Origin of the sequence: uncultured Brevundimonas sp. (genome assembly GCF_963974615.1) — a bacterium.
GTDB lineage: Bacteria > Pseudomonadota > Alphaproteobacteria > Caulobacterales > Caulobacteraceae > Brevundimonas.
The window spans coordinates 113,840-171,510 of sequence record NZ_CAXBDH010000003.1; the positions used below are offsets into that span (position 1 = coordinate 113,840).

Below are 57,671 nucleotides of genomic sequence, written 5' to 3' on the forward strand. Positions count from 1 at the left end.
CGGACTGAAACTGGTGGCCATCACCTTCATATCCGCAGCCCTGACGGCGACGGTCGTCATTGGGACCGGCCATGCGGTCCTGAACAGATCGTTGCAGCCTGCCGCCACGGACACAGCCCGGGCCGGAGACTTGATCCGAACATCCGTGCGCTAGGCTCTTCCGATCGAGCTGTACCGGAAGCCCCGGCTGCGCATATCAATGGGACGATAGACGTTCCTGAGGTCAACCATGACCGGCTGACGCATGAGCAGTTTGATCCGGTCCAGATCCAGGGCGCGGAACTGATCCCATTCGGTCAGGATCACCACCACGTCCGCCCCCGTAATCGCCTCATAGGGCCCGTCCGTGAACCGGACTCCATCCAGCAGCTTCGCCGCCTCAACCATGCCCTCGGGATCAAACGCCTGAACGATCGCCCCGCCGGCGACCAGGGCCGGAATCACATCGAGAGCCGGCGAGTCGCGCATGTCATCGGTATTCGGCTTGAAGGTCAGCCCCAGCAGGGCCACCGTCTTGCCCGAGAGAGCCCCCCCGAGCGCCAGGGCGACGCGATCGACCATGGCCTTCTTGCGCGCATCATTCACCTGGACCGTCGTCTCGACCAGCCGCACCGGGCTGCCGGCATCGGTTGCGGTGCGCACCAGGGCCAGGGTGTCCTTGGGAAAACACGACCCGCCATAGCCCGGTCCGGCGTGCAGGAATTTGGACCCGATCCGCTTGTCCAGGCCGATGCCGCGCGCGACCTGCTGCACATCGGCCCCGACGGCCTCACACAGATCCGCCATCTCGTTGATGAAGGTGATCTTCAGGGCCAGGAAGGCGTTGGCGGCGTATTTGGTCAGTTCGCTGGTCCGGCGGGCCGTAAACAGGATCGGCGTTTCGTTCAGGCTCAGAGGGCGGTAGAGCTCGGTCATGACCACCTGGGCCCGCTCGTCTTCGGTACCAACCACGACCCGGTCCGGCCGTTTGAAATCCTCGATCGCGGCCCCCTCGCGCAGGAATTCCGGATTGGAAACCACAGCGAACTCGGCCTCGGGCCGCCGGGCCCGGATGATACGTTCAATCTCGTCACCCGTCCCGACCGGGACGGTCGATTTGGTGACGATGACGGTGAAGCCCTCAATCAGGTCGGCGATCTCCTCGGCCGCCGCATAGACATAGGACAGGTCGGCATGGCCGTCGCCCCGGCGCGACGGCGTGCCTACCGCAATAAAGACGGCATCGGCAGCGGCAATAGCCTTGGCCCCGTCAACGGCGAAGCTCAACCGGCCGCTCCGGACGTTGTTCGCCACCAGATCTTCCAGCCCCGGCTCGAAGATCGGCATCTGGCCCTGGTTCAGGCGGTCGATCTTCGATGGATCCTTGTCCACGCAGCACACCACATGGCCGAAATCGGCGAAACAGGCCCCCGATACCAGCCCGACATAACCGGTTCCGATCATTGCAACGCGCATTCAGGGTCCTCTCCAGTGGCAGGCTGTCGGGATAGCGACCGCCCGGGACTTTGACCAGCCACCCTCGCCCGGTGTCGGGGCATGCCCCCCGATGTGCTCGCCCCTTTCGGGACCCAGGTTCCGGTCGATCAGGCCGACTCCACAGGACCTGACCCGACAGACGAATGTGCCGATTGCAAGCTCGCGGGCCTGTCGCAAACGAAAACCGCCGACCTCCTTGCGGGGGCCGGCGGTTCAATCGCGTGTGGATCGACGCTTCGTCCGATCCGGGGTTCGGAGGTCCGACTGGCGGACCCCCTGGCCTCGGTTCCTAGAAGTTGATGTCGATCGTGGCGCGACGGTTCAGAGGCTCACGAACGCCGTCGGCGGTCGGACGGGCCAGGGCGGTTTCACCCTTGCCGTCGAGCGCGATGACGCCCCCGTTGACGCCTTGAGCGACCAGGGCATCAGCCACAGTGCGCGCACGGCGGTTCGACAGGCCCACGTTGTAGGCAGCCGAGCCGGAGGTGTCGGCGTGGCCGACGACCAGAACGCGGGTCGGACGACCCGAGCGAGCGTAGCTCGCTGCCTGGTTGATCACCGCACTGGCTTCGCTGGTCAGATCCGAACGGTCCCAGTCAAAATAGACCACGAACTGACGGGCAGCCGGAGCCGGAGGCGGCGGAGGCGGCGGCGGCGGAGGCGGAGGCGGAGGCGGGGGAGGCGGGGGCGGCGGGGGCGGCGGGGGCGGCGGCGCATCAACACCGAACGCATGACGCAGACCCAGGCTGACCGCGTGCGAGTCATAAGTGCCGCTCATGGTGCCGAGACCTGCGGACGCGGGAGTGGTCGCGAACTCAAAGTCCGAGCGCATATAACGATACGTCAGGTCGATATTCGTCCGGTCGCTGATCGCCCAGGCGAAACCGGCGATGGCTTGAGCAGCGAAGGCGCTCGAAGTGTCATCTGCGGCTACGCCAACGGATGCGTTCCGGCCGATCCGTCCAACGAAATCGGTGTTGACGCGGTTCACACCGGCCCCGATTCCAACAAACGGACGCACGCCGTACATGGTCTGCGGGAAATCGTAGATGAGATTAGCCATCAACGTCACCGAGCGGACATCGCCGTCCGGACCACCGCAGGCGTTGGTGCCTGTGTAGTTCGGGGAGCAGATCGCCGTAGGCGGCGTCGGCGACGAGTAGTTAGCGCGATCGGCCGAAACCAGGTTGCCGTTACGGAACCCGCCCTCGAGTTCAACACGCCAGCTGGGGTTGAACCGATAACCGAGCCGCGCGAAGCCGGCCCAGTCGTTCTCTACGCCCAGATCAAACTCGGCCGCGGGTATCGCGCTCGATGTGACCGAAGGCTCGTCTCCGAACATGTTCCAGCCGGCGTCAATCGCGCCGTACCAGCCGTTGGGCTCAGCTGCCGCTGCACCGGCGGCAAAGAGCCCCGCTACTGCGACACTTGCCAGAAGTTTGAGCTTCATTGCGTCCTCACTTTAAAAAATTTGATATCCGAATGCCTACGCTTACTACGTGACGTCCCGATTGCCGAACGGGATTATACTCAAGGGGTTCCCGATTACGACCGTCAATGTGGCGACTGTGGCGCCATTTCAACACAAATTACCAGTTTTCCGGGTCGGGGCCCCTGCGAGAACGATTTTACATCGGCTGGAGATTTACGGATGACGCTGAGATTTGACGGACGTGTCGCAATCGTGACGGGAGCCGGCGGTGGCCTCGGACGCGCCCATGCCCTGGCGCTGGCGGCGCGAGGGGCCCGGGTGGTGGTCAATGACCTCGGTGGCGCGCGGGACGGTTCGGGCGGATCAGCCACCGCAGCCGAAACCGTCGTCGCCGAAATTCAGGCGCAGGGCGGGGAAGCCGTGGCCAATGCCGCCTCGGTCACCGACGCCGCCGCCGTCCAGGCCATGGTCGCCGATACGATGACCCGCTGGGGCCGGGTCGACATTCTGGTCAACAATGCCGGGGTGCTGCGCGACAAGACCTTCGCCAAGATGGAACTGGAAGATTTCCGCTTCGTCGTCGACGTTCACCTGATGGGCGCAGTCAACTGCACCAAGGCCGTCTGGGACATCATGCGCGAGGCCAATTACGGTCGCATCGTGATGACTACGTCGTCTTCCGGCCTCTATGGCAATTTCGGCCAGTCGAATTATGGCGCGGCCAAAATGGCGCTGGTCGGGTTGATGCAAACCCTGTCGATCGAAGGAGCGAAGAACGACATCCGGGTCAACTGTCTGGCCCCGACGGCCCATACCCGCATGACCGAAGATCTCGGTGCCCGTCTGCCGCTGGAACTGCTGGGTCCCGAGATGGTGACACCCGGCCTGCTGTATCTGGTCAGCGAAGACGCGCCGAGCCGTTGTATCCTGACCGCCGGAGCCGGCGGTTTCGAGCGCGCCTATGTGACCCTGACCCAGGGCGGTTACGCGGTCGGCGAAGATGCGGCCGAACAGGTCGCGGCCGGCATCGACGCCATTTCGGATCGTACCGGGGAAATCGTTCCGGAAATGGGGGCCGCCCAGGGCATGATCGAACTGACCAAGGCACAAAAGGCGCACACCGACTGACTTGCGTTGACGCGACGACAGGCGCGTAAAGCAAGAAGCCGAACTGCACCCAAACCGCGAGGCGCGAGCGACCGTGCCTGCAACCAAGGATTAAGCGAAGATGTCTCGTGAAGCTGTCATCGTCTCCACTGCCCGCACACCGATCGGCCGCGCCTACCGCGGAGCTTTCAATGATACCCAGGCCCAGACCCTCGGCGGTCACGCCGTTCGGCATGCGGTCGCCCGGGCGGGAATCGACCCGGCCGAGGTCGAGGATGTGATCATGGGAGCGGCTCTGCAGCAGGGGTCAACCGGCACCAATGTCGCTCGACAGGTGGCCCTGCGCGCCGGCCTGCCGGCGACCACCGCGGGCATGAGCCTGGATCGCCAGTGCGCCTCGGGTCTGATGGCCATCGCCACAGCAGCCAAGCAGGTGATCCACGACGGTCAGACCATAGCGGTGGGTGGTGGGCTGGAGAGCATCTCCCTGGTCCAGAACCAGCATATGAACCTGTACCGGATCAAGGACGAGGCGCTGCTGAAGCTGTCGCCTCACATCTATATGTCGATGCTGGAGACCGCCGAAGTCGTCTCGGCCCGCTACGGCATCAGCCGCGAGGCCCAGGACGAATATGCCCTGCAGTCACAGCAGCGCACGGCCGCGGCCCAGGCGGCCGGCTACCTGAACGCCGAAATCGCACCGATGACCACGACCATGCAGGTCATGGACAAGGCCACCGGCCAGGCCTCGGCGAAGGAAGTCACCATCGCCATGGATGAGGGCAACCGCCCCGAGACCACCCTGGAGGGCCTGTCGTCGCTGAAGCCGGTATTCGGCGGCGGCGAGGAAATCGCCCAAGGCCAATACATTACCGCCGGCAATGCCTCACAGCTGTCGGATGGAGCTTCCGCTTCAGTGATCATGACGGCGAACGAAGCCGCAAGGCGTGGCCTGCAGCCCCTCGGGGCCTATCGCGGCATGGCCGTGGCCGGCTGCGAGCCGGACGAAATGGGCATCGGCCCGGTTTTCGCCGTACCTCGGCTCCTGGAGCGTCACGGCCTTACGATCGATGACATCGGCATCTGGGAGCTGAATGAGGCTTTCGCGACCCAGGTCATCTATTGCCGTGACCGGCTGGAAATTCCCAATGACCGGCTCAACGTGTCGGGCGGTGCCATTTCCATCGGCCATCCCTACGGCATGTCCGGCGCGCGGATGACCGGTCACGTCCTTATCGAAGGCAAGCGGCGTGGTGCCAAATACGGTGTCGTCACCATGTGCATCGGCGGTGGAATGGGGGCCGCAGGCCTGTTCGAGATCTACTGATACCCGGCGACCCGCGCGCCGTCCTCCCTGTTGATTTCGACCCCCCGCAGGGCGCTGACATAATCGTCGCGCCAAATCGAGACGTCGGTTTCGCGTACGACCTGCATCAAGGCGGTCCAGCGTCGTATCCGTTCGTCCAACGGCATGGTCAGGGCCTGCTTGATCGCATCCGACAGCTCCTCTCGGCTGAATGGATTGACGATCAGCGCCTCACCCATCCGGGCTGCGGCTCCGGCAAAGCGTGACAGGATCAGCACGCCTGGATCTTCGGGGTTCTGGGCGCAGACATATTCCTTGGCCACCAGGTTCATTCCGTCACGCAAGGGCGTGACCAGCCCGACCCGGGCAGCGCGGTAGATGCCGGCCAGCTGGTCACGGCGATAGGTCCGGTTGAGATAGCGGATCGGCTGCCAGTCCATCTCGGCATAGGCCCCGTTGATCCGCCCGGCCAGTGAATCAAGCCGGCCGCGCATGTCATGATAGGTGTCGACGTCATCGCGCGAGATCGGTGTAATCTGCAGCAACAGCACCTCGGACCGCATCTCCGGATTGTCCTTGAGGAACTGCTCATAGCCCAGAAGCCGTTGTTCCAGCCCCTTGGAATAATCCAGCCGGTCGACCCCGACGATCAGCGAACGGAAGGCGGTTGAGGACACCATGCGATCATAGGTCCGGACCCCCAGCGGCGAAGCACGGGCCTGCAGAAAACCCTCCACATCGATACCGATCGGGAAGACGCCGCCCTGCACCCGCTGACCGAACGCCTCCATGGCGTCGTTTTCCAGCAGAGTCCCTCCCGCCTCCGACGCCACATAGTCACGGAACAGGTCAAGCCACTCACGGGTGTGAAATCCCAGCAGATCGAAGGCAAACATCGACTCCACCAGCCGGCGGTGATGCGGCAGGGTGACCAGCAGCTGCCGCACGGGCCAGGGTGTGTGCAGGAAGAAACCGATTCGGTTCTTCACCCCCAGCCGTCGCAGATCCCGGGCCAGCGGAATCAGATGGTAGTCATGAACCCAGATGAGATCGTCCGGCTCGATTAACGGTGCCAGAATCTCGGCAAAGCGCCGGTTCACCCGTTCATAACCCTCGCCGTAGGACCGCTCATAGGCGGTCAGGTCGACACGATGATGAAACAGCGGCCAGAGCGTGCCGTTGGCATAACCGTTGTAATATTCGTCGACGTCCTGGGCCTCGAGATCGACGAGGGCGACGGTCACGCCGGCCCGCTCTTCAATCTCGAGCACGCCGGTGAACGTCTCGACCGTTTCGCCCGACCACCCGAACCACAGGCCGTTGTAGGTTTTCAGGGCCGCTGACAGGGCCATCGCCAGCCCCCCGACAGAACCTCCGGCCGGATCGGTTGGGGCTGAAACCCGGTTGGAAACGACGATCAGACGGCTCATCGGACATCCGTCCACGAGCGACTGAGCAGCACCGCGCAATTGATGATGCCGACGAGCGAATAGGTCTGCGGATAATTACCCCATAGCTCGTCATCCTCGAGGGAAATATCCTCGGACAGCAGGCCGGCGTGGGTCCTGCGGCTCAGCATCTGTTCAAATATCTCGCGGGCCTCCTCGGTCCGGCCGTTGAGATGCAGGGCCTCAATGAACCAGAAAGTACAGAAATTAAACGCGGTTTCAGGTTCGCCGAAGTCGTCGGGTTCAACATAGCGGAACAGATAGGGCCCCTTCTTCAGGTCGCGCTCAATGGCGTTGAAGGTCGCCACCTGGCGCGGATCCATCGGATCAAGGAAGCCGAGATCAACCAGTTGCAGCAGGCTGGCGTCCAGTTCCTTGCCGCCGAAACTCGCACCGAAACGCCCCTCTTCGGGAACATAGGCCTCGGCCTCGATCCGTGCGCGTATCGTGTTGGCCCGCTGTGCCCAGACCTCGGCCCGGTCTTCCAGCTCCAGAACACGCGCAGCCTTGGCCAACCGATCGCAGGCCGCCCAGCACATGACCGACGAATAGGTGTGCACCCGGGCGATGGTGCGGAACTCCCACAGGCCCGCATCCGGTTGATCGTACAGGGCGAAGGCGCGGTCTCCGACCGCCTCCAGCGCGTAGAAATCATCGACTGACCCCGGACGTACAAGGCGCTGGTCATAAAAGGACTGGACCAGCGGCAGGACGATCTGGCCGTAGACGTCGTGCTGCAGGTGCTCGTGCGCCTGGTTGCCGACCCGGACAGGCTTCATGCTGCGGTAGCCTTCGACGCTGTCGATGATCCGCTCACCAAGCCCGGCTTCCAGGCCGACGCCATAAACCGGCTGGACATGGCCACCGGCGGAGTTGTCGACGAGGTTACGCAGATAGACGAGGTAGTTTTCGAGAATATCGACCGCGCCGAGCCGGTTCAGGGCGCGCACTGTATAATAGGCGTCGCGGATCCAGCAGTAGCGGTAGTCCCAGTTGCGGCCGCTCTCCGGAAATTCCGGAACTGAGGTCGTCATGGCCGCGACAATCGCCCCGGTCTCTTCATAGGCGCAGAGTTTGAGCGTGATCGCCGCGCGGATCACCGCGTCCTGATAGTCGAGCGGGATGTAAAGGGTGCGGACCCAGTCCTTCCAGTAGGCGACCGTGCGCTCCAGGGCTGCGGCGACGCCGGGCCCGACTTCCTGATCATACCCCTCATCAGGGCCGAGGAAGAAGGCCAGCGGTCGTTCGAGGCGAAAGCTTCGCTCTTCCAGAATATGGGACACGGGACAGTCGGTGGTCAGACGCAGGGTCACGTCCGAACATTTGTAGCGAATGTGGTTGGAACCCGAACTCGACCCGGCGCGACGCTCACCCCAGTCCGCCGCCGGTCGCAAGCGGACGGTAATGCGGGGCGTGCCTGCGAGGGGCCGCACGATTCGCCCGAAGGCCAAGGGTCGATAGGTACGGTGATGTTTGTGGTGCCGGGGCGCAAAATCGATGATCTCGACGGCCGCCCCGTCCGCCGCCGTCAGCACGGTCCGAAGCACCGGGGTGTTCTTGATGTAGGCCTGATCGACCTCTTTCAGACCGGCGAGACACACCTCCCAGAACCCGTGTTCGGGGTCGTCACCATCCATCAGGGCTGAAAAGACCGGGTCACCGTCCACCCGTGGCGCGCAGGCCCAGACGTAACGCCCGCGGCGGTCAATCAGGGCGCTGATGGCACAGTTACCGATCGGGGCCAGATCGAGGGTCTGTTTCATTCCGGGGCCTCGGAAACCGTCTCGAGCCAGTCCAGCACGGCTGCGACATCGGACAGGCGGTAACGGGCCGACGTTATCCGCTCAGGCCCAACCAGCACACCAAAACCCCCGAGCGCTTCCGCGGCCTGAAAGCCGTGTTCGTCGGTCAGATCGTCACCCAGCATGACGGGAACCGCACCCTGAAACGGCAACTCGGCCATAAAGGCAGTCAGGGCGGTCCCCTTGTCTGTCCCCGGGGTCTTCAGTTCAACGACCAGGTTGCCCGGCTGGAGGATCAGACCGGTTTCATCAGCGAGACGTTCGGCCAGATCCGTTGCCGCGCCCGCTTGATCCTGTGCGCCCCTGAAATGCAGCCCGGCCGCAACCGTCTTGTCCTCAACGATCATGCCGGGCCGGTCAGCGGCAAATGTCCTGAAGGCATCGACGACCGGACCGACGGCCGGGTCAACAGCCCCGGTGGTCAGGGTTCCGTCGGCGCGGCGCCGCTCAAGACCGTGCACACCGGAGGCGGCGGGCAACACGCCCTCGCTGATACGATCCACCTCGGCCAGGGTCCGGCCGCTGACGATGGCAACCCGCCCTTCGAAACGCGCGCTGACTGAACGAAGGACGGCGGTTCGGCGCTCATCCGGTACGACGGCATCAGGCGTCGGTGCGAGAGGCGCGAGTACCCCGTCGAGATCCAGAAACAGGGCTGGTCGACGCAGAAGCGAGGGCGGCGCGACAAGCGGCCCCGTCACGACGGTCTCTTCAGGCGAAAGGTCCGCCCGCTGATCTGGCTCGGATATCCCCATAAGCCGACCCTAACGCCTGAGCGTGACAAAGGTTGGGATTTTCCGGTTTTTCAGACCGTGATGAACGAAACAGCCCAACCTGCGCCATTGTGAAAAGCGCCCGGATACGGCAATTCCGCGCCATGACTGCCGACAGTGCTCCCTCTTCAACGGCCGAAGCCGCCGCGATGCTCAAACGGGCACAGGAGGTCATGAGGCTCAACATCGAGGCCTTGCAGGCGCTCGCGCAGACCATGGACGGCAGCCTCGGACAGGCCTGCGACATCATCCTGTCCCGGCCCGGCTATCTGGTCGTCACCGGGATGGGCAAGTCCGGTCATATCGGCGGAAAGATTGCGGCGACCCTGGCCTCGACCGGTACCAACGCCTTCTTCGTCCATCCAGCGGAGATGAGTCACGGCGATCTGGGCATGTTGCGCAAGGACACAACCCTGCTGGCCATTTCCAATTCGGGCGAAAGCCGCGAACTGCGCGATCCCCTGATTTTCTGCCAGCGCGAAGGCATTCCGGTGATCGGCATGACCCAGCGGCCGGCAAGCTTTCTGGGGCGCAACTCCGCTGTTTGCCTGACCATGCCGCAGGTCGCCGAAGCCTGTCCGAACAATCTGGCCCCGACGACCTCGACCTTGATGACCCTGGCGCTGGGTGATGCCCTGGCCATGGTGTTGATGGACCGGCGCGGTTTCAGCGCCGAGGCCTTCGGTCTGCATCATCCTGGTGGCAAGCTGGGCATGAGCCTGCAAAGTGTCGGGGACTGGATGGGCGACCGCCCAACCGTACCGGCGACTGTCGCGCTCGACGCCGACTTCAGCGAGGTCGTGTCGGCCATCACAGCTGGCCGCAAGGGGGCTGTGGCGATCGTGAACCCTGACGGCTCCCTGGCCGGGGTCATCACCGATGGTGACATTCGCCGCGCCTTCACCCGGGACATCTCGACCATCAGCGCCCGGGACATCATGACGCCCAACCCCAAGGTGGTCGGCCCCGAGGCCCGCATGAGCGATGTCGTGGACCTGATGGCCCAGAACAAGATTTCCAACCTGATCGTGACCGTGGACCGGCGGCCGGTCACCATCGTCCATATCGCTGAACTCATGCAGGCGGGCTACGTCTCCTGACCGGAGCCCGCGGACGGAAAGCCTTCATGCCAACGGTCTGTATCGACGGATTTAATATCGCCCTACCCAAGGGATCCGGCATTGCCACCTATGGCCGCAACCTGCTGTCGAACCTGGACGCCATCGGGATGGAAACCCAGGTGCTCTATGGCCCCCAGGCCAATTTCAGCAAGCGTCCCATCCTCAATGAAATCGCGCTGACCGACGCCAGTGTGCCGGAGAGTCGACGACTGCGACGGGAGTTTGAGGCCGCGACGGCCCGGTTCGGCCGCACCGCTCACGCCGTGCCGCCGACCGGTGACGTCATCTGGCCGGCCCGGGGCAGCGGACGGCCCACGGCCAGTGCCTTCTGGAGCGCACCGCGCCTGTTCAGCACCGCAAACCGGGCGTTCAAACGGAACGGAACCTTCACCCCCGTCAGCTTCGCTCGACACGACACTGTCCCTCGTCCGGACGTGGTCCACTGGACCACCGTACTGCCGCTCGCGGCTCGCGGCACGGCCAACATCTACACGATCCACGACCTGATCCCGTTGCGGCTGCCGCACACCACGCTCGACAACAAGCGCCAGTTCCTGGCGACCTGCCAGCAGATGGTGCGCCGGGCGGACCACATCGCCGTGGTCTCGGAGGCGACCCGGCGCGATGTCATTCAGTTGCTGGGCGTGGACGAGCACCGGATCACCACCACCTGGCAGTCGGTATCGATTCCGCCCGCCCTGCGCAGCGCTTCAGACGAGTCCGTGGCCACGGAGCTGGAAGGTGTCTTCAATCTCGGCTGGAAGGGCTATTTTCTCTATTTCGGGGCCATCGAACCCAAGAAGAACCTGGCGCGGATCGTCGAGGCCTATCTGGCCTCAGGGTCCAGCCTGCCGCTCGTGGTGGTCGGCGGGCGAGCCTGGCTGGAAGCGGACGAGACAGCACTGATGCATCAGGCGTGGCAGGATGAGAATATCCGGGGGAAGCGCCTCAGGGTCTATGACTTCCTGCCCTTCCCGATGCTGGTGAATTTGATCCGCGGAGCCCGGGGAACCCTGTTCCCGTCGCTCTACGAAGGGTTCGGCCTGCCGGTGCTGGAGTCGATGCTGCTGGGCACCCCGGTGATCACCTCCACCGCCGCCTCCCTGCCCGAGGTCGCCGGCGACGCCGCGATTCTGGTGGACCCCTATGACGTTCAGGCCCTGGCCCGCGAAATTCGACGCCTGGGGACCGATGATGACCTCGCGGCCGACCTCTCGCGGCGCGGCCCCGTACAGGCCGCCCGGTTCAGCCCCGAAGTCTGCCAGGGACGCCTGGCCGATATGTATGGCCGGCTTGGAATACGATGAAGCGTACAGTCCTGTTCGACGTCGGGCGTCTGCTGGACCGGACGGCGCGCGACGCACCGACCGGTGTCGATCGCGTCTGCCTTGCCTATGCCGACTGGCTGGCAAGCCGCCGGAACGTGACCCTCGTTCCTGTTCTGACAGTCCGCAACCGCCTGCGCACCATCGATCCCGGCGGCTTCGGGCGAACCATACGGACCCTGAGAAAAAGATGGGCCGGAGACGACAGCCCTACCCGGAGCGAACACGACCTTGTTCAGGCCCTTGGCAGTGGCGGGAATGGGGTATCGATCATCGGGCATGAGGCGCTCCCACAGGGGCTGGCCGCACGTCGGGCCCACGCGGTGAGCCAGGCCCTGGCGTCACGACCGCTGACCCCGCCGACACCGGGGCAAACCTATATCAGCGTCGGTCATACCAGCCTGAATAGCCCCGCGACCCTGGCCGGACTGGCCCGGAACGGCGTGTCGTCATTGATCATGGTCCATGACCTGATCCCGATCACCCATCCCGAATACTGCCGTCCCGGCGACGATGTCCGGCACTGGACGCGGGTACGAACCGCCCTGGCGCACGCCAGCCGTATCGTGGTCAATTCCCGCTACACCGCCGATCAGCTGGCGGCCTTCGCCGTCCGCGAACAGCTGCCCCAGCCCCCGACCCAGGCCATTCCTCTCGGGCTCGAACCGGCTTTCCTGCCGTGCACCACGGCCCCTGCCGATCCACCCTATTTCGTGCATATCGGCACCATCGAGGCGCGCAAGAACCTGGCCTTCCTGCTGACCCTGTGGCGACGCCTGCAGGAAGGGATGGGCGACGCCTGTCCGCGCCTGGTGCTGATCGGCCGGTACGGTTGGGAGAATGAAGCCGTTCTCGACCATCTGCAGCGCTCGCCAAACCTTCAGGGGCTGGTGCATCAGGTCTCAGGTCTGCCCGATGCGGCACTGGTACGGCTGATGCACAAGGCGCGGGCCGTTGTAGCTCCATCATCGGTCGAAGGCTTCGATCTGCCGGCCGTCGAGGCCATGGCCATGGGCGTGCCCCTGATCGCATCGGACATCCCGGTGCATCGGGAGCTGGTCGCCGCCGCGCAGCTGATCGACCCGCTGGACGGTCCCGGCTGGCTTGCGGCGCTGGAGGCCGCGACACGCAAGCGGCCAATCGCCCCGCCCTATGCGGCCCCAACCTGGGCGGCGCATTTCGATGCCGTCGCCACCTTCATCGGTCTGGACTCCTGACCGCCTCTGGTCCCTCGCCGGAAAGGCCGGTAATCAGGATCGGGCTATCGAGGTCCCCTGACACCATGACGCGAACCCTTGCTATCCTTCTGGCCGCCGCGACCCTCGGCGGCTGTTCAACGCTTCCCGGTGACGGACCGGCTGCCCGGAACATTGATGTCGCCGCGCCCGGAGCGGGCGTGGCCGGTGGCTATGCCGTAGTCGATCTGGACTACCTGACCGCGCAACGGATCAAGACGGCGGCGGCGATGACCCTCTCTTCCCTGGCCGGAGCGGCGAGCGAGGCCCCTGTCGATATCATCACCGTCGGCGACACACTGGCGGTGTCCATCTTCGAACCCGGCGGCGCATTGTTCGGGGCCCGCAGCGTCTCCGGAGCGGCGCAATCCGGAGGGACGTCCCTGCCGCCGGTTGTCGTCGATCGTTCGGGGGTCGCGAGCATTCCCTTCGCCGGTCCGGTTCGGGTCGCAGGCCTCACCGGACCGCAGGCGGCCGAGGCCATCCGTCGCGCCCTGATCGGCAAGGTCGGCGCGCCGCAGGTTTTGGTGTCCATCGCCGCGAGCCCGTCCAATGCCGTCACCGTTCTGGGCGAAGTTCGAAGTCCCGGGCGGGCCGCTCTGGTGGCCAACGCCGACCGGATTCTCGATGTAATTGCGGCTGCTGGCGGTACCGCGCGCGCCGTCGAGGATGTCGAGGTAACGATCCAGCGCGACGGACGAACCTTTACCGCACCGCTTTCCAGCGTGACCACGGCCTTCGACGAAAACATCCGGCTGGCGCGCGGTGACCAGGTCAATCTGGTGTACCGGCCGCGCCGCTATGCGACCTTCGGGGCCCTGGGGAGGGTCAGTCAGATCGATATGGGTACCGGCCCCCTGAGTCTGACCTCGGCCCTGAGTCGCGCCGGCGGACTGGACACCAATAGTGCCGATGCCCGCGCGGTTCTGATCTTCCGGTTCGAGCGGCCCGAAGTCGCACGGGCCCTGGGTCTGCAACAGGCCGGGACCGACCAGGGGGTGCCGGTCATCTATCGTGTGGACCTGACCGATCCCGCCGGATTTTTTACCGCGAACAATTTCCCGGTTCAAGCCGACGATATTCTCTATGTCCCCCGCGCGGGGGCGGCCGAGGCCCGGAAATTCTTCGACTTCATCCAGAGCATTACACGCGTGATCTATGACGTGTCCGTCACCAGTGCCCTGACCGTGAACTAGTATGATCCCTGACTGGAACAAGCTCCTGGCGTGGGGCAACCTCCTGTCGACGACGTGGTTCGGGCGCAAGGTCGCAACGCCGGACGAGACTGAAGGCGCGGCGCGACGGCGTCCGGCGCTACCATCGATCGACCCCCGTCTCGACGAACGCCTGTCCAGCATCGAGCAAGCCGCCCTGGCGATCTATCATGCGCATGGTTTGCCGGTACGGGCCGGGGACTACCGGCGGGGCCCGCGTGGCAAGCGCTGGACCTTCATCGGCGATGATCTCGGGCCGGAAGAACGTTGGGCGGCCATCGTCGAGCGCCCCCCAGAAAGCGGCTGGCGTCATGCCCGCCTGGAAGACATCGGTGGCTATGAGACGCGGACCCCGCTGGTCGAGGCGTCACGGCTTCTGGTCCGGTGTCGCTGGATAAGGGGACGGCTGTACGGTCTGTTGCCCGGCGATCCGGCACAGGATCTGCTGGCGGCCATCGAACTGGGCGCGGCCTGGCGGACGGTCGCGCCGGTGGCACCGGAAATCAGCAAGCCCGCGCCGGCGCGACGCAAGCCGCGAGCAGCTCCAGCGAGCGCACCCGCGCGGCGGGGTCCCAGATCTGGCTCGTGACCATCAGTTCGTCGGCCCCGGTTTCAGCGATAAAGGATTCGACCTTCGCCATGACGGTCTCGGGTGAACCGACTGCGGCGCAGGACAGGGCCTGATCGAGCATCGCCCGCTCCGGTCCGGACAGCCGGTCGGCAAAGCCTTCGACCGGGGGCGGCAGCTTGCCGGGCCGGCCGCTACGCAGATTGACGAAGGCCTGCTGCAGCGAGGTAAACAACAGCTTCGCCTCATCATCGGTCCCGGCCGCAAAGACATTGTACCCCAACATGACATGAGGCGCGGCCAGTCGTTCCGAGGGCCGGAAGGTCTCCCGATATAGCCGCAGGGCCGGCATCATCTCGCGCGGCGCGAAATGACTGGCGAAAGCGTAGGGCAGACCCAGATGGGCCGCCAGCTGCGCCCCGTAGGTCGAGGATCCCAGAATCCAGACCGGCACCTTCTGCCCCTCCCCGGGATTGGCGATGATGCGCTGGCCGGGCTCGGCCGGGGCGAACCAGTGCATCAGCTCCATCACATCCTGCGGAAAGGCATCGACGTCCCCGGACAGGGTGCGGCGCAGGGCGCGGGCCGTGGCCTGGTCAGAGCCCGGAGCCCGCCCCAGCCCGAGATCGATACGCCCGGGATAGAGGGCCGCCAGGGTACCGAACTGCTCGGCGATGATCAGCGGCGCATGGTTGGGCAGCATGACGCCCCCCGCGCCGACGCGGATCGTGCGTGTCGCCGCCGCGACGGCACCGATAACCACCGAGGTGGCGGCGCTGGCGATGCCCGGCATGTTGTGATGCTCGGCCAACCAGTAGCGTTTGTAGCCGAGCCGTTCGGCATGACGGGCCAGATCAAGGGTATTGGCCAACGCCTGAGCGGTATCCGAGCCCTCGGGAACGGGGGCCAGATCGAGAATGGAAAGGGGGATCATCCAGCGGATATGGGCCTGCGCCCTGCCCGCGCCAATGGGTCAGGGCTCGACGCCCGTCGTCCGCATGATCTCGGCTCGCAGTTCGGCCATGCCGTCACCCTTTTCAGCCGAAGTGACGATCACGGCCGGAAAGGCCGCCGGGCGTTTGGAGATGGCCTTGAGCGTTGCGGCCTGCACGGTCTCCGCTTCGCCCTTCTTCAGCTTGTCAGCCTTGGTCAGGATGATCTGGTAGCTGACCGCCGCCAGGTCGAGCGCCTCGAGGGCCTCGTCGTCCACCTTCTTCAGGCCGTGGCGGCTGTCGATCAGCAGATAGACCCGTTTCAGCGTGACCCGTCCGCGCAGATAGTCGCGACCCAGGTCCTGGAATTTCCGCACCGTCGTCTTCGACGCCTTGGCCCAGCCGTAGCCGGGCAGATCGACCAGTCGCATCTTGCCGTCGAGGTCGAAGAAATTGACCTCACGCGTACGGCCCGGCTCGTTCGAGGCCCTGGCCAGCTTGTGCATGCCGACCAGCCCGTTGATCAGGCTGGACTTGCCGACATTGGACCGTCCGGCGAAGGCAACCTCGGGCAGATCCGGCTCGGGCAGTTGCTCGATCTTGGCCGCCCCCATGACGAAGGTGGCCTGGCGCGCAAACAGGACGCGGCCGGCCTCCAGCGCCTCGGGGGTGAAATCGGTCACGCGGTCTTCTTGAAACGATCGAGGAAGGTGTCGATCGGGTTCTCGGCCTTGAAGCGGTGCATGATGAACCACTGCTGGATGATCGAGAGGATGTTGTTCCAGGCCCAGTAGACCAGCAGGCCGGCCGGGAAGGTGGCCATAATGAAGGTGAACACCAGCGGCATGAAGGCAAAGATCTTGCGCTGGACCGGATCGGGGGCCGGCGGGTTCATCGCCATCTGCAACCACATGGTCAGGCCGTAGAAGATCGGCAGGATGCCGAGGGCAAAGGTGCCGCCCAGCAGGGGGCCGACCAGCGGCAGGGACGTCGGTTCCCACGGAATCAGGCCGTACAGGGTCCACAGGGTCGAGGGGTCGGGGGCCGACAGGTCACGCAGCCAGCCGAAGAAGGGCGCGTGGCGCATCTCGATGGTGACGAACAGCACCTTGTACAGGGCATAGAAGACCGGGATCTGGACCACGATGGGCAGACAACCCGCCAGCGGATTGATCTTCTCACGCTGATAGAGCGCCATCGTTTCCTTCTGCTGCGTAGCCGGATCATCAGGATGTTTTTTCTTGATCTCCTCCATCAGCGGCTGAAGCTTGCGCATCTTCGACAGGCTCTCGTAGGACTTGTTGGCCAGCGGGAACATGATCAGCTTGATCACAAAGGTCAGGGCCAGAATGGCCAGTCCGAAATTGCCCAGCACGCCAAAGAAGAATTCTACCACCCAGAAGATCGGCTGGGTCAGGAACCAGAACATCCCCCAGTCGATGGCATAGGTGAAACGCGGCAGGCTCAGCTCCTGCTGATAGCCCTTGAGGATCTCGTTGCGCTTGACCCCGGCGAACAGGCGCTGGGTTTCAATGATCTGACGGCCCGGCGCGATGGTCCGGGCCGCCCCCAGCATATTGACCTCATGGATATTGGTGCCGTCCGGATCACGAACGCGGAACTCGGCATCGATCGCCTCCGACTGGTTCGGGATCATCGCCGCCAGCCAGTATTTGTCGGTGACACCGAGCCAGCCGCCGGTCGAAGTGTACTGAACCCGCTCCTTCTTGGCCCAGTCCTTGTACTTGAGCTGTTTGGTCGAGAATTTGCCGTCGGTGCCGAAGGTGCCGATGGCCCCTTCATGCAGGATAGCCTGGCGGCCGACGTGATGCGGTACGCCCTGACGCTCGACCCGACCGAAGGGGGCGATCGTGATGGCCTGGGTGCCGAAATTGGCGACCGTGTCGGTGACGGTGAAGAGATACTGCGGGTCGATGGCGATCACGCGGGTGAAGCGAAGGCCCTGACCGTTGTCCCAGGTCAGGGTGACCGGCGACGTCGGCGTCAGGGTCGAGCCCGAGGTCAGACGCCACGGGGTCCGCGGTCCGGGCACGCCGCCGGGAACATTCGGGCCGTTCCAGGCGAACATGGCAGAGTAGCTGTTTTCCATGCCCTGGGGCCGGAACAGCTCGACCGGCGGTGAATTCTTGTCCAGCGTCTCGCGGTAGTCGATCAGGAACAGGTCATCGATGCGACCGCCCTCGAGCGACAACGAGCCTTTCAGGGTCGGAGTCTCGATCGGCACCCGGGCCCCGGTCCCCAGGGCCGCCGCACGGTCGGTCACGAACACCGTCGTGGTCGGGCTGGCCGCCGGGGTCGCTCCCGCCTCCGTGGTCTGTTCAGTCGCCGTCTGCTGCGCCGCCTGGCGGCGCTCCGCCTGCGGCTTCATCACGAATTCGCTGTAGCCGAGCAGGAAAATCATCGCGATCACAACGAAGATGATCGTGTTCCTGCTGTTATCATTCTGCATGGAGATCAGCGGTCCTGGTCGGAGGGGTGGCGGGCTGGAGAAATGGCGCAAGGTGCCGGCCGCGGGGTCGCGAGCCTTGTAAGCGCCGATTTCACATCGTCAAGCAAACGGTCCCAGGAACGGTCCGCCGTGCCCATGCGGGCGATGAACACATAGTCGCTGCCGGAGCAGGCCATCACGGGCAACAGGGCCCGCGCCGCCTCGCGCAAACGCCGCTTGGCCCGATTACGCACGACAGCTCCACCGACCTTGCGGGTGGCGGTGAAACCGATCCCCACGGCCACAGAGTCGTCGTGCCGGTCCAGTCGCTGGATGACCACGGCACCACGAGCCTCGGAAACACCTCTCGCGGCCGCCAGAAACTGGGGCCGCGAGGTCAGGCGCTCAATCTTGAGAGACTCTGTCATGCGTCCGATGAGACGCGGGAAGCAGGGGTCAGACGACTTAAGCCGTCAGACGCTTGCGGCCCTTGGCGCGACGCCGCGCGACAATCTTCTGTCCGTTCTTGGTGGCCATCCGCGAACGGAAGCCGTGACGGCGCTTGCGCACGAGTCGCGACGGCTGATAGGTCCGCTTCACGGTCGGCTCCGGGGTCTGAAGGTTTGCACGGCTGACGAAAAGGGACGTCACCGCAGGAGGGCGGGCGTATAAGGCGCATGACTGCAGGAGTCAACGCAGACCGGATGTAGGAAGGCATTCTAGGCATGGCAAACCGAACAGCCAGGGAATGGACGCTCCGCCTTCTGCCGGTGCTGGTCATCGCCGCGCTGGTGGTGGCGATATTCGCCCTGGGCTGGAACCGGTACCTGTCGATGGCGATGATCCGCGAACACGGCCTTGGCCTGCAGGCCTATGCCCAGCAGCATTTCCTGATCGCCCTGCTGGCCTTCGTCTGTGTCTACGCCCTGGCCACGGCCTCAACCATTCCTGGCCCGGTGTTCCTGACCCTGCTGGGCGGGATGATGTTCGGCCCCTGGATCGGGGCCCTGGCCCAAGCCACGGGGGCCACGATCGGGGCCGTCGCCATCTACTATGTCTACCGCACGGCCATCGGCACCTGGCTGAGGGCGAAATTCGCCGCCGACGCCGGCTTCATGGACCGGCTGGCCCGGGGCATCGACCGCAACGCCTTCGTCACCCTCTTTACGCTCAGGGTCATCCCCAGCGTGCCCTTCGTGCTGATCAACGCGGCCGCCGGCATGATCGCCGCACCGCTTCGACCCTATATCCTGGCGACCTTCATCGGCCTGCTGCCGTCGACCACCATCTATACCTGGATCGGTTCGGGTCTGGGCGACCTGCTGCGCGGCGGAGATACGGTCGACCTGCCCCTGTTGCTGTCGAAATTCTTCTGGCCGCTGATGGGCGTGATCTTCCTGTCCCTGCTATTGCCACTGGGCCTGAAACTGGGTCAGGCTTGGCACCAGCGGCGAAAGGCGGCGACCGCATGACGGGACGGCGCACCCGGACAAACGGCACCCCCTCCCCGGGGCGGCAGCCATGAACGACCAGTCCCCCCCACAAGATGACCTGCGTCCGTCGACCGACCGGAAGCCCGGATGGCGCGAACGGTGGCCCATTCCCGCGCCGGACGGCCTGTCATGGCGTTTGCTGTTGCTGACCGTCGGCTTCACGCTCGCAGTTGAGGCCCTGATCATCGCCCCCAGTGCGGCCTCCTTCCATGAGCGCTGGTTGCTGGACCGGCTGCAATCGGCAGAACTGGCCTCGGTCGGGGTCGAGGCCCTGCCCTATTCCGCGGTCGAGGACGATACAGCGGCCCAGCTGCTGGCCATCGGCGGGGTTCAGTCCGTGGTCGTGGGCGAGCAGGGCGTGCGCCGGCTGCTGCTGCAAGCTCCCAACCCGCCGCGAACCCCGGACCTGATCGATCTGAGACACCGCAATTTCGGCGCGCGGCTGATCGACCCATGGCGCACCCTGATCGGCCATCCGGAGCGGTCACTTCGCGTGCAGGCCCGGCCCCGCTATCGTTCGGGCGACTTCATCGAGATCATGGCCCCGGCCCAGCCGCTGAAGCTGGAACTGCGGACCTTTCTGCTCAACAGCCTGTTCGTCTCGCTGCTGATCTCGGCCGTCGCGGGCAGTCTGCTGTACGCCGGGCTTTCCTATCTGGTGCTTCAGCCGCTGCGGCGGGTGACCCGCTCGATCGAGCATTTCGCGACCAATCCGGAGATTGAGGGCGAACCGCCCAGCACCCGTCATGACGAGATCGGCCGCGTCGAACGGGAACTGGCGCGAATGCAGGATGAGGTTCGGCAGTCGCTGCGATCCCGGGCGCGTCTGGTCGCCCTCGGCCAGGCCGTGGCCAAGATCAATCACGACCTGCGCAATATGCTGACCTCGGCCCAGATCGCCTCCGAACGCCTGGCCATCTCACCCGACCCCCAGGTGGCCAAGGTCCTGCCTCGACTCGAGCGGGCCCTGGGGCGGGCCGCCACCCTGGCCAGAAACGTCCTAGAATACGGCCGAAGCGAAGAACCCGCGCCCCAACGATCTGCCATCGCGCTCGGGGCCGCTGTGGCTGCCGCCGCCGAGGACGCCGGTCTTGAGCCCGGCGGAATCAAATTATCGCGCGGAATCCCGGCCCGAAGCATGGTCAATGCCGACGCCGACCAGCTGCACCGCATCCTCGTCAATCTGATGCGCAATGCCCGTCAGGCTATCGAGACCGCAGAACGCAGCAAGGGCGTGGTGCGTGTCACCGTCACCCGGGACGACGGTTTCTGCATCATTCGCGTCATCGACGACGGGCCCGGTATCGGTTCCCGGATGGCCGGGCGCCTGTTCGAGCCCTTTGTCAGCGGCGGGGGCTCGGACGGTACGGGGCTGGGCCTGACCATTTCCCGGGAACTGGCCGCCAACCACGGCGGGGACCTTCGCCTGGTCGACACCGGGCCGAACGGCACGACCTTCGAACTGCGGCTGCCCGACTGAGCGGGACCAAATGGTCCGTCCGGCGTTTATTCCCGGACAGGCCCTGACCTGCCGTGAAACGGCCCGGCTTGCCTTAAAAATCCCTTCCGCCGTCGAGGAGAACAGACCGATGCCCCACCTTCCGCTGAAGACCGTGCTCACCGCCGCCAGCGCCCTCGCCCTGCTGGCCTCTCCCCTGCCGGCTCTGGCCCGGCAAACGCCGCAGGCCGCGCCGCAGCCGTCCCCGGCCGCCCAGGAGGCCTATCTGCAGGCAAGGGGGGAAACCTATCGCAGGGCTCCCGATTCCGAACAGGATCCGACCGAACTGGCGACGACGGCTTCCCTGAATGCCGAAATCGTTGCCCGAAATGACGCGGCCGAACGGCGCGAAACCGCAGAGACAGCCGCCCATGCCGAGGCGTCCGCACGTTATCGCGAGGAGGCCGCCGCCGTTGCCACCCAACGGGCCAATTATGAGGCCAGCCTGAAAACCGCCGAGGCGGCCCGAGTCGAATACGACCGCGCCTATGCGGACTGGCAAGCGACGGTCCGCGCCTGCGAAGCCGGCGACCGGGCCCGATGCGCGGCCGGCTCGTCATCGACCCAGCCCTGGTGACGGCACGCCGGCCTGTAACCGATCGACGGCTCATGGCGTAGACGGCAGGGAGCCGTTGAACCGACGGCGGTGGCGTGAGAGCCTGACCGCCGTCAGACGAGCCGGGGCCACTTATGAGCGATGCCGCTACAGAAGACCCGCGCCCGGGCACGCCGCCAGCAATATCCGGGCGCGCCGACCGTCCTCTGGCCGACGGTCGCATCGCCACCTGGCGGCATCCGGGACCAGTGCGCCTGACCCACTGGATCAACGTCGTTGCCGTAACCGTGCTGATCATGAGCGGCCTCAACATCCTGGCCGCCCACCCGCATCTGTACTGGGGTCTGCGCTCGACCTTCGCCGACCCGTGGATCAACACCCCGGCCGTCCCGGACTGGCTGCTGCTCCCGCAGGGTCGCAATCTGGCCGAAGCCCGCCACTGGCATTTCCTGTTCGCCTGGGTGTTCGTGCTGAACGGTCTGGCCTACCTGGCCTACGGCGTGGTCAGCTGGCGCTTCCGGCGACGTCTGTGGCCCACCCGAAGTGATCTGGGGGGGCTGTGGGCCTCGGTGAAGGCACACGCCCGCTTCCACTTCCCCAAGGACGAAGAGGCCCGGGCCTACAATGTGATCCAGAAGCTGACCTATCTGGCCATGGTCCTGATCGTCCTGCCGATGATGCTGGTCACGGGCCTGAGCATGTCGCCGGGCTTCAATGCGATCGGCGGTGTCCTGCTGGACCTGTTGGGCGGGCGGCAGTCGGCCCGGACCCTGCATTTCATCTCGGCCGGGCTGATCGTCGGCTTCATCGTCATCCATGTCGGTCTGGTGATCTGGACCGGGCTGTTCAACAATATGCGGGCGATGATCACCGGCTGGTTCGTGCTGGAGCCGTCGGAGACCGAAGCCCCACCGACCGACCCGGACGGAGACCCGTCATGAACCGCCGTCACTGGCTGCTGGGACTGCTGGCCACCGCCGCTGCGGGGCTGGGCGCCTGTGGTGAGGCGGGCAGCCGGCTCGCGGCCCAGGCCGGTCGCATGGCCGAGGGTCTGACCCGACGGGCCCAGCGGCTGCTGATCCCGGCCGACGCCCTGGCCCCGACCTATGACCGGTCCGAGATCTCGCCTGACTTCCGGCCCAACGGCTCGACCGATCCGGCCGCCGCCGACTATGTCGCGCTACGCGACGGCGGGTTTGCCGACTATCGTTTGGTCATCGACGGTCTGGTGGAACGGCCGCTCAGCCTGTCGCTGGGCGACCTTCGGGCCCGGCCGGCGCAGACCCAGATCACCAAGCACGACTGCGTCGAGGGCTGGACCTCGATCGGAGAATGGACCGGGGTGAGACTGGAGACCCTGCTGGACGAGGCCGGACTGAAGCCCGGGACCCGCTACATCGTCTTCCATTGTTTCGATGCCCTGGATCAGACCGAGGGCGGCGACCGCTATTATGAGAGCATCGATCTGATCGACGCCCGCCATCCCCAGACCCTGCTGGCCTTTGCGATGAACGGCGCGGCCCTGCCGGTGCCCCACGGGGCCCCGCTACGACTGCGGGTCGAGCGCCAACTCGGCTACAAACACGCCAAATACATCAAACGGATAGAGGCCGTCGCCAGCCTGGACGGCATCGGCGGCGGCAAGGGCGGCTATTGGGAAGACCGCGGCTATGAGTGGTTTGCGGCGATCTGAACGACCGCCGCGACCGCCCCTAGAGCGAAATCGGTTGAGTTGGACGCAGTCCAACTCGGCTCAGATTTCGCTCCCGTTTGGTGCTGGACCATTTTTTGGATTCAGGTCGGTTCGACCTGAAACAAAAATGGTCTAGTCTTCGGCCGGGACCGTCCGCCGCTGCATCATCGCGTCGAAACTGCCCCAGACGCCGTCGGCCCCGTGCCAGGCCCCGGTGGTGGCGGCCTTGGAATATTCGGTGGCGCGGGCCTCAAAGAAATTGGCGTGTTCGACGCCGCTCAACAGAGACTGCAGCCAGGGCAGCGGGTTTTCCTTCACGCCGTAGATCTCGGGCAGCTTCAACTGGCGCAGGCGCCAGTCGGCGATGAAGCGGATATACTGTTTGATGTCCTCGGGGGTCATGCCCTGGACCGGGCCCATCTCGAAGGCCAGGTCGATGAAGCGGTCCTCCATCTCGACCACCGTCTTGCAGCAATCGACGATGTCGGCGGCGACCTCCGGGGTGACCGCGCCCGTCTCCTTGTTGAAGGCGTGGTACAGTTTGATGATGCCCTCGCAGTGCAGGCTCTCGTCACGCACGGACCAGGAGATGATCTGTCCCATGCCCTTCATCTTGTTCTGACGCGGGAAATTCATCAGCATGGCGAAGCTGGCGAACAGCTGCAGCCCCTCCGAAAAGCCGCCGAACATGGCCAGCGTCCGGGCGATGTCGCCGTTGGTCTCGACCCCGAACTTGCCCATGAAGTCATGCTTGTCGCGCATGGCCTCGTATTCCATGAAGGCCCCGAACTCGCTCTCGGGCATGCCGATGGTTTCCAGCAGCAGGGCATAGGCCGCGATATGGATGGTCTCCATATTGGCGAAGGACGCCAACATCATCTTGACCTCGGTCGGTTTGAACACCCGGCCGTATTTTTCCATATAGTTGTCGGCGACCTCGATGTCGGCCTGGGTGAAGAAGCGGAAGATCTGGGTCAGCAGGTTGCGCTCGGACGGCGTTAGATTGGCCGCCCAGTCCTTGCAGTCCTCGCCCAGCGGCACCTCTTCGGGCATCCAGTGGACCTGCTGCTGCTTCTTCCACATGTCGAAGGCCCACGGATAGCGGAACGGCTTGTAGGCGGCCGAACGGGTCAACAGACCGGGTGTGGTGGGCTTGATGATGGCGTGGGCGTTCATCGGGAGACTCTGGAACGATTTCGTAGGTGCAGACCAACACCATGCGGTTTCCTCGTCCCGGCGCCAAGCCGCAATGCGCCTATCTTGCGATCACTTTTTTCGAAATCACCAAATGTTGTGGTTTTTGCCTGATTGGACGCCCAAAAACCTGGGGACGTTCGGAGACGCCGGTTTCTGATCGCCGTTTGACGCGCTCGGCAGGGATCGTCAGGCGGCTGTGCGGGTCCGGGCGCTCTGCAGACGCGTCCTCACGGTCTCGATCAACCGTTCCTCCGTGACCGGTTTGGCCAGATGACCGTCCATTCCTGCCGCAAGACAACGGTCAACGTCCTCAGGCATGGCGTCCGCGGTCACGGCGATGATCGGGACCCGTCCCGCCGGACCCACGATCGCGCGGATGGCACGGGTCGCCGCAAGACCGTCCATCCGGGGCATGCGAACATCCATCAGGATCAGATCGAGCCGTTCGACGCGAGCCACATCCACGGCCTCCATACCATCTGCGGCCTGAACAACCCGGCAGCCGGCAGCGGTCAGGATCAGGCTGGCCACCTGGCGATTTATGGCGTGATCATCAACGACGAGAATGCACGGCGGATATTCCGGGTCAGCCTCATTGTTCGAACAGGCCTGCCCGGGCGAATCTGCCCCGTGGAAGGGTAGCGGTACACGGAACCAGAAGGTCGAGCCGACACCGGCCCGACTGTCGATCTCGATTCGGCCGCCCATCGCCTCGATCAGCTGCCGGCAAAGGGCCAGCCCCATACCTGCCCCGGCATGAGTCCGGCTGATCGAGGCGTCAATCTGGTAAAAGGGGTCGAACAGCGTGCCGAGCATTTCGGATTCGACGCCTGGCCCGGTATCGGTAACCGAAACGAAGATGCCGCCGACCTCCGCTTCCAGGATCACCTCGACCCCGCCAGAGGCCGTAAATTTAATCGCATTGGACAACAGATGGCGAAGCACCTGACGCAACCGCCGGGCATCGCCGACGTGTCGCAAGGAAGGATCAAGACGGTCCTGAATGGCGAGGGCAAGTCCCTTGGCGTCCGCAGCGCCCCGCTCACGGTCAACGGCTTCATGCACCACGTCAGAAACCGATAACGGTGCCAGGTTCAGATCGACGCCGCCGCGGGAAAAATCGAGAATATCATCCACCATCACCAGCAACCCGTCGCCGGCATCGCGAATGTGTCCGACCTGTTGGGTGACGACCGGATCAAGGTCGGGACGGGTGGTGAGCAGCGAGGCGAAGCCGGTGATCGTGTTCAGCGGGGTCCGCATCTCATGACTCATCATGGCCAGAAAGCGCGACTTGGCCGCATCCGCCTGTTCGGCAGCCTGCCGGGCATGCTGCGCTGTTACAGTACGCGTCTTAAGCCGTGCCTCCAGACGCCTCCGCTCGGTCACGGCCGTGCTGGCCGGCAGGGCGACGCAAAGGACGGCGGCCATAAACAGATAAAAGCTGGGCAAGGCGCGCAGCACATTGTTGGCGCTACCCGCGGCCGCTTCACCGATGTCGGCCGGCGGCGCAATCGGACCATATCCGGTGAGCGTCGCGCCTGCCCCAATCGTCGCCACCAGCAGGACGCTGAAGGCGGCCCAGGACGGCGACAGGCGAAAGGCGATCAGCAATAGCGGCGGGAACACCAGAAACAGGGCGGCAGTTGAAGACTGGCTGAAGGCTGTGACGGTAACTGCCGCCAACAGGCTGAACAGTGCGGTCGTTTCGCGGAATGGAACTCGTCGGAGATCGCTGAAGCGTTGGCGGCGAACGAGCAGCAGTGTCGGCGTGACGATCAGGAGGCCGAGGACCTCCATACTGAAGTAGTCCACCATCGCAGAAAGCCGCCGTTCAGGCAGGGCCTCCGAGATTTCCACACCGATAGCCGCCGACAGGGCAACGGCCGGGACTGCGGCAAGTAATGCGAAACGCGCCAGCCGGGTGGGACTTCTCATGTCCAGAGCCGCGCCGCAGAATCGACGGGCGATCAAACCCGCCAGAAGGGTCTCGCCGAAATTGAGCACTGCATTGGCCCACATCAATATGCCCGGGTCTCCCCGCATCACGTTGCTGCCGATATTGATCAGGAAGCAGGTCACCAGAACGCTGATGGCCTGGCGTCGGTGCAGCTGCAGCAGGGCCGCCAGGATCACGCCGTTGGCCGGCCAGATCACGACGCCGCCATATCGGGCGACGCTCCACTGGCCAAGGGCCATAGACATCGAAAACAGCAGCACATAGGCCCAGGGCGGCAAACCGGAGACGCGCCCCGCATCCTGTCTGAACAGACGCCACTTCAAACCTTGCTCTCCCAGAGCCCTGCGAAGGTGGTGAACAAACCATTCACTTGTGAAGATTGGCTCAACATCCAGGTCGCTGAAAATGGTCGGGAAGAGACTATTTTGGATCGGCAGGTGGCGCTGATCCTGTATTTTGCCCTGTTTCACCGGAGACGGACCATCGCCCGACCATATCGGCGACCAGCCATAGACACATGGCCCAGGTGGCACCGACACTCCAGCCGGCGAGAACGTCGGTGGCCCAGTGGGCCGCCAGGTAGACGCGGGTCAGGCCGACCAGCACGGCGATGAGGACGGCCGCGGCCAGCACGAAGGTCTTGAGCCGACGACGCGGCAGGGTGCGGGCCAGCATAACCCCGACCGTCAGATAGAAGACCGTCGACAGCAGGGCGTGGCCCGATGGAAAGCTGGCATTGACCGTCTCCACTGCCTGAAAAGCCTCTGGCGGCCGAACCCGCTCGAATACCCCCTTCAGGACCTCGCTGAGGGCAACACCCCCGGCCAGACCCAACACCAGCAGCAGGGCGGACAGCCGCTTTTTCTGGATCAACAGAAAACCGATGGCGATCATGGCGAACAAGCCCAGGACCGCGATACCGCCCAAGGCGGTGATGTCGCCCGCCGCGACCTGGAGCCACGCCGGGCCCCAGGCGTCGGACGGGTCGGGATTGGGCCGCATCGCCATCAGCACGGCCCGGTCGAAGGCCTGGCCGCCGGCCTCGCCGGTTTCGTCGGCCAAACCGGCGAAGACCCAGACCCCCAGGGCGACGACCAGCAGACCGCCGAGGACGGCCGTTTCGGTGCGGACCAGATGCAGGATTCGGGAGAGGATCGCGGGAGAGGTCTTGCGGTTCATCGGCTGCTAACGGTCAAGCTCGCCGCCCGTTCCTCCGCCAACCCGTTCACGCGTTCGTGATAATCGCTCATTCCCCTCCGTCATCCCCCTGTCATCCTGTTTCCCACAGGCTCATCCCGCCTTCCGGAGCGATTCGCCCAGAAAGTGATCGTCAAGCCCGTTGACGGGTCGTTAGCCATCTGCGCCCCATATGTGGGCTTGGGGAGCGCTTCGGCCACTAGATGATGTGGTCAGGGCGCGACAGCAACGATCAATGAATTTAGTTCAGGGCGATTAAGCAATGGCTGGCGGCGAAGCTTTGAAGACGGTTGAATTCCAGTCGGTTGCGACCGCAGACGCGACCGATCGACCGCTGCTGTCGGTGGTGCCGTCGTTGCAACTGGACCGATCGCGCGACGACTTGCTGACCGCCTTCGGCAAGAAGACTCTCGAGGATCGCTATCTGCTGCCGGGTGAGAGCTACCAGGACATGTTCGCCCGCGTCGCCACCGCCTACGCCGACGACGCCGACCATGCCCAGCGCGTCTATGACTATATGTCGAAGCTGTGGTTCATGCCGTCGACGCCGGTACTGTCGAACGGCGGGGCCGACCGCGGTCTGCCGATCTCCTGCTTCCTCAACGCCGTGGCCGACAGCCTGGACGGCATCCAGTCGGTCTGGAACGAGAACGTCGCCCTGGCTTCCAACGGCGGCGGCATCGGCACCTACTGGGGCGGCGTTCGCTCCATCGGCGAAAAGGTCAAGGGCGCGGGCCAGACCAGCGGCATCATCCCGTTCATCCGGGTCATGGACTCCCTGACGCTGGCCATTTCGCAGGGCTCGCTGCGGCGCGGTTCGGCCGCCGTCTATCTGGACGTGCACCATCCCGAGATCGAGGAGTTCCTCGAGATCCGCAAACCCTCGGGCGACTTCAACCGCAAGTCGCTGAACCTGCACCATGGCATCAACATCACCGACGCCTTCATGGAGGCGGTGCGCGACGGGCGCACCTTCGACCTGCTGTCGCCCAAGGATCAGGCCGTCATCCGCACCGTCGACGCACGCAGCCTGTGGCAAAAGATCCTCGAGATCCGGCTGCAGACCGGCGAGCCCTATCTGATCTTCTCGGACACGGTGAACCGGCAGATGCCGCAGCATCAGCGCGACCTGGGCCTGTCGGTCAAACAGTCCAATCTGTGCTCCGAAATCATGCTGCACACGGGCCGGGACCACCTCGGCATCGACCGTACCGCGGTCTGTTGCCTGTCGTCCGTCAATGCCGAAAGCTTTCTGGAATGGCGGGAGGAACCGCGCTTCATCGAGGACGTGATGCGCTTCCTCGACAATGTGCTGGAAGACTTCATCCGTCGCGCGCCGCCGGAAATGGCCGCGGCCGTCTATTCGGCCAAGCGCGAGCGATCGGTCGGCCTCGGCCTGATGGGCTTCCATTCCTTCCTGCAGGCCCAGGGCGTGGCCTTTGAATCGGCTATGGCCAAGTCGTGGAACATGCGCCTGTTCAAGCACCTGCGCCGCGAGGCCGACAAGGCCAGCCGGGTGCTGGCCGAAGAGAAGGGCCCCTGCGAAGATGCGAGGGACCGCGACGTCATGGAGCGCTTCAGCCACAAGCTGGCCATCGCCCCGACCGCCTCGATCTCGATCATCTGCGGTGGTACCTCGGCCGGCATCGAGCCGATCCCGGCCAATATCTACACTCACAAGACCCTGTCGGGCTCGTTCGCGGTCAAGAACCCCTACCTGGAACAGGTTCTGGGCGAGAAGGGCATGGACACCGAAGCCATCTGGTCCTCCATCCTTGAGCACGAGGGCTCGGTGCAGCACCTCGACGTCCTGACCGACGACGAAAAGGCGATCTTCAAGACCGCCTTCGAACTGGATCAGCGCTGGGTGGTCGAACTGGCCTCCGACCGGACGCCGGAAATCTGCCAGGCCCAGTCGATCAACCTGTTCATCCCCGGCAACGTCAACAAATGGGACCTGCATATGCTGCACTGGTCCGCCTGGGAGCGCGGTCTGAAATCGCTCTATTACCTACGCTCAAAATCGGTACAACGCGCCGCTTTCGCCGGAGCCGAGGACAAGGTCGAGGAAGAGATCGACCCGAATCAACCCGACCTCTTCGCCGCCGCCCCCATCGATTACGATGAGTGTCTCGCCTGTCAGTGACCCCACCGCAACGGCACCGGAGCGCGACGGTGTGGCGAAAATGTCATTTGGCGGGTGGGCGCTTCTGGTGCAGGGTTCCTGATCGCTAACGGGCTGAGGGGCCGTTGATGCGTCTGATCATGGTTTCCGCCGGGATGGGGATGGCGCTGGTCTGCGCCTCTGCCGATTCTGCTGAATCCCAGACCGTGTCGTCATGGACGGTCGAAACGCCGCCCGCCCGGCCCGCCACAACGGTCGCCGAACTCCTCGTTCGTCTGGATCGACAGGACAATTTCACCGCGCCGGACGACGGGGTCTTCGATCCGATGATCGAGTCCGGCACCGCCTATTCCGCCGTGTCCGGCTCGAGGTCGCCCTGGACGACCGCGCGTCAGGACGTCTGGTTCGACGGAGACGGCTTCACCGATCGCCTGAGCCTGAAAACCGAAGCCGCCTTGCGACGCCTCGATGGCACACCGATTCCCCTCAATCCGGCGGCCCTTGAGGTTGAGGCCTACGACGTCAGCTATATTCGTGGCTGGCCAGCCACGCTGGGGTACACTGCCTCCGGCCTCGAGGTGACCCTGACACCCCACGCCGGGGTCGGGGTCGGCAGCCAGGGCGGCTCGGCCGAGGCCGGCGCGACCCTGAAGATCGGAGCCGACATCAATCGCCTTTTCCCCGACGGTTCTGTGGCCTTCGGGGAACGCGCCCGCTGGTATCTGTACGCCGCCGGTTCCGGCCGCGCGGTCGGTTATAATTTCGCCCGTACCCGGGACGGTGACTTCGCCCGCTCCGGCGTCAGTCATGACGCCGGCAGCTTCATGGGCGACGCCTCGCTGGGCGTGGCCTTCCGCAAGGGCGACATGCAGAGCTCGTTCGGCCTGGTCTATCGTGAACTGGGTCCGTCTGACGTCCGTTTCGGTCCCGGCATCGACAATGATGTCTCCGAAGGGCTGGTGGCCTTCCAGCTGTCGATCAAGCCGGAATGGTGACTCCGGTCTAGTCCGCCGAACGGGCCACGCCCTCACGCCGGTCATCGGCCCCGCCATCCCAGTGGCCGGCACGCCAGACACCCCCGTGCAGACCCGAATTTTCGCTGGCATTGGGCCGCAGCTGGATGCCCCGGGCCGCCAGGGCGTCACGCAATGGCGTCGGGAACCGGTCGGTGTCCGCCCCGAAACCCTCACCCTTGGCGACCAGATTGGGCAGGTCAAAGGCCGCCTGAACGCCGAGATTCCAGTCGATGATGCCGATCAGAGCCTTGGCATTATAGGCCAGAATCGCCTTTCCGCCCGGTGACCCCAGGGCCCCGACAAACCGGCCCTGACGATCGAGGATGATCAGCGGTGCCATCGACGACCGCGGCCGCTTGCCCCCGGCGACGGCATTGGCGGCCGGGGCTCCATCCGGATCGGTCGGCACGAACGAGAAGTCGGTCAGCTGGTTATTGAGGAAGAAGCCGCCGGTCATCCGGCCCGAACCGAACACGCTTTCGACGGTGGTGGTCATGCTGACGGCATTGCCGGCCGCGTCGACGATGACGAAATGGGAGGTTCCGGCCGGCTCGAGGGTCGCGTCGGGGGCCCGGAACACGCCCCCCGGCGGCGACCCCGCTGGGGCTGCTCCATCCAGTTCGGGGGCCAGGGCGGCCCGACCGGCGACATAGCCGGGGTCCAGCAGGCCCGCCACCGGCACCCCGACGAAGGCCGGATCTCCTACATACCGGTCCCGGTCGGCATACATCAGCCGTTGCAACTGGGCGAAGGCGGTCCAGGCTCCGGCGCTGTCCGGACCGAGAGCGATGTCCGGCGTATATTCAGCCATGGCCAGCAGCTGCAGCAGGGCCACGCCGCTGGACGGCGGCGGCGGCACACAGACCACATACAGGCGATAGGGTCGGCACAGGGCCCCGCGCTCAATTGGGCGATAGGCGGCGATGTCGGCGGCGGTCAGCCCCCCGGGTCGGGGCTGTTCGGCCACCGTCGCCGCGACCCGGTCGGCGATCGGCCCCCGGTAGAAGGCCTCGGCCCCGCCGCGCGCGATCAGTTCCAGGGTGTCGGCATAGGCCGGATTACGCAGCCGGTCGCCGGCGACATAGCGCCCGCCGTCGGGCCGGGTGAAATAGGCGTCGGCCCAACGGGTGCGCACCTGCCCTCGGGGCATGGCGATCATCCCGGCCAGACGAGGACTGACGATGAAGCCCTCCCGCGCCAGGGCCACGGTGTCGCCGAACAGGGCGTTCCACTCCAGGACTCCATGCTGCCGCTGGGCCAGCCCCAGCATGGCCACAACACCCGGCACGCCGGTCGAGCGCCCGCTCAGCACCGCATCGCCGAATTCCAGCGGCCGGCCGCTCTCGTAGAACAGCTCCGGCGTGGCCGAGGCCGGGGCCGTCTCGCGGCCGTCGAAGGTGGTGACCTCGCCCGAGGCCGCGTCGAAATAGGTCATGAAGGCCCCGCCACCGAGACCCGAGGACTGCGGCTCGACCAGCCCCAGCATCGCCTGCACCGCCACCGCCGCATCAACCGCCGAGCCACCGCGCTGCAGGATCGCCATACCCGCGTCCACCGCCAGGGGATTGGCGGCAGCGATGAACGGCCCCCGGGCCGGGGCCGGCACCGGCGCACGGACGGCGACGTCGCCATACCGGTATCCGGCCACGGTATTGCAGGCACCGGTCAGAAGCAGGACCAGAACCAGGAACAGGACGGACCACGGGGAACGAACGAGAGGCATGGACGACTTCCTGCTGACCGGGCGGCGGATCCCAGACCTAGGCTGCACCGCTACCTTCGCCAACCCCGCAAAAACTACCGAACCCGGCTTGCGCCCCGCCGGACGAGCGGCTAGATAGCCGCCCTCGCCTGACAAGGCCTGTGCGCGCCCGTAGCTCAGCTGGATAGAGCATCAGACTACGAATCTGAGGGTCGGACGTTCGAATCGTTCCGGGCGCGCCATTTTCTCCTGACATCCCGCCGTGATGGCGAGGCCGATGACAATCCGGGCATGGACCACAGGCAGCACGATCGCTACCTGAAGGCGGGGCCGATCCTCGGGGGTGAATACACCAGACGGTGAAATGCGGAATGCGGCCGCCACGGCTAGATGGCTCTTTCGCGACCGGCCCAGAACGGCTCGCGCAGGAGGCGGCGCATGGGTTTACCGACCGGGCTTTTGGGAATTTCGTCGATGAAGCGGATCTCCTTGGGAGTCTTGTAGGCGGCCAGGCGCTCACGGACGAAGGCGATGAGATCCTGCTCCAAGGCAGCCCCAGGATGACGGAGGACGACGAAGCCTGTGACGGCCTCACCCCATTTGTCGTCCGGGAGACCGACCACGGCGGCTTCGCGGACTTCTGGATGCGCCGTCAGCGCGTCCTCGACCTCTTTGGGATAGATGTTGTAGCCGCCGCTCACAATCATCTCGGACAGGCGATCCACCAGATACAGACATCCGTCCTCGTCCAGTCGGCCGATATCACGCGTTTTCAGCCAACCGCCCGGCAGGGTGTGTTCAGCGTTCAGCTCCGGTGCCCCGTAGTAGCCCTTCATCAGGAAGGGCGCGCGCACAACGATCTCGCCCGGCTCTCCCGCGAGCGCGGGTTCGCCGTCGGCACCCAGGACGCGCAACTCGCAGTCCACAGCGGGAAAACCGCAGGCGAGGCGGCGGTGGGCAAACTCGGGGCCGTGGTCGGACTTGGACAGGGAGGCGATCGCCAGCGGCGCTTCCGTCTGGCCGTAATACTGGACGAGGCGCAGACCGAAGAAGTCCAGAGCCCGGTCCATGAGGGGGGCCGGCATAGGCGACGCACCATAGATGAGGGTCTTGACGCTGTCGAACCGGGCGGGCTGCACGCCAGGATGATCCAGCAGCATGCCGATCATCGTAGGCACCAGATTGAGCACCGACGGCCGCCAAGTCTGGATGGCGCGCAGATAGCTGGTCGGCGTGAAGCCCGGAAGGATCGCCGAGGCACCACCCCGGACCCAGAACGGCAGGACGAAAGTGCCGCTCGCATGAATCATCGAAGCAGCGTGCAGCATCACGTCACCCTCGACGGGATCGACCAGGTTGTTGAGGATGTTCAGCACCACGGCCGCCAGGCTGGCCTGGGTATGTTCCGCCGCCTTGAGAACGCCCGTGGTGCCGGAGGTGTAGAGCGCCAGCACGACGTCATCCGGCTCGGGCCGATGCGTCGGCGGCTGACCGGATTCCATCGCCGCCAGCCTGAGCAGGTCCTGATCGTCGGTGTCGGTGCCCAGACCCAGCAACCGAAGGCCCGGCAGGGCGGCTTCGAGTTCTCGCGCCCGATCAACGAGGTCGGGGCCGAAGATCAGCAGATCCACGTCCATCGCGGCCAGCATGCGCGTGTGCTCGGCGGCCGAAAGGCGAGCGTTAAGGGGGACACGGATCGCTCCGGCCTTGGTGCAGGCGAAGTCCATCGACACACTGTAAGGGCCGTTGTTGATCAACAACCCCACGCGCCGGCCCGGCATCACACCAAGACCCCCCAGGGCATTGGCGAGGCGATTGGCCAGATCGTTCACCTGCGCAAACGTCAAGGTGACATCGCCAAACAGGAGGGCGGGCCGGTCCGCGAAACGCTTCGCGCCCCTCTCGATCATGTCGTTGATCAGCATGGCCGGCCTCCTAGATGTTCCCGAAATCGCCGCCGCGACCGCGACCTTCCGCGAACCGGGCGGCACCGGCCCGGGCGGCGGCAATGATCGTCTGATCGGCGGCGACGCCCTCGTGCAGGAGGGCCTCCGACAGCGGCTGGCCCCACTGTTGGTAGGTTGAGGCACGATCGATCCTCAGACAGTCCTGGGGAAAGCGCGCGATCTCTTCGGCCAGCGCGATCGCGGCGGCCAGCGCCTGTCCATCCGGGACGACGCGGTTGGCGAGACCGATGGCCAGGGCTTCGTCGGCACCCACGGGGCGACCGGTCAGGATCAGGTCGAGGGCGCGGCTATGTCCGATCAGACGCGGCAGGCGGACGGTGCCGCCATCGACAAGGGGCACACCCCAGCGACGACAGAATACGCCGAAAACTGCCCCCTGCGCCGCGACCCTGAGGTCGGCCCACAGCGCCAGCTCAAGACCGCCGGCAACCGCATGGCCCTCGATGGCGGCGATCACGGGCTTGGAGAGGAGCATCCGCGTCGGCCCCATTGGTCCGGGGCCGTCGCCTTCGTAGCGCGCCGCAGACCCTGACAGCGCCTTAAGGTCAGCGCCGGCGCAGAACATGCCTTGCGCGCCGGTCAGGATCGCGACTTTGACGTCGGCGTCGGCGTCGAATGCTTCGAACGCCTGTCTGAGTTCAACACCGGTTGCCGGATCGACCGCGTTCCGGCGCTCTGGTCGGTTGAGCGTGACGATGGTCGTCTCACCCCGATGTTCAATATGAACCGCGTCCGTCATGGTTGATTATCCAGAATGCTACCGACTATCTATTACACATAATGACCGAACCAGACATTATTGGCAATATTCATGACACTCCGGACGCGCGGACGATGATCCTCGACCTGTTCGCCGCCTATGACGGTGCGGCGGCGGAAAAGCCGGTTCTGGCGATGAAGGAGCTTCTGCGGGTTGGCGATGCGCTCAACATCACGCCGACCGCCGTGCGCACCGCGGTCACCCGCCTCAAACAGGAAGGTCGATTGCAGGTCCTGGGTCGGGGGCTCTACGGCTACGGCGACCGTGTCGATCCCTGGCGGCAGCGAATCGATGGGTGGCGCGTCGCGCTCACGCGGCGGCGTTCCTGGGACGGAAGCTGGCTGATGGCCATCGTCAAACCAGCCAGTCTGTCGAGGACGGCGTGGCGCGGCACCACGCGTGCACTGGAACTGGAGGGGTTCCGTCGCACACCGGCGGGCCTGTGGCTGCGGCCGGACAACCTGGAGGGGGTGGACGGCGCGCGCCAACGACTGCTGGCGTATGGTGCCACACCCGCGATGACGACCGCGCGCATCACAGACCTTGATGTGGCATCTCTGGAGGCCGGGTGCGCGCTCTGGGATTCAGATGTTATCGCGCAGGGCCATCGCCTGCTCTCCAGCCAGATCGGAGAAAGCCTTGGCCGGATCGAAGGCCAGTCATCCGATGCCGCTGCTCGCGAGGCGCTGGTTCTTGGACGCGCCGGTGTCCGCGCGATCATTCGTGATCCGCTCCTGCCCGGGACGATGACCGACGACGACGCGCTTCAGGACCTGCTGGCGTCGATGGTTCGATATGAGAAGGTGGCCAAAGCGGTCTGGAAGCGCAGGTTCGGGATCGGCGGCGCGCATCACCAATGAAGATCGCCCCGGAGAAAGACGAAGCGGTTGCGAATGTCCGGTTTCCGCCCCGGAGCCGGTAGCCGCTTCACAATCCGCCCGGGCCGGGCTAGGCCCGCGAGCGCTCGCGGTCCGGCCGATCGGTGGAAGGCATCCCGCTTCATGGGGATGGACCAGATCGTATCGGTAGACGCCGCCCGCAAGGCGATCCGCGCCATGTTCTCCCGGTGCCACTGGTTTCTGACCGAGGATGGCGATCAGACCATGCTGAACCCGGACTGGCGCTTCGAACAGATCAGGGGCCAGCGCAGCAGCCTAGACGAACAGACCCGAGCGCGAAGCCTGGTAGCCCGGTGTCGAAGTCCTGGTTGACGTTCACGTTAGGGAACAGCGCGCGGGGCTGGATGTGGCTCCCATGACCCGCCTCCGGCTCAAGGGTGAAATCGAACTCAGCTTTGCTGAGAAGGGTCCTTGGGGACTCGTAAATTTCGTCCTGCCCGTTGATAGGTCCCGACACCATCTTTGCGCCCCAGCGGGGCTCGGAGAGTCCCTAGGAGGGCTTCTCGCTGACCAAGACCGGTGAATGAGTCTAAGCTGATCCGTGGGCACCGAAGATCGCCGACCATCCAATGTCGAAGTCCTAGAAATCGAGCGCCCCTCGCCATCCGGGTCCCTTCAGTGCCGATCGGGGTTAATCAAACCCCTTACCCCCTCAGGTCCCATCGCTGACAGCAAGGACGAGGAAGCAATGACCATTACAGTGCGCCGCCAGGGCATCGATTTTAGCGTTGTCAGGCCCAGAGTCCGCGATCTCATCCCTCTCAGGGAACGCCCCATCAGTGAGAGCTGGCTACCACTAGAGCTTCGGCGGTCTGCGATAGGGGTAAGAGCTTTCGTGTGGTGCCGGGGTTCGAGGATATGATCGGCTAAGCCTCTATGTGGCGAGTCGGAAAAACGCACAAAGCTTACCGCTGGGCACGGGTCGCTGTGGGTGTGCAGCGCGGCCTCGAGACCGACACGGCGACCTGGACGAACACCGGGGCCCCTCGATATGTCGGGTTCCTGTAACGGCATTGCCGAACCAGAAGCCAACCGCTACAGGGGCAGCTGGAGCTTTCTGTTGCCGCACGCTATTCGCCATTTTTGCATCGGTCTGTGCGTCGCCTTGTTGGCGGCCATGAACCTCCATGGCGTGTCGCAGTCACAGCACGCTGTGGACCATGCCGCTGATTGGCCCGCCGACGTCCTCGTTGCGGCGGTGGACGATCACCGGACAGGTCATGTTCATGTGGCGGCTGCCGAGATACCCGACACGGACACCGATCGGGCCGCCGAAGACGCGCCGCCGGCCGGCCATCACCATCATGCTGGCGGCGACGTCCAGGCCGCGCTGCCGACGCTCGATCGGAGTGTGACGGAACCGTCGTCAGCATCCGCCCTGCAGTGGCCCGGTTCCGGTCCTGCCTTGGCGGGCCTCGGTCGTGATGGCCCCGAATACCCTCCGAAACGGATGCGCACGGTCGTCTGAACCTGCGCGGCCGCCCGGCTGCGCGCGCAAACCGTTTCCCGGAGATACCCTTGAAAACCCCGAATGCCGGCTCTGCCGGATCGTGGGCGCGTATGGCGACCGTTTCGGCGCTGGCGCTCTCACTGGCGACTCTGCCGTCCTATCCGGCCATGGCGCAGCAGTCCGCAAGCGTCGCACCGGTCTTACCCACCCTGTCCCTGGAGCGGGCGTTGGCCCGTGCCGCCGAGGTGGACCCTGCCCTACCCGGCGGAGAAGCCCGCGCCCGCGCCGGCGACGCCGCTGTGCGCCAGGCCGACGTTCGACCCAATCCAACACTGGGACTGATGGTTGAAAACCTGCCGACGCTCGGCGGGGGCAACATCATCGACCGGACCGAGACGACCCTGTCCTACGAGCAGCGCTTTGAGCGGGGCGGTGACCGACCGGCGCGCGTCGCTCTTGCCCGGGGCGAAGCGACCGTGATTCAGGCCGAGGACGCCATCCGGAGACTGGACCGGCTTGAGCAGGTGCAGCGCGCATGGGCCGATGCCCTTGCCGCCCAGGCCGAACTCGAAATCGCCCGCGAACGTCTGGATCTGGCCGAACGTTTCCAGACAGAGGTGCAGCGGCGCGTGAACATGGCCCGCGACCCCCTGTTCGCCGGGGCCCGCGCCGAGGCCGAACTGGCGCAGGCCCAGATCGATTTTGACCAGGCCGGGATTCAGGCGCGCCTCGCTCGCGCAACACTGGGTCGCTTCTGGATCGGAGCCCCCGACTTCTCGCTCGATCCTGCCGGTTTCGAGGACACCAGTGCCGCGCGTGAAGTCGCCGGTCCGGTCTCTGAAATCGATCTCGCGGTTCTGTCCGCACAGCGCGATGTTTCCCGGGCCAGGGTCCGGGTCGAAGAGGCGCGCGCCACGCCGGACGCCACCGTGAGCGTCGGCGTCCGCCATTTCTGGGAGGGCCAGGACCTCGGCCTGGTGGTCGGGGGGTCCATTCCGCTCGGTCGTTATGACCGCAATGAAGGGGCCATCGCGCGGGCCAGGTTCGAAGGGGTCGCCGCCGAGGCGGATATGGTGGCGCTCCGGCAGGAACGGGAACGCGAGATAGCGCGGCTCCAGGTGCTCCTCGCGTCACGGGCGCTCGAAGCGCGTCGCATTGCCGAGGAAACCCTGCCCCAGGCCGAACGCGCGGTCACACTCGTTCGTCAGGGCTTCGCGCGCGGCGGCTTCACCTACAACGACGTGATCTCCGCCCAGACCGCGCTGCTTGCGACCAGAGCCAGGCGCGTCGCCGTTCTCAAACAGTTTCACATTGATCGCGCCCGCCTTGATCGGTTGACCGGCGCGCATGCCGACCTGCTCGGCCTGGAGACCCGCACATGATCTGTTTCAGCCCATCGCGGCGCATTGTCGCCGCCACCTTGTTGGCCCTTGCCGTAGCTGTTTCAGCCTGCGGTCAGGGCGGAACGCCGGACAAGGCCGAAGGCGAGGTCGCGGCCGGCGACTATGAGCGCGGCCCCCATCGCGGACGGATGCTGCGCGACGGTGATTTCGCGCTGGAGGTCACCATCTACGAGGATGGGCCGGAGCCACTGTTCCGGCTCTATCCCTATCTCAAGGACAAGCCGGTCGACCCCCGTCAGGTTCAGGCGGGCATCGCCCTGACCCGGCTCGGTCCGAAAGTCGATCGCTTCACCTTCGCGCCCGAGAACGACTATCTGGCCAGCCCGGGTATCGTCTCGGAGCCGCATTCATTCGACGTGGCAGTCACTGCGACCCACGCCGGTCAGCGCCACACCTGGGCCTATCCGTCCTATGAGGGTCGAACCGTCATCACGCCCGAGGCGGCGCGAGCCGGCGGCGTGACGACAGAGCGCGCAGGGTCCGCCTACCTGGGGGAGTCCCTGCCGTTGAATGGCCGGATCGAGATCACGCCGGAAGGCCAGAGCGAAGTCCATGCCCGCTATCCCGGTCGCGTCATGGCGATGTCGGTCCAGCTCGGCGATCGCGTCCGGCGTGGCCAGGTCGTCGCGCGGGTCGAGTCCAGCGAGAGCCTGCAGACCTATTCCGTCACAGCGCCGATCTCGGGCGTGGTCATGGCCAAGAACACCAATGTCGGTTCGATCACCGGCGGTGGCGCTCCCATGCTGGTCATCGGTGACCCCAGCCAGGTCCACGCGGAGTTCTTCCTCTATCCCCGCGATGCCGAGCGCGTCCGGGTCGGTCAGCGGGTGCAGGTCGTCAGCCTGGCGGGTGATCACCGCATCAACGCGGTCATTGAAGCGATCCTCCCGACCGCCGATCTGACCAACCAGACCCTGATCGCCCATGTCCATCTTCCCTCGCAAAGCGGGGCCTGGCGCCCGGGTCTGGGGGTCAGCGGCACGGTCCAGGTGGCCACGCGCGAAGTCCCGCTCGCCGTCCAGACGAAGGCGTTGCAGCCGTTCCGGGACTTCACGGTCGTCTATGCCAGAGTCGGTGACACCTATGAGGTGCGGATGCTGGAACTCGGCCGCCGCACGCCGGAGTGGACCGAGGTCCTCGGCGGGCTCGAGCCCGGAACCGAATACGTCGTCGACGGTGCCTTCCTCATTCGCGCGGACATCGACAAGTCCGGCGCGAGCCATGACCACTAGGGGGCGCGACCATCATGCTTGAACGCATCATCGCGCTGTCGATCCGGTTTCGCTGGATCGTCATGGCCCTCGTCCTTCTGGCCTGCGCGGTCGGGGTCTGGAGCTTCCAGCGCCTGCCCATCGACGCCACGCCGGACATCACCAACGTCCAGGTCCAGATCAGTACCGAGGCCCCCGGCTTCTCGCCGCTGGAGTCCGAACAGAGGATCACCTTCCCGATCGAGACCGCCGTCGCGGGCGTGCCGGGGCTGGAATATACGCGCTCCATCTCACGCTATGGGCTGAGCCAGGTCACGATCGTCTTCAGGGACGGCACGGACATCTATTTCGCGCGCCAGCTGGTCAACGAACGCCTCCAGGCCGCGCGCGGGCAGCTGCCGGAAGGTGTGGCACCCGAACTCGGTCCCATCGCCACGGGGCTGGGCGAGATCTTCATGTACACCGTGGAGGCCGAGCAGGGCGCGCGGCGACCCGACGGCGAGCTGTATACCGCCGAGGACCTGCGCACGCTCCAGGACTGGGTGATCCGACCCCAGCTTCGCAACACGCCGGGCGTCACCGAGGTCAACACCATCGGCGGGTTTGAGCGACAGTATCACGTCACGCCCTGGCCCGACCGGCTGGCCGCCTATGGCGTCACCATGGCCGAGGTGGTCGAGGCGCTGAACCGCAACAACGCCAATGTCGGTGCCGGCTATGTCGAACGCTATGGCGAGCAGTATCTGGTGCGTGTGGCGGGACAGGCCTCGGGCATTGATGACCTGGGTGCCATCGTTGTGTCGAAACGCGGTGGCGTTCCAATCCGCGTCGGCGACGTGGCCGATGTCCTGATGGGCGAGGAGCTGCGCACCGGCGCAGCGACCCAGGACGGCGAGGAGATCGTGCTGGGCACGGTCTTCATGCTGGTCGGCGAAAACAGCCGGACGGTAGCCCAGGCCGTCGCCGCCCGGCTGGAGGTGGCCGCCAGGTCCCTGCCGGCCGGGGTCAGCGCCGTCGCCGTCTATGACCGCACCGATCTGGTCGACCGGGCCATCCACACCGTCGAGAAGAACCTGGTCGAAGGAGCGCTTCTGGTCATCGTCGTCCTGTTCCTGCTGCTGGGGAACATCCGCGCCGCCCTGATCACGGCGGCCGTCATTCCGGTGACCATGCTGATGACCATCACCGGCATGGTGCAGACCGGCACTTCGGGCAATCTGATGAGCCTCGGCGCGCTCGACTTCGGCCTCATCGTCGACGGCGCGGTGATCATCGTCGAGAACTGTCTGCGCCGGTTCGGTGAGGCCCAGCATCGGCTGGGGCGCATCCTGAACAGGGATGAGCGTTTCGGACTGGCGGCCACAGCCTCCAGCGAGGTGATCCGGCCGTCACTGTTCGGCGTGCTGATCATCACCCTGGTCTATGTCCCGATCTTCGCCCTGACCGGGGTTGAGGGGAAGATGTTCCATCCCATGGCGATCACCGTCGTCATGGCCCTGACCATCGCCCTCGTGCTGTCGCTGACCTTCGTGCCGGCGGCGGTCGCCATGTTCGTCACTGGCAAGGTCGAGGAGAAGGACAGCTTCATCATGCGCGGCGCGCGGCGGTTCTACGAGCCGGCGCTCGATGTGGCCCTGAGGCTAAGGGTCGTCTTCGTCGGGGTCGCGATCGCTCTTGTCGTGATTGCCGGTCTGGGCGCTTCAAAGATGGGTTCGGAGTTTATCCCGAATCTCGACGAGGGCGACATCGCCATGCATGCCCTGCGCATTCCCGGCACCAGCCTGACCCAGGCGGTGCAGATGCAGACGGAGCTGGAGCGGCGGCTGGCACGGTTCCCCGAGGTCGAGCGCGTCTTCGCCAAGATCGGCACGGCGGAGGTCGCGACCGACCCCATGCCGCCGTCGGTCGCCGACACCTTCATCATCCTGAAGGCCCGGTCCGAATGGCCCGACCCGCGCAAGCCCAAGACCGAACTGATTGCGGAGATGCGGGCTGCTGTCGCCCTGATCCCGGGCAACAACTACGAGTTCACCCAGCCGATCCAGATGCGGTTCAATGAGCTGTTGTCGGGCGTCCGCGCCGACGTGGCGATCAAGGTGTTCGGCGACGATCTGGAGCAGTTGCTGGCGGTCGGACAGGCCGTCGAGGGCGTCGTCGACGGCATCGAGGGCGCACAGGACGTCAGCGTCGAACAGGTCACCGGCCTGCCCGTGCTCCAGATCACGCCGGACCGTGCCGCCCTGGCGCGCCTGGGCCTGAGCCTCGACGACGTCCAGCAGGTCGTGTCCGCCTCCATCGGCGGCGTGACGGCGGGTCAGGTGTTCGAGGGCGACCGTCGCTTTGATGTCGTCGTGCGGATGCCCGAGGCGATGCGTCAGAATACCGACGCCATCGGCCGACTGCAGATTCCGCTTCCGTCCGACGGCGGCGGCAGGCGCGCTTTCGTGCCGCTGGAAGAGGTAGCGACAATCGTCGTCGAGAAGGGCCCGAACCAGATCAGCCGCGAGGACGGCAAGCGCCGCGTCGTGGTCACAGCCAATGTGCGAGGCCGCGACCTGGGCTCGTTCATCGCCGAAGTGCAGGAGAAGGTCGGGGCCGAGGTCGAGGTCCCCGCCGGCTACTGGGTCAGCTACGGCGGCACGTTCGAGCAACTGATCTCGGCGGCCAAACGGCTGCAGCTTGTGGTACCGATCGTGCTGCTGCTGATCTTCGGCCTGCTGTTCGCCCTGTTCCGCTCGGTCAAGGACTCCGCCATCGTCTTCTCCGGCGTGCCTCTGGCCCTGACCGGCGGCGTGGCGGCTCTGGCTATGCGGGGTCTGCCGCTATCCATTTCGGCGGCGGTCGGCTTCATCGCTCTGTCCGGCGTTGCGGTGCTGAACGGTGTCGTCATGGTCAGCTTCATCCGCACCCTGATCGCCGAGGGCAAACCCGTCGGCGAAGCGATCCGCGAAGGCGCGCTCACCCGGCTGCGGCCGGTGTTGATGACCGCCCTGGTCGCCAGCCTCGGCTTCGTGCCGATGGCGCTGAACGTAGGGGCCGGGGCCGAGGTCCAGCGGCCGCTGGCCACAGTCGTGATCGGCGGGATCATCTCCTCGACCATCCTGACCCTGCTGGTCCTGCCCGCCCTCTACAGCCTGGTGCATGGTCGTCCACCCCGACCCGAAGGCAGGCGCCCCGGCTGGCTTTCCCGTCTTCCCTTCATCCGGAGTAATGCATGACCCTCGCGTCCCATCGATTGACGGCCTGGCTGAGGACGCCTGCGGGCATCCTCGTGCTCGGACTGCTGATCCTGTTCATGAACGGCCTGCTCACGGCGGCCCTCGCCCATGGCGTGGCCGAAGGCGACAAGGGCTACATCCAGGAAACATCCGGCTTCCTGTTCTGGCCGTTCGTCTATCTCGGGGCCAAGCATATGGTCACCGGCTACGACCATCTGCTGTTCCTGTTCGGCGTGATCTTCTTCCTCTTCCGGATGAAGGACATCAGCATCTATGTGACGCTGTTCGCCATCGGCCACTCGACCACCCTGCTGCTGGGTGTGCTGACCGACATCAGCGTGTCCAGCTATCTGGTTGACGCCATCATCGGCCTGTCGGTCGTCTACAAGGCGCTCGACAACCTTGGTGCCTATAAACGCTGGTTCGGTTTCCAGCCCTCGACCAGGGCCGCGACCCTGATCTTCGGCCTGTTCCACGGCTTCGGCCTGGCGACCAAGCTGCAGGATTTCCAGCTGTCATCCGACGGACTGATCGGCAACCTGATCGCCTTCAACATCGGGGTCGAGGCCGGCCAGCTTCTGGCCCTGGGCGCCATCCTCATCGTCATGGGTTTCTGGCGGAAGACGACCGGCTTCTGGCGTCATGCCTATGCCGCCAATGTCGTCCTCATGACCCTCGGTTTCATCCTGGCGGGCTATCAGCTCGTCGGCTTCTTCGTCACCTGATCGGAGACCTTTCATGCAAAATGCCAACAAGCCCGACCCCGCCGACCTGCCCTCGACCGGCAAGCTGTTGAAGTCCACGGCGGTGGCCGTCGCGATCGCCGCCGGTCTGCTCGTCACGATCGTTCTGCCCGCCGAATACGGCACCGATCCCACCCGGGTCGGATCGCTGCTCGGCCTGACGGAAATGGGCCGCATCAAGATGCAGCTCGCTGCTGAAGCCAGGGCCGGGGACGCAGGGGTCCTGACAGAGGCCGCCGCGCCACCACCGGCGTTGCCGACACTCCCGGCGACGGTCCCACCAACCACGCCCACTCCGGAACCGGCCGCTCCGCCCGTGCCGAAACCGGCTGCGACGACTCCTGCCGCTGTGACCGTCGCCCCGGTCAGGGCAGCGGTCCCGACCGTCGCTGGTCGCACCGATCAGACCGTGCTCACCCTGGCACCCGATGAAGGGGCCGAAATCAAACTGACCATGCAGGACGGGGCCACAGCCAGCTTCGTCTGGTTCACGGATGGTGAGCGGGTAAACTTCGACACCCACGGTGATGGGGCGGGGATTTCCTACCACGGCTACGGCAAGGGCACGGACAGCCGGGTGGAGGGTCAGCTGATGGCGGCCTTCACCGGCAAGCACGGCTGGTTCTGGCGCAATCGCAGCGGTCAGACCGTCCGGATCACGCTCCAGACACGCGGAGCCTACACCGCCGTCGAAACCTTCGACTGAGGTCTGTGCCTATCCCCTCGTCGTCGGCCAGCGGGTATGCCGTTCGTCGATGACGTAGGGGTGGGCGTGGCCCGCTTCGCCTTCCAGCGCGTGGCCTTCTCGCAGATGCGGATCATCGGGTTCGAGGTCGTCATGACTGTGCGGCAAACTGTCCGGGTCATGCGCCGGCCAGATCAGCAGCCCCAGGATCGTGCCAAAGGCGCAGAGGCCCGCCAGAACCAGAAAGGCTGCCCCGGGATCAACCGCTGCACTGACCAGGCCCGCCACTGGATAGGCGATCAGCCAGCACGCGTGCGACAGGGCGAACTGGGCCGCGAACAACGAGGGCCGGTCAGCGGCGTTGGATGACCGCCGCAGCGCCCGACCGGCCGGTGTAATCGTCAGCGAATAGCCGAAGCCCATGGTCACCCACAGCGCCAGCAAGGCCGGGTAACTGACCGCGACCCACGGACCCGCCAGCAGCACCAGCGTCATCAGGGCGGCCCCCAGCACCATGGCGGACCGGTCCGAAAGCCGAACCAGAAGACGCGGCAGGATCACCGCCGCCGTCATCGATCCACCGCCGAACGCCGCCAGCGCCCAGGCCGTCGCCTGTTCCGACATGGCGAAGCGCGACTGCACCAGCACCACGGTGTTGACGAACACCATCGCGCCGCCCGCCGCCGTCGCCAGACTGATCGCCAGCAGACCTCGAAGACGCGGCGTCAGCGCGAACAGGCGAATGCCGCCGGTCAGGCGTTGCAGGAAAGGCCGGGGTTGGGCGGTGCTCAACGCCGGCAAGACCGCGCTGACGACGAACAGTGCGGAAACGACAAAACCGACTGCCGTGCCCGCAAACAGATTGTTGTAGCTCATCACCGCCAGCAGCAGGGCCGCCAGCACGGGGCTGGCGACGCTCTCCAGATCGGCTGCCAGCCGCGAGAGCGACAGCGCCTTGGTGTATTCAGCCTCGTCCGGAAGCAGGTCGGGGATCATGGCCTGGAAGGCCGGGGTGAAGGCGGCCGAGGCAACATAGAGCACGGTCATCAGCCCATAGATCTGCCAGGCTTCGCCGACGAACGGCAGGCTGACCGCGACACCGGCTCGAACGATGTCGAGCGAAACCAGCAGGATTTTTCTGGGCAGTCTCGCCGCCAGTGCGCTCGCGAACGGCGCGACCGCTATGTAGGCGACCATCTTGATCGACAGGGCCGCGCCAAGGATTTCCCCGGCGCTCGCCCCCGCCAGATCGTGGGCCAGCAGCCCGAGCGCCACCGTGGCCATGCCGGTGCCGAGCAGGGCCGCGACCTGGGCCAGGAACAGATGTCGGTAGGGGGCGTGGCGAAGGGGGGTGAACATCTGGATCATCTTGCCCACGAGAGCGCCCTGCGCGACCCCTTTCTGCCGCAGGCGGAGTCTTTTGCGACACATCCGTCTGCCCCGAATAGCGGAGCGCGCTGGAGCGGTTTTCAGTGTCCGACGCACCACATGACCGGACCACCAGACTTGCGACTCCAGCACCGCTGCGACGCGGTTCATTCTCAAAGGGTTCTCGGCAGGGGAAACAGCAGAGTTCATTGGATAGGATCCGGCTCGCGTCGCGCAGATCATCAAGCGTTACGTCAACGGCGATCGGGTCGCCCTGGCTGCGATTGAACGGCTTGAGAAGCAGGAGGTCAGCGGCTAAAGAGAACATCTGCTGAACGACTTTGTGAACCGCCCTGTAAACCGCACCAGATCGCGGAACGGACTCGGTCGATAGGATGCTGAAGTTGTTCACGGATGCGGCCGTAGTTCAGAGGTAGAACGTCAGCTTCCCAAGCTGAATGTCGCGGGTTCGATTCCCGCCGGCCGCTCCAGTTTCTTCGCTTCAGTCGCGTCGCCAGACCACGACGCCGTCGACCACGGTCAGCATCGCATGGCCGTGCGGGATGTCGGCGGCGGGCACGGTCATCAGATCGATGTCGAAGGCGGTGAAGTCGGCGCGCTTGCCGACCGCGATCGTGCCCAGTTCGTTCTCGCGGAACGAGGCCCAGGCCGGCCACAGGGTGAACATCTTCAACGCCGTCTCGCGCGACACCGCTTCCTCGGGTCGCCAGTCGGGTCCCTGGAAGCCTTCAAGATTACGACGGGCCACGGCGGCGTAGAATTCAATCAGCGGATCGCCGCGCTCGACCGGGGCGTCGGACCCACCGACGACAATGACTCCCATGTCGACCAGGCTCTTCCAAGCATAGGCTCCATCCAGCCGGGCGTCGCCCAGACGAGCGGCGGCGAAATGGAAGTCGCCGATGGCGTGGCTGGGCTGCATCGAGGCGATGATCGGCAGGTCACGGAAGGCCACATAGTCGGACGGGCGCAGGATCTGGGCGTGTTCGATACGCCAGCGTGGATCGGCGACACTCCATTCGGCCCGCGGTACAGCGTGCATGGCCGCCGCATACCATTCGGTGACCTCGTGATTGCCGCGGTCGCCGATGGCGTGAGTGGCGATCTGGATGCCGGATCTCAGGGCCGCCTCATAGAGGGGCACTGCCTCTGCGGCCGTGGTCTGCATCAGGCCGGTCGAATCGGGGCTATCGGCATAGGGTTCGAACAGGGCCGCGCCGCGTGAACCCAGGGCTCCATCGGCATAGAATTTGACCGCCCGCGTGATGATCCGGCCGTCGGCGACGCTGCGAGGGCCCGAGGCGAACAGGGCCTCCGCACCATCCGGGGAGACGCTGTTGTAAACTCGCAGCGGGGCCTCACCGGCCTCGGCCATGGCCTCCAGCATCGGGATATCCGACCATGGCGCGCTCATGAAATGGACGCCGGTCCAGCCATACGCAGCCTCGACCCGAAAGCCGGCGCGATAGGCGTTGCGGATGGCGGCCGGGTCCTGTTGCGGACGCAGCCGGGCGACCAGCTCCTGGGCCGCGTCGACGAGCAGGCCGGTCGGTCGGCCGTCGGCCGAATGCAGGATCTCGCCGCCCGCGGGGGCGACGGTGGCAGCATCGATCCCGGCGGCCACGAGCGCGGCCGAAGAGGCGACCACCGCATGACCGTCGGCGCGGCTAAGCAGGACCACCCGCCCCGGTGCGGCGGCATCGAGGTCGGCCCGGGTCAGGAAGCGGGCCTCGGGCCAGCGGGTTTCGATCCAGCCACGGCCGACGATGGGACCGTCGGGATGGGCGGCGGCCCAGGCCGTCAGTCGGGCCATGGCCTCGGCGACCGAGGTCGAGCCCTCGAGGTTCAGCGTCAGTTCGCGCCAGCCGATGCCGTCCAGATGGGCGTGGCCGTCCGTAAAACCGGGAAACAGGGTGGCACCGTGCAGGTCGATGTCGGTCAGCCCGACGGCGTCGGGGGCCAGTGCCGCAGCACCGACGAAGACGATGCGACCGTCGCGGACCTGAACGACCTCGGCCGTCGGCGCGGCCTCAACCCCGGTACGGATGACGCCCCCGTGAATCATCAGATCCTGGGCCGTGGCCGTGGCCGTAGAGGCGATACCTGCGAAAAACAGGGCGAGGGCCGGAGCCAGGACGCGCGTCATCAGTCAATCTCCCGTTCGCCGCGAGAGGTGCGTCCTGGCCGGCCGCAGGTCAAGCCGCCGGAACGGTCAGCCCGCCGGAACGCCCACCACGCCGTCAACCGAGCCGGATGTCACCGGATGATAGCCCGGCCGGGCCTTGGCATAGATGCGGGTGGCGATCGGACGACCCCAGCTGCCCTCGGCCCACAGGCTGGTGAACAGGGGCAGGACGAATTTGCGTCGGCCCTGGCTGGTCAGGAAATGGTCCAGAGTCGGCACGGCCGGCTGGTAACGATGGGCCACGGCGATCTGGAGCCAGCCGAACAGGACTTCGGCGTTGCCTTCATCCCGCAACTTCAGGGTCGATTCCAGATCGGCCAGCTGCTGGTTGGTCATCCAGTCGGTGCCGGCGCGCAGACCGGTCGGACGCCAGGCCAGGAAATGCTGACGCTCCTGGGTCGACCAGCCCGCCCACGGAATGGCCGAGGCCGGACCCTTGTCAGCGAAGAAGGCCTTGGCCGCCGTGTCCACGGCGGTCAGGGCCGTCGACACCGGGGCCTCGGCATTCGACGGCAGGCCTGGCTGATAGACCCAGTTGTCGAGCTGCAGCCGGGCCTCGAGGGCGGCGTCACCCTTGACCAGATGGGTGCGGATATCGGTCAGGAACTGGGCCGAGGACATCGGGCGGAAGGCGTTGCGCGCGAAATAGCCTTTCAGCCAGACGTCGAAGGCCTCGCGGCCGACGATACGTTCGACAGTGCGCAGGAAGGCGGCACCCTTTTCATAAGGGATGTCGTTGAGGCCGTCGTCCGGGTCGCGCCCGGTCAGGTCGACGTGCATCCGCGTATCGGCCGCAGGCATCGTCTTCAGACTGGACTGCAGGTCGTTCCAGCCCAGCACCTGCAGCATCAGGGCCCGGTCACGCCCGTAGACCGACTCCATGATGCGGTTTTCGAAATAGGTGGTGAAGCCCTCGTTGAGCCAGATGTCGGACCATGTGGAGTTGGTCACCAGATTGCCGGACCAGCTGTGGGCCAACTCATGAGCGACCAGCGACACCAGCGACTTGTCGCCGGCGACCACGGTCGGCGTGGCGAAGGTCAGGCGCGGGTTCTCCATGCCGCCGAACGGGAAGGACGGCGGCAGGATCAGCAGGTCGTAGCGACCCCAGCGATAGGGGCCGTACAGGGCCTCGGCCGCGTCGACCATCTGGCCGACTTCGGCGAATTCGGCCTTGGCCGCCTCCAGCCGGCTCGGCTCGGTCCAGACGCCGGTGCGGCCATCCTCACTGGCGAAGGCCAGGTCACCAACCGCCAGGGCGATCAGATAGGGCGGGACAGGATTGGTCATGCGGAAGCTGTAGCTGTGCATTCCGGTCCCGGCCGCGGCACCGTCCGGAGTCAGCATTTCAGCGCTCATCACCGCCTTCAGGGCGTCGGGCACGGTGATCTTGGCGGAATAGGTCTGGCGGATGCCGGGACTGTCCTGGGTCGGGATCCAGGTGCGGGTCAGAATGGCCTGGCCCTGGCTGAACAGATAGGGCTGTTGACCGCCGGCGGTCTGGGCCGGAGTCAGCCACTGCAGGGCCGCGGCGTCAGGACGGGTGGCGTAGGTGATGACGATCTTGCGCTGTTCACCGGCGGTGAAGGCCGGGAAGGTCACGGTCAGCGGCTGACCCATGATCGGATTACCGGCCCCGAGCACGAAGGGCAGGGCCTCTCCGGCCTCATCGGTGACGGCGCGAATGTCGAGGTTTCGGACATCCAGAACAATACGGGTCGCGCCCGGCTCGGCGGTGATGTCGAGCGTCGCCTTGCCGGACAGGGTCTTGGCGGCGAAGTCGGCGACCAGATCGAGGTCGACGTTACGGACCCGCGCGATCTGCGGCTGGGCGAAGGAATGGATGTCGGTGACATACTGGACCGGCGCGGTGGCCGAAGCCGGCAATGGCGGCATGTCGGACTTGACCGTGGGCTGGCCACAGGCGGCCAGGGCCATGGACAGGGCAAGGACGGACACCAGTCCGGTCAGAGTGCGGTTCATCGAACGCTCCGTTTATTACAGGCCGGGGAGACAGCCCTTTCGCAAGGCAAAGATCAAGGGGTGGACGACCGGCCGGGTCTCACTGCGCCGCAGTTTGCAACGGATTGCGGGCCGTAAAGAGGCGACCCCGTTCGGCGAACAGGACCGCACCCAGAGCCGCAAGGCCGCAGATGGTGACGCCGACAGCCAGGGGCACGACCGATCCGTTGAACTGCTGACCGATCAGAAATCCCGCCGTCGACCCCGCCGTGGTCGAGATGAAGCCCTGGGCCGACGAGGCCGTGCCGGCGATATGGCCCATCGGCTCCATGGCCATCGCGCCGAAATTACCGGCGATCAGCCCGAAGCAGAACATGGTCAGTCCCTGCAGCACGGCAAAGGTCCAGATCGTTTCATGACCACTCAGGGTCACCAGCGAATGGGTGAGACCCATGGCGATGAATCCCAGCAGCGCTGAATGCGAAATCAGTCGCGAACCGAGTCGCTCGACAAGCCGCGCATTAAGCAGGGAGGCGATGGCGACACCTCCGGCCATCAGGCCAAAGAAGGTGGTGAACAAACCCGGCTCGTCGAACACGTCGAAAAAGATCTGCTGCGAGGAGTTGATGAAGCCAAACAACGCCCCGGTGATCGCCGTCATGGCCAGGGTATAGCCCATCGAGCGCCGGCTGGTCAGAACCTCGCGGAAAGCGGCGGCGATGCGGTCGAGGCGAATCGGCAGCCGGTCTTGCGGGTGCAGGGTCTCGGGCAGACGGATCGCCGACCAGATCATGAAGGCTCCGCCGGCTAGGGCCAGCACGCCGAATATCCACGGCCACGGGGCCAGGGTCAGGATCAGTTGACCCAGGGTCGGGGCCAGGATGGGGACGCCGAGAAAGACGAGAAAGCTGAGGGACATGACCCGGGCCATGGTTCGGCCGCTGTAACGGTCACGCACGATCGACACCGCCAGCACCCGCATGGCTGCGGCCCCGACCCCTGCGCCGAGCCGGGCCAGGATCAGGGCCTCAAAGGTCGGGGCAAAGGCGGCGATTGCGCTGAACAGGACATAGAGGCTGAGACCGATCATCAGGATCGGTTTGCGGCCATAGCGGTCAGCCAGCGGGCCGTAGACAATCTGGGCCACACCGAACCCCAGCAGATAGGCGGTGATGACCCACTGACGACTGTTTTCCGTGACGACGCCGAGCGCTTCGCCAATCGCCGGCAGGGCGGGCAGCATGACGTCGATCGCCAAGGCGTTCAGCGCCATCATCATGGCGATCAGGCAGACAAATTCGGGAAAGCCCGGACCCCGGGGTCTGGCGGGCGCGGCGGGGCTTTCAATCATGGTTGTGCATGTGCGCGCTGGACGGCCGGGCCGCAACCTTGAACCGTCGATATCGCGTCGTGAGGTGAACCCGCGTCCCGGGGGTGTTAGAATGCGCCCCGCCCTTCACCGCCTGCAGGAATCGAGTATGTCCAACGCCTTCCCCGTCACCGTCTTCCACAACCCCGCCTGCGGGACCTCGCGCAAGGTGTTGGCGGCGATCGAGACGGCGGGACTGAAGCCCGAGGTCGTCGAATATGTGAAGACCGGCTGGACCCGCGATCAGCTGACCGCCCTGTTCGCGGACATGGATGTGTCGCCCCGCGATGTGATGCGGCGGACCGGCGACCTGGTGTCGGATCTGGGACTACTGGATCCGGCCGTGCCGGACGCGACCATTCTGGACGCCATGGCCAAACATCCGGTGCTGGTGAACCGGCCGATCGTACGAACACCCAAGGGGGTGAAGCTGTGCCGGCCGGTCGAGACCGTTCTGACCCTGTTGCCGGACTAGGCTTCCGGAGCCAGCAGGGCCAGCAGGGCGAAACTGGCCAGCCAGTGTTCGCCCATATAGTCGCCGGTCACCTGTGGCAGGGCGACGTCCATATGGCGATCGGCCGCCGTCAGGGCCACCGAACGGCGCGGATCACCGACCGGCAGGGCCGAAGCGAGCCCGCGCCAGCACCAGGCCCGGCTGAGATTGAGTCCGTCCAGATGGGCGATCTTGCCGTCGCTGCGATCGCTGACCGACGCCGGGGCGAACAGGGTCGCGGGCTGTTCGCTCTCCAGACGCGGCAGGAACCGGTCCAGCCAGTCGACGAAGGCCGCAGGTTCCAGCACCCGCCGCAACAGTTCGGCCTCCATCAGAGCCGGGGACAGGAACTCGTCCTGCGACGGCTCCCAGGCCTGACAATCGCGGTCGTCACCGTGCCAGGCCAAGGCCTTGTCGCGGCAGAGGGCGGCCAGTTCAGCGTCGCCCGCCGCATCGGCGTAGTCGAGCGTCAGGGTCAGGGCGAAGGCCGTGTTGTAATGGGTGCCGACCCGCACCGGATAGGTCGCCAGCGGCAGGAAGTCGCGAAAGCGGCGGGCGAAGGCCTCAGCCAGCGGCCGCAGCGCCACAGCCCAGCGCCGCCCCTCCTCGCTGTCATGACGCGACAATTCGGCCGCCAGCATCAGGCACCAGGCCCAGCCATAGGGGCGCTCGAATCCCCGGCTGGACGGGCGGGCCAGATAGGCAGTCTCGGCCGCGATACCGGTCGCGGTGAACAGCTCATCCGCCAGGGCGCGGATCGCCCCGGCCTCGGCATTGTCCGGATACAGACGGTAGACGGTGAACAGGGTCCACCAGCCGTGCACACAGGAATGCCAGTCGAAGCTGCCGAAGAAGACCGGATGCAAGGCCCGGGGTCCCTGCACATCGGCTGGACCGCCCAGGACGTGGTCCATCTTGTTGGGATATTCGCGCGTCACATGACCCAGGGCCGTGCGGGCATACAGGGCGGCGGTTTCGGGGGTGAGCGTGGCCATCAGAAACGGAAGGCCAGCAGATACATCAGCGTCATATTGATACCCAGCATGATCAGGGCCGTCGGGATCTGGGCCCGGATCACCCCGTTCAACGGCGAGTCCCGATCCGGCAGCTCCAGCAGATTGGCCGGCACGACATTGAAGTTGGCGGCCATGGGCGTCATCAGCGTGCCGCAGAAACCGGCCAGCATGCCGATGGCGCAGACGATGGCCGGATTACCGCCGAACTGATGCACCACGAAGGGCAGGCCGATGGCCGCCGTCATGACGGGGAAGGCGGCGAAGGCATTGCCCATGATGACCGTGAACAGCGCCATGCCGAGGCAGTAGGCGACGACCGCGATCAGGGCCGAGTTCATCGGCACCGCCTGCGTCACCAGCTCACCGACCACGCCGCCGACGTTGGTGGCCAGAAAAACCGCCCCGAGCGAGGCCAGCATCTGCGGCAGCAAGGCCGCCCAGCCGATCGAGTCCATCAGTCGGCGACCCTCCTGCACGGGAGCCAGCACCGGCGGCCGCAGCCAGATCATCGCAGCGGCCAGGGCGAGGACACAGCCCAGACCCAGGGCGATCAGTGTCGTCTGCACCGGTGAGATCAACCAGGCACCGGCGGCGGAATGTTTGGCTGCAAGCGTGCCGCCGACTGCGACGATCGGCACGATCAGGGCTGGCAGAAACAGGGCATTGCCGTGCCGTTGGGCCCGTTCGCGGCGCTGATCCGGACTCGTTGTGGCGGGCTTGCCGACCCCTAGCCGCTTCAGCCCGCCAATGCCGACGAGGGCCAGCACCAATACCCCGTTGCCGAGCCCGCCCAGCCATGAGCCGAACAGCATGGAGGCGGCGATCAGCCCCCAGAACAGGGCGCTGCGAATACGCGTCGGATGATCCCGATCACGCAGGGTCAGGATGGCAAAGGCGAGAAACATCAGCCCGACCAGCACATAGGCGTGTTCGAGGGTGATCATTGTCCGCCCTCCCCGTCCGCCTTCAACTCACGCTGCACAGACCGGTCGAACAGCAGCAGCCGGACACCGTGGACGGCGAAGGCCGCGATGGCGGTGGGGATGGCCCAGACCGAAATCTGCAACGGCTCGACGATCAGGCCGGACTGTTCGAGGAAGCCGACAATCAGCACAATCGAACCGATGGCGATGAAGATGTCCTCGCCGAAGAACAGGCCGATATTGTCGGTCGCGGCGGCCATTCCGCGAATGCGATAGCGCACCTTGTCGGGCAGGGCTCCCCCGGCACCGATCTCGGCCGCCCCTTCGGCCATCGGCGCGATCAGGGGCCGGACCATTTGCGGATGACCACCCAGCGAGGTCAGACCCAGCGCCGCCGTGAGCTGGCGCACCAGCATATAGCTGATCAGCAAGCGTCCGGCCGTTGCTGCCCGGACCTTGCCGACCAGCATCCGGGCCCGTTCCTGCAGGCCTTTCCTTTCCAGCAAACCGATGACCGGCAGGACCAGCCAGGTGATGTGGAAATAGCGGTTGTCGTTAAAGGCATCGCCGAAGGCGGACAGGGTGTCGATGCCCGCCTGCAGCAGGGCCCGGGGCTCGACACCCGGCACCACCGCAGCCATCACCCCGGTGACGATGGCCGCGGCCAGAATGACCAGCAGCGGATTAATACGGGCGACGAAGCCCGCCACCACCACCGCGATCCCCAAAAGCACCAGCATGTTGAAATCCCCCGACCGTCGGTGATGGTGACGGCAAACCCAGGGCGATGAAAGCCCCCTGTCGACTGCCTCGCCTAGTCGCCGCCCGGTGTCCCGAACCCGCCACCACCCGGGGTCTCGATGACGAAGACGTCGCCCGGCTGCATCTGCACCTCGGCGGTCGAGCCAAGAGCCTCACAGGACCCGTCAGCACGCTCGACGCTGTTGCGACCGGTCGCACCGGGCGCGCCGCCGGCGACCCCGAACGGCGGCACGCGGCGGCGGTTCGACAGGATGGCGGCGGTCATCGGTTCGAGGAAGCGCACGCGCCGGACCACGCCGTTCCCGCCGTGATGCGCCCCGGCTCCACCCGAGCCGTAGCGGATGGAGAAGGAGTCCAGCCGCACCGGAAAGCGCGACTCCAGCACCTCGGGATCGGTCAGGCGACTGTTGGTCATATGGGTCTGGACCGCGTCGGCCCCGTCGAAATCCGGCCCTGCCCCCGAGCCGCCGGCGATGGTCTCATAGTACTGCCGCGCGTCGTCGCCGAAGGTGAAATTGTTCATCGTGCCCTGACTGGCCGCGAGGACACCGAGCGCTCCGTACAGGGCATCGACCACCGCCTGGCTGGTCTCGACATTGCCGGCGACGACGGCCGCCGGATAGAGCGGACTGAGCATCGAGCCTTCGGGCACGATCAGGTCGATCGGCTTGAGGCAGCCTTCGTTCAGCGGGATGGCGTCATCGACCAGGGTGCGGAAGACATAGAGCACCGCAGCCCGGGTGATGGAGCGGGGTGCATTGAAATTATTGTCGCGCTGGGGGCTTGTCCCGGTGAAGTCGACGGTGGCCCGCCGGGCGTCGGTATCGACGTCGATCCGGACCCGGATGACCGCGCCGTCGTCCATCTCCAGCACGAAACTGCCGGGCTTCAGTACCGACAGGACCTGACGCACCGCCGCCTCGGCATTGTCCTGAACGTGACCCATATAGGCCTCGACCGTGGCCCGACCGAAGACCCCGACCATGGTCTCCAGCTCCCGGGCTCCGCGGGCGCAGGCGGCGACCTGGGCTTTCAGATCCGCCAGGTTCTGGTCGATGTTGCGGGCCGGCCAGCGACCGGAGCCCAGCAGGGCGCGGGTTTCGGCTTCACACAGACGGCCTTCATCGATCAGCAGGACGTCGTCAATCAGGACGCCCTCCTCCTCGACCGTGCGACTGCCCGGCGGCATTGAGCCTGGAGTGATGCCGCCGACGTCGGCATGATGTCCCCGCGCGGCGACGAAGAAGGCCGGCTCCGCCTCGCCCTCCAGAAACACCGGCATGATGACGGTGATGTCGGGCAGGTGGGTACCGCCGTTCCATGGCGCGTTCAGCATGTAGACGTCGCCCGGACGCAGGCCGCGGCCGTCGCGGTTGTCGCCGCGGGCCCGGATCACCGCCGCGATACTTTCCCCCATCGAGCCGAGATGGACCGGGATGTGCGGCGCATTGGCAATCAGGGCCCCGTCCCGGTCGAAGATGGCGCAGGAGAAGTCGAGCCGCTCCTTGATATTCACCGAATAGGCCGTGGCCCGCAGGGCCTCGCCCATCTGTTCGGCCACGGCCATGAAGCGGCTATTGAACACCTCCAGCAGGATGGGGTCGACCGCCGTCCCGACCGCGGCCAGCGGGGCCAGGGGCATGACCCGCTCAAGGATCAGATTGGCCAGGGCGTCCGTGGTCGCGCGCCAGCCCGGCTCGATGACCGTGGTGCCGGTCTGTTCGAGCACGATGGCGGGGCCGTCGACGACCGCGCCTGGTATCAGCGTCTCACGTCGGACGATCGCCGTGACATGGTCGGCTCCGGCCATGCGGATCGTGGCGGGAGCAATGGTCGCCCCCGGGTCCGAAGACGAGGTCGCAATGGATCGGGTGGCCGCCTGCGATGTCGAACCGGCCCGGCCGGTGGCCTCGGCCTCGAGACTGTCGACCACCAGGGTCTTGTCGGCGGCGATGAAGCCGAAGCGTTGTCGATGCAACGCCTCAAACGCCGCGCGCATGGCCTCGGTCCCGGCGAAGGGCACATCGAGGGTTGTGTCGGTACCGGCGTATTTGATCCGGGCCCGGACCAGGGTTTCGACCGAGTCGAACACGATGTCCTGACCGGTCAGGTCGTCGCGGGCCGCTTGTTCCAGCCCGGCCGCCCGGTCAGCCAGCCGGGGTTCCTGATCCGTCGCCAGCGGGACCGCCACGGTCGCCTCGCGGATGGTCCGCACCGCCGCCAGTCCCATGCCATAGGCGGACAGAACTCCGGCCAGCGGATGCAGCATGACACGGGTCATGCCCAGGGCATCGGCGACCATACAGGCATGCTGTCCTCCGGCCCCGCCGAAGCTGTTCAGCACATAGCCGCTGACGTCGTGACCACGCTGGATCGAAATCGCCTTGATCGCCTCGGCCATGTCCTGAACGGCGATGGCGAGGAAGCCCTCGGCCAATTCGACCGGAGTCATGAGCCGGCCGGTCGCTGTCCCGACCTCGACCGCGAGCTCGGCGAACCGCTTACGCACCACATCGGCGTCCAGCGGCTGGTCGGCTCCGGGACCGAATACGGGGGGAAAGAACTCCGGCCGCAGCTTGCCCAGCATGACATTGCAGTCGGTCACCGTCAG

General features: G+C 65.6%; 47 protein-coding genes and 2 tRNA genes (1 of these 49 cut by a window edge). 25 read left to right on the top strand and 24 right to left on the bottom strand.

Going from position 1 to position 57,671, the window contains the following annotated elements; genetic code table 11:
- Positions 1-150: 150 nt before the first annotated feature.
- Together AAC050_RS02900 and AAC050_RS02905 are read right to left on the bottom strand one after the other, a co-directional pair.
- On the bottom strand, positions 151-1,455 hold the full coding sequence (locus AAC050_RS02900) for a UDP-glucose/GDP-mannose dehydrogenase family protein (protein ID WP_339913548.1): 1,305 nt from the start codon (positions 1,453-1,455) through the stop codon (positions 151-153).
- Positions 1,456-1,765: 310 nt separating this feature from the next.
- A complete protein-coding gene (locus tag AAC050_RS02905) occupies positions 1,766-2,926 on the bottom strand; it encodes an outer membrane beta-barrel protein (protein WP_339913549.1) in 1,161 nt (386 codons plus the stop codon).
- A gap of 201 nt (positions 2,927-3,127) precedes the next feature.
- Between AAC050_RS02905 and AAC050_RS02910 the strand changes: the two genes are divergently transcribed.
- Positions 3,128-4,036 carry an SDR family NAD(P)-dependent oxidoreductase gene (locus tag AAC050_RS02910; protein WP_339913550.1) on the top strand — a complete coding sequence of 303 codons (909 nt, stop codon included), beginning with the start codon at positions 3,128-3,130 and terminating at the stop codon, positions 4,034-4,036.
- Between the two features lie 100 nt (positions 4,037-4,136).
- Positions 4,137-5,342: an acetyl-CoA C-acyltransferase gene (locus AAC050_RS02915; protein ID WP_339913551.1), complete on the top strand. Its 1,206-nt coding sequence runs from the start codon at positions 4,137-4,139 to the stop codon at positions 5,340-5,342.
- Here AAC050_RS02915 and AAC050_RS02920 read toward each other — a convergent pair.
- The 3 genes from AAC050_RS02920 to otsB are packed head-to-tail and all read right to left on the bottom strand — an operon-like array spanning position 5,336 to position 9,272.
- The gene (locus tag AAC050_RS02920) at positions 5,336-6,751 is read right to left on the bottom strand and encodes a trehalose-6-phosphate synthase (protein ID WP_339913552.1); all 1,416 of its coding nucleotides are present in this window, start codon (positions 6,749-6,751) and stop codon (positions 5,336-5,338) included. The genes AAC050_RS02915 and AAC050_RS02920 overlap by 7 nt on opposite strands.
- A complete protein-coding gene (locus AAC050_RS02925) occupies positions 6,748-8,532 on the bottom strand; it encodes a glycoside hydrolase family 15 protein (protein ID WP_339913553.1) in 1,785 nt (594 codons plus the stop codon). The genes AAC050_RS02920 and AAC050_RS02925 overlap by 4 nt, the downstream gene beginning before the upstream one ends.
- Positions 8,529-9,272 (bottom strand): trehalose-phosphatase, encoded by a 744-nt coding sequence (gene otsB / locus AAC050_RS02930; protein WP_339913554.1) that lies wholly within the window; start codon positions 9,270-9,272, stop codon positions 8,529-8,531. Before otsB ends, AAC050_RS02925 begins: the two co-directional genes overlap by 4 nt.
- A 176-nt stretch (positions 9,273-9,448) precedes the next feature.
- Here otsB and AAC050_RS02935 point away from each other — a divergent pair, with 176 nt between their 5' ends.
- The 5 genes from AAC050_RS02935 to AAC050_RS02955 all read left to right on the top strand — a co-directional run bounded on the left by AAC050_RS02935 (position 9,449) and on the right by AAC050_RS02955 (position 14,828).
- Positions 9,449-10,444 carry a KpsF/GutQ family sugar-phosphate isomerase gene (locus AAC050_RS02935; RefSeq protein ID WP_339913555.1) on the top strand — a complete coding sequence of 332 codons (996 nt, stop codon included), beginning with the start codon at positions 9,449-9,451 and terminating at the stop codon, positions 10,442-10,444.
- A gap of 26 nt (positions 10,445-10,470) precedes the next feature.
- The gene (locus AAC050_RS02940; RefSeq protein ID WP_339913556.1) at positions 10,471-11,772 is read left to right on the top strand and encodes a glycosyltransferase family 1 protein; all 1,302 of its coding nucleotides are present in this window, start codon (positions 10,471-10,473) and stop codon (positions 11,770-11,772) included.
- The gene (locus AAC050_RS02945) at positions 11,769-13,007 is read left to right on the top strand and encodes a glycosyltransferase family 1 protein (protein WP_339913557.1); all 1,239 of its coding nucleotides are present in this window, start codon (positions 11,769-11,771) and stop codon (positions 13,005-13,007) included. The genes AAC050_RS02940 and AAC050_RS02945 overlap by 4 nt, the downstream gene beginning before the upstream one ends.
- Positions 13,008-13,072: 65 nt before the next feature.
- Positions 13,073-14,221, top strand: coding sequence for a polysaccharide biosynthesis/export family protein (locus AAC050_RS02950; RefSeq protein WP_339913558.1), 1,149 nt, complete (start codon positions 13,073-13,075; stop codon positions 14,219-14,221).
- Position 14,222: 1 nt separating this feature from the next.
- Positions 14,223-14,828 carry a hypothetical protein gene (locus tag AAC050_RS02955; RefSeq protein WP_339913559.1) on the top strand — a complete coding sequence of 202 codons (606 nt, stop codon included), beginning with the start codon at positions 14,223-14,225 and terminating at the stop codon, positions 14,826-14,828.
- Here the strand turns inward: AAC050_RS02955 and AAC050_RS02960 are convergent.
- The 5 genes from AAC050_RS02960 to rpmH are packed head-to-tail and all read right to left on the bottom strand — an operon-like array spanning position 14,743 to position 18,788.
- A complete protein-coding gene (locus tag AAC050_RS02960) occupies positions 14,743-15,741 on the bottom strand; it encodes an LLM class flavin-dependent oxidoreductase (protein WP_339913560.1) in 999 nt (332 codons plus the stop codon). The two genes, AAC050_RS02955 and AAC050_RS02960, sit on opposite strands and share 86 nt — an antisense overlap.
- Before the next feature lie 39 nt (positions 15,742-15,780).
- Positions 15,781-16,422 carry a ribosome biogenesis GTP-binding protein YihA/YsxC gene (gene yihA / locus AAC050_RS02965; protein ID WP_339913561.1) on the bottom strand — a complete coding sequence of 214 codons (642 nt, stop codon included), beginning with the start codon at positions 16,420-16,422 and terminating at the stop codon, positions 15,781-15,783.
- Complete coding sequence (gene yidC, locus AAC050_RS02970; RefSeq protein ID WP_339913562.1) at positions 16,419-18,209, bottom strand: membrane protein insertase YidC; 1,791 nt, start codon at positions 18,207-18,209, stop codon at positions 16,419-16,421. The genes yihA and yidC overlap by 4 nt, the downstream gene beginning before the upstream one ends.
- A gap of 5 nt (positions 18,210-18,214) precedes the next feature.
- Complete coding sequence (gene rnpA, locus AAC050_RS02975) at positions 18,215-18,616, bottom strand: ribonuclease P protein component (protein ID WP_339913563.1); 402 nt, start codon at positions 18,614-18,616, stop codon at positions 18,215-18,217.
- Between the two features lie 37 nt (positions 18,617-18,653).
- Positions 18,654-18,788, bottom strand: coding sequence for a 50S ribosomal protein L34 (gene rpmH / locus AAC050_RS02980; protein ID WP_003164000.1), 135 nt, complete (start codon positions 18,786-18,788; stop codon positions 18,654-18,656).
- Between the two features lie 125 nt (positions 18,789-18,913).
- Between rpmH and AAC050_RS02985 the strand changes: the two genes are divergently transcribed.
- From AAC050_RS02985 to AAC050_RS03005, 5 genes are all read left to right on the top strand, one after another.
- A complete protein-coding gene (locus AAC050_RS02985) occupies positions 18,914-19,660 on the top strand; it encodes a TVP38/TMEM64 family protein (protein ID WP_339913564.1) in 747 nt (248 codons plus the stop codon).
- Positions 19,661-19,709: 49 nt separating this feature from the next.
- Positions 19,710-21,161, top strand: a complete 1,452-nt coding sequence (locus AAC050_RS02990) for a HAMP domain-containing sensor histidine kinase (protein WP_339913565.1) — start codon at positions 19,710-19,712, stop codon at positions 21,159-21,161.
- 109 nt (positions 21,162-21,270) lie between these two features.
- The gene (locus AAC050_RS02995; RefSeq protein ID WP_339913566.1) at positions 21,271-21,756 is read left to right on the top strand and encodes a cell wall hydrolase; all 486 of its coding nucleotides are present in this window, start codon (positions 21,271-21,273) and stop codon (positions 21,754-21,756) included.
- Positions 21,757-21,869: 113 nt separating this feature from the next.
- Positions 21,870-22,676: a cytochrome b/b6 domain-containing protein gene (locus AAC050_RS03000; RefSeq protein ID WP_339913567.1), complete on the top strand. Its 807-nt coding sequence runs from the start codon at positions 21,870-21,872 to the stop codon at positions 22,674-22,676.
- Positions 22,673-23,428, top strand: a complete 756-nt coding sequence (locus AAC050_RS03005; RefSeq protein ID WP_339913568.1) for a molybdopterin-dependent oxidoreductase — start codon at positions 22,673-22,675, stop codon at positions 23,426-23,428. Before AAC050_RS03000 ends, AAC050_RS03005 begins: the two co-directional genes overlap by 4 nt.
- Before the next feature lie 132 nt (positions 23,429-23,560).
- Here the strand turns inward: AAC050_RS03005 and AAC050_RS03010 are convergent, their stop codons facing one another.
- The 3 genes from AAC050_RS03010 to AAC050_RS03020 all read right to left on the bottom strand — a co-directional run bounded on the left by AAC050_RS03010 (position 23,561) and on the right by AAC050_RS03020 (position 27,764).
- Positions 23,561-24,604 (bottom strand): ribonucleotide-diphosphate reductase subunit beta, encoded by a 1,044-nt coding sequence (locus AAC050_RS03010; RefSeq protein WP_339913569.1) that lies wholly within the window; start codon positions 24,602-24,604, stop codon positions 23,561-23,563.
- Between the two features lie 207 nt (positions 24,605-24,811).
- On the bottom strand, positions 24,812-26,908 hold the full coding sequence (locus tag AAC050_RS03015) for an ATP-binding protein (RefSeq protein ID WP_339913570.1): 2,097 nt from the start codon (positions 26,906-26,908) through the stop codon (positions 24,812-24,814).
- Positions 26,909-27,005: 97 nt separating this feature from the next.
- Positions 27,006-27,764, bottom strand: a complete 759-nt coding sequence (locus AAC050_RS03020) for a phosphatase PAP2 family protein (RefSeq protein ID WP_339913571.1) — start codon at positions 27,762-27,764, stop codon at positions 27,006-27,008.
- Positions 27,765-28,044: 280 nt separating this feature from the next.
- Here AAC050_RS03020 and AAC050_RS03025 point away from each other — a divergent pair, with 280 nt between their 5' ends.
- Positions 28,045-29,928: a ribonucleoside-diphosphate reductase subunit alpha gene (locus AAC050_RS03025; RefSeq protein ID WP_339913572.1), complete on the top strand. Its 1,884-nt coding sequence runs from the start codon at positions 28,045-28,047 to the stop codon at positions 29,926-29,928.
- Between the two features lie 107 nt (positions 29,929-30,035).
- Positions 30,036-30,902, top strand: a complete 867-nt coding sequence (locus AAC050_RS03030; RefSeq protein WP_339913573.1) for a lipid A-modifier LpxR family protein — start codon at positions 30,036-30,038, stop codon at positions 30,900-30,902.
- A 7-nt stretch (positions 30,903-30,909) separates the two neighbouring features.
- Here the strand turns inward: AAC050_RS03030 and AAC050_RS03035 are convergent, their stop codons facing one another.
- On the bottom strand, positions 30,910-32,646 hold the full coding sequence (locus AAC050_RS03035; RefSeq protein WP_339913574.1) for a gamma-glutamyltransferase family protein: 1,737 nt from the start codon (positions 32,644-32,646) through the stop codon (positions 30,910-30,912).
- A gap of 144 nt (positions 32,647-32,790) precedes the next feature.
- On the opposite strand from AAC050_RS03035, the gene AAC050_RS03040 reads away from it, so the two are divergent.
- Positions 32,791-32,867 (top strand) — tRNA-Arg (locus tag AAC050_RS03040).
- Between the two features lie 144 nt (positions 32,868-33,011).
- Here AAC050_RS03040 and AAC050_RS03045 read toward each other — a convergent pair.
- A complete protein-coding gene (locus AAC050_RS03045) occupies positions 33,012-34,550 on the bottom strand; it encodes an AMP-binding protein (RefSeq protein ID WP_339913575.1) in 1,539 nt (512 codons plus the stop codon).
- Positions 34,551-34,560: 10 nt separating this feature from the next.
- A complete protein-coding gene (locus AAC050_RS03050) occupies positions 34,561-35,331 on the bottom strand; it encodes a crotonase/enoyl-CoA hydratase family protein (protein WP_339913576.1) in 771 nt (256 codons plus the stop codon).
- Positions 35,332-35,372: 41 nt separating this feature from the next.
- Here AAC050_RS03050 and AAC050_RS03055 point away from each other — a divergent pair, with 41 nt between their 5' ends.
- From AAC050_RS03055 to AAC050_RS03090, 8 genes are all read left to right on the top strand, one after another.
- Positions 35,373-36,212, top strand: coding sequence for a hypothetical protein (locus tag AAC050_RS03055; RefSeq protein ID WP_339913577.1), 840 nt, complete (start codon positions 35,373-35,375; stop codon positions 36,210-36,212).
- Between the two features lie 147 nt (positions 36,213-36,359).
- Positions 36,360-36,563 carry a hypothetical protein gene (locus AAC050_RS03060; RefSeq protein WP_339913578.1) on the top strand — a complete coding sequence of 68 codons (204 nt, stop codon included), beginning with the start codon at positions 36,360-36,362 and terminating at the stop codon, positions 36,561-36,563.
- A 679-nt stretch (positions 36,564-37,242) separates the two neighbouring features.
- Positions 37,243-37,719 carry a hypothetical protein gene (locus tag AAC050_RS03065; RefSeq protein WP_339913579.1) on the top strand — a complete coding sequence of 159 codons (477 nt, stop codon included), beginning with the start codon at positions 37,243-37,245 and terminating at the stop codon, positions 37,717-37,719.
- 50 nt (positions 37,720-37,769) lie between these two features.
- On the top strand, positions 37,770-39,083 hold the full coding sequence (locus AAC050_RS03070; RefSeq protein WP_339913580.1) for a TolC family protein: 1,314 nt from the start codon (positions 37,770-37,772) through the stop codon (positions 39,081-39,083).
- Positions 39,080-40,336 carry an HlyD family efflux transporter periplasmic adaptor subunit gene (locus AAC050_RS03075; protein ID WP_339913581.1) on the top strand — a complete coding sequence of 419 codons (1,257 nt, stop codon included), beginning with the start codon at positions 39,080-39,082 and terminating at the stop codon, positions 40,334-40,336. The genes AAC050_RS03070 and AAC050_RS03075 overlap by 4 nt, the downstream gene beginning before the upstream one ends.
- A gap of 14 nt (positions 40,337-40,350) precedes the next feature.
- Positions 40,351-43,533 (top strand): CusA/CzcA family heavy metal efflux RND transporter, encoded by a 3,183-nt coding sequence (locus tag AAC050_RS03080; protein ID WP_339913582.1) that lies wholly within the window; start codon positions 40,351-40,353, stop codon positions 43,531-43,533.
- Entirely contained in the window at positions 43,530-44,258 is a 729-nt protein-coding gene (locus AAC050_RS03085) for a HupE/UreJ family protein (RefSeq protein WP_339913583.1), read from the top strand. Before AAC050_RS03080 ends, AAC050_RS03085 begins: the two co-directional genes overlap by 4 nt.
- 13 nt (positions 44,259-44,271) lie before the next feature.
- A complete protein-coding gene (locus AAC050_RS03090) occupies positions 44,272-44,982 on the top strand; it encodes a transmembrane anchor protein (protein WP_339913584.1) in 711 nt (236 codons plus the stop codon).
- 9 nt (positions 44,983-44,991) lie between these two features.
- On the opposite strand, the gene AAC050_RS03095 is transcribed toward AAC050_RS03090, so the two are convergent.
- Complete coding sequence (locus tag AAC050_RS03095) at positions 44,992-46,320, bottom strand: MFS transporter (RefSeq protein WP_339913585.1); 1,329 nt, start codon at positions 46,318-46,320, stop codon at positions 44,992-44,994.
- Positions 46,321-46,745: 425 nt separating this feature from the next.
- On the opposite strand from AAC050_RS03095, the gene AAC050_RS03100 reads away from it, so the two are divergent.
- Positions 46,746-46,820, top strand: a tRNA-Gly gene (locus tag AAC050_RS03100).
- Between the two features lie 11 nt (positions 46,821-46,831).
- Here the strand turns inward: AAC050_RS03100 and AAC050_RS03105 are convergent.
- The 3 genes from AAC050_RS03105 to AAC050_RS03115 all read right to left on the bottom strand — a co-directional run bounded on the left by AAC050_RS03105 (position 46,832) and on the right by AAC050_RS03115 (position 51,848).
- The gene (locus tag AAC050_RS03105; protein ID WP_339913586.1) at positions 46,832-48,496 is read right to left on the bottom strand and encodes an amidohydrolase; all 1,665 of its coding nucleotides are present in this window, start codon (positions 48,494-48,496) and stop codon (positions 46,832-46,834) included.
- Positions 48,497-48,562: 66 nt separating this feature from the next.
- Positions 48,563-50,518, bottom strand: a complete 1,956-nt coding sequence (locus AAC050_RS03110) for a M1 family metallopeptidase (protein WP_339913587.1) — start codon at positions 50,516-50,518, stop codon at positions 48,563-48,565.
- 79 nt (positions 50,519-50,597) lie between these two features.
- Complete coding sequence (locus AAC050_RS03115) at positions 50,598-51,848, bottom strand: multidrug effflux MFS transporter (RefSeq protein WP_339913588.1); 1,251 nt, start codon at positions 51,846-51,848, stop codon at positions 50,598-50,600.
- 127 nt (positions 51,849-51,975) lie between these two features.
- Between AAC050_RS03115 and arsC the strand changes: the two genes are divergently transcribed.
- Entirely contained in the window at positions 51,976-52,341 is a 366-nt protein-coding gene (gene arsC, locus AAC050_RS03120) for an arsenate reductase (glutaredoxin) (RefSeq protein ID WP_339913589.1), read from the top strand.
- Here the strand turns inward: arsC and AAC050_RS03125 are convergent.
- The 4 genes from AAC050_RS03125 to AAC050_RS03140 all read right to left on the bottom strand — a co-directional run.
- Positions 52,338-53,354, bottom strand: coding sequence for a DUF2891 domain-containing protein (locus AAC050_RS03125; RefSeq protein WP_339913590.1), 1,017 nt, complete (start codon positions 53,352-53,354; stop codon positions 52,338-52,340). The two genes, arsC and AAC050_RS03125, sit on opposite strands and share 4 nt — an antisense overlap.
- On the bottom strand, positions 53,354-54,319 hold the full coding sequence (locus AAC050_RS03130) for a DUF979 domain-containing protein (protein WP_339913591.1): 966 nt from the start codon (positions 54,317-54,319) through the stop codon (positions 53,354-53,356). The genes AAC050_RS03125 and AAC050_RS03130 overlap by 1 nt, the downstream gene beginning before the upstream one ends.
- Positions 54,316-55,038, bottom strand: coding sequence for a DUF969 domain-containing protein (locus tag AAC050_RS03135; RefSeq protein WP_339913592.1), 723 nt, complete (start codon positions 55,036-55,038; stop codon positions 54,316-54,318). The genes AAC050_RS03130 and AAC050_RS03135 overlap by 4 nt, the downstream gene beginning before the upstream one ends.
- Before the next feature lie 74 nt (positions 55,039-55,112).
- Positions 55,113-57,671: the 3' portion of a hydantoinase B/oxoprolinase family protein gene (locus tag AAC050_RS03140; RefSeq protein WP_339913593.1), read on the bottom strand. 1,089 nt of this gene lie beyond the right edge of the window; only the last 2,559 of its 3,648 coding nucleotides appear in the window; its start codon lies beyond the right edge, outside the window; the stop codon is at positions 55,113-55,115.

Excerpts from the sequence above, each read along its gene's own strand:
- AAC050_RS02900 (WP_339913548.1), bottom strand. The coding sequence starts at position 1,455 with ATGCGCGTTGCAATGATCGGAACCGGTTATGTCGGGCTGGTATCGGGG.
- AAC050_RS02905 (WP_339913549.1), bottom strand. The coding sequence starts at position 2,926 with ATGAAGCTCAAACTTCTGGCAAGTGTCGCAGTAGCGGGGCTCTTTGCC.
- AAC050_RS02910 (WP_339913550.1), top strand. The coding sequence starts at position 3,128 with ATGACGCTGAGATTTGACGGACGTGTCGCAATCGTGACGGGAGCCGGC.
- AAC050_RS02915 (WP_339913551.1), top strand. The coding sequence starts at position 4,137 with ATGTCTCGTGAAGCTGTCATCGTCTCCACTGCCCGCACACCGATCGGC.
- AAC050_RS02920 (WP_339913552.1), bottom strand. The coding sequence starts at position 6,751 with ATGAGCCGTCTGATCGTCGTTTCCAACCGGGTTTCAGCCCCAACCGAT.
- AAC050_RS02925 (WP_339913553.1), bottom strand. The coding sequence starts at position 8,532 with ATGAAACAGACCCTCGATCTGGCCCCGATCGGTAACTGTGCCATCAGC.
- AAC050_RS02935 (WP_339913555.1), top strand. The coding sequence starts at position 9,449 with ATGACTGCCGACAGTGCTCCCTCTTCAACGGCCGAAGCCGCCGCGATG.
- AAC050_RS02940 (WP_339913556.1), top strand. The coding sequence starts at position 10,471 with ATGCCAACGGTCTGTATCGACGGATTTAATATCGCCCTACCCAAGGGA.
- AAC050_RS02945 (WP_339913557.1), top strand. The coding sequence starts at position 11,769 with ATGAAGCGTACAGTCCTGTTCGACGTCGGGCGTCTGCTGGACCGGACG.
- AAC050_RS02950 (WP_339913558.1), top strand. The coding sequence starts at position 13,073 with ATGACGCGAACCCTTGCTATCCTTCTGGCCGCCGCGACCCTCGGCGGC.
- AAC050_RS02955 (WP_339913559.1), top strand. The coding sequence starts at position 14,223 with ATGATCCCTGACTGGAACAAGCTCCTGGCGTGGGGCAACCTCCTGTCG.
- AAC050_RS02960 (WP_339913560.1), bottom strand. The coding sequence starts at position 15,741 with ATGATCCCCCTTTCCATTCTCGATCTGGCCCCCGTTCCCGAGGGCTCG.
- yidC (WP_339913562.1), bottom strand. The coding sequence starts at position 18,209 with ATGCAGAATGATAACAGCAGGAACACGATCATCTTCGTTGTGATCGCG.
- rnpA (WP_339913563.1), bottom strand. The coding sequence starts at position 18,616 with ATGACAGAGTCTCTCAAGATTGAGCGCCTGACCTCGCGGCCCCAGTTT.
- AAC050_RS02985 (WP_339913564.1), top strand. The coding sequence starts at position 18,914 with ATGGCAAACCGAACAGCCAGGGAATGGACGCTCCGCCTTCTGCCGGTG.
- AAC050_RS02990 (WP_339913565.1), top strand. The coding sequence starts at position 19,710 with ATGAACGACCAGTCCCCCCCACAAGATGACCTGCGTCCGTCGACCGAC.
- AAC050_RS02995 (WP_339913566.1), top strand. The coding sequence starts at position 21,271 with ATGCCCCACCTTCCGCTGAAGACCGTGCTCACCGCCGCCAGCGCCCTC.
- AAC050_RS03000 (WP_339913567.1), top strand. The coding sequence starts at position 21,870 with ATGAGCGATGCCGCTACAGAAGACCCGCGCCCGGGCACGCCGCCAGCA.
- AAC050_RS03005 (WP_339913568.1), top strand. The coding sequence starts at position 22,673 with ATGAACCGCCGTCACTGGCTGCTGGGACTGCTGGCCACCGCCGCTGCG.
- AAC050_RS03010 (WP_339913569.1), bottom strand. The coding sequence starts at position 24,604 with ATGAACGCCCACGCCATCATCAAGCCCACCACACCCGGTCTGTTGACC.
- AAC050_RS03020 (WP_339913571.1), bottom strand. The coding sequence starts at position 27,764 with ATGAACCGCAAGACCTCTCCCGCGATCCTCTCCCGAATCCTGCATCTG.
- AAC050_RS03025 (WP_339913572.1), top strand. The coding sequence starts at position 28,045 with ATGGCTGGCGGCGAAGCTTTGAAGACGGTTGAATTCCAGTCGGTTGCG.
- AAC050_RS03030 (WP_339913573.1), top strand. The coding sequence starts at position 30,036 with ATGCGTCTGATCATGGTTTCCGCCGGGATGGGGATGGCGCTGGTCTGC.
- AAC050_RS03035 (WP_339913574.1), bottom strand. The coding sequence starts at position 32,646 with ATGCCTCTCGTTCGTTCCCCGTGGTCCGTCCTGTTCCTGGTTCTGGTC.
- AAC050_RS03045 (WP_339913575.1), bottom strand. The coding sequence starts at position 34,550 with ATGCTGATCAACGACATGATCGAGAGGGGCGCGAAGCGTTTCGCGGAC.
- AAC050_RS03050 (WP_339913576.1), bottom strand. The coding sequence starts at position 35,331 with ATGACGGACGCGGTTCATATTGAACATCGGGGTGAGACGACCATCGTC.
- AAC050_RS03055 (WP_339913577.1), top strand. The coding sequence starts at position 35,373 with ATGACCGAACCAGACATTATTGGCAATATTCATGACACTCCGGACGCG.
- AAC050_RS03060 (WP_339913578.1), top strand. The coding sequence starts at position 36,360 with ATGGACCAGATCGTATCGGTAGACGCCGCCCGCAAGGCGATCCGCGCC.
- AAC050_RS03065 (WP_339913579.1), top strand. The coding sequence starts at position 37,243 with ATGTCGGGTTCCTGTAACGGCATTGCCGAACCAGAAGCCAACCGCTAC.
- AAC050_RS03075 (WP_339913581.1), top strand. The coding sequence starts at position 39,080 with ATGATCTGTTTCAGCCCATCGCGGCGCATTGTCGCCGCCACCTTGTTG.
- AAC050_RS03080 (WP_339913582.1), top strand. The coding sequence starts at position 40,351 with ATGCTTGAACGCATCATCGCGCTGTCGATCCGGTTTCGCTGGATCGTC.
- AAC050_RS03085 (WP_339913583.1), top strand. The coding sequence starts at position 43,530 with ATGACCCTCGCGTCCCATCGATTGACGGCCTGGCTGAGGACGCCTGCG.
- AAC050_RS03090 (WP_339913584.1), top strand. The coding sequence starts at position 44,272 with ATGCAAAATGCCAACAAGCCCGACCCCGCCGACCTGCCCTCGACCGGC.
- AAC050_RS03095 (WP_339913585.1), bottom strand. The coding sequence starts at position 46,320 with ATGTTCACCCCCCTTCGCCACGCCCCCTACCGACATCTGTTCCTGGCC.
- AAC050_RS03105 (WP_339913586.1), bottom strand. The coding sequence starts at position 48,496 with ATGACGCGCGTCCTGGCTCCGGCCCTCGCCCTGTTTTTCGCAGGTATC.
- AAC050_RS03110 (WP_339913587.1), bottom strand. The coding sequence starts at position 50,518 with ATGAACCGCACTCTGACCGGACTGGTGTCCGTCCTTGCCCTGTCCATG.
- AAC050_RS03115 (WP_339913588.1), bottom strand. The coding sequence starts at position 51,848 with ATGATTGAAAGCCCCGCCGCGCCCGCCAGACCCCGGGGTCCGGGCTTT.
- arsC (WP_339913589.1), top strand. The coding sequence starts at position 51,976 with ATGTCCAACGCCTTCCCCGTCACCGTCTTCCACAACCCCGCCTGCGGG.
- AAC050_RS03125 (WP_339913590.1), bottom strand. The coding sequence starts at position 53,354 with ATGGCCACGCTCACCCCCGAAACCGCCGCCCTGTATGCCCGCACGGCC.
- AAC050_RS03130 (WP_339913591.1), bottom strand. The coding sequence starts at position 54,319 with ATGATCACCCTCGAACACGCCTATGTGCTGGTCGGGCTGATGTTTCTC.
- AAC050_RS03135 (WP_339913592.1), bottom strand. The coding sequence starts at position 55,038 with ATGCTGGTGCTTTTGGGGATCGCGGTGGTGGTGGCGGGCTTCGTCGCC.